50 protein-coding genes (2 of these 50 running past the window's edge) are annotated in these 57671 nt (G+C 68.7%); 15 read left to right on the top strand and 35 right to left on the bottom strand.

Annotated features, from left to right (window positions below):
- The 5 genes from secF to V5F75_RS10815 all read right to left on the bottom strand — a co-directional run.
- A protein-coding gene (secF, locus tag V5F75_RS10835; RefSeq protein WP_394036157.1) for a protein translocase subunit SecF crosses the window boundary here: on the bottom strand, positions 1-844 show its 5' portion. The gene continues 287 nt to the left of window position 1, outside the view; only the first 844 of its 1131 coding nucleotides appear in the window; it begins with the start codon at positions 842-844; its stop codon lies beyond the left edge, outside the window.
- Between the two features lie 13 nt (positions 845-857).
- Entirely contained in the window at positions 858-2465 is a 1608-nt protein-coding gene (secD, locus tag V5F75_RS10830) for a protein translocase subunit SecD (protein ID WP_394036155.1), read from the bottom strand.
- An 18-nt stretch (positions 2466-2483) separates the two neighbouring features.
- Complete coding sequence (gene yajC, locus V5F75_RS10825) at positions 2484-2831, bottom strand: preprotein translocase subunit YajC (protein WP_393987266.1); 348 nt, start codon at positions 2829-2831, stop codon at positions 2484-2486.
- A gap of 239 nt (positions 2832-3070) precedes the next feature.
- Complete coding sequence (locus tag V5F75_RS10820) at positions 3071-4306, bottom strand: alpha/beta hydrolase (RefSeq protein ID WP_394036153.1); 1236 nt, start codon at positions 4304-4306, stop codon at positions 3071-3073.
- Between the two features lie 135 nt (positions 4307-4441).
- Positions 4442-5062, bottom strand: coding sequence for a protein-L-isoaspartate(D-aspartate) O-methyltransferase (locus V5F75_RS10815; protein WP_509212057.1), 621 nt, complete (start codon positions 5060-5062; stop codon positions 4442-4444).
- A gap of 162 nt (positions 5063-5224) precedes the next feature.
- On the opposite strand from V5F75_RS10815, the gene recG reads away from it, so the two are divergent.
- Together recG and V5F75_RS10805 are read left to right on the top strand one after the other, a co-directional pair.
- Positions 5225-7318 carry an ATP-dependent DNA helicase RecG gene (recG, locus tag V5F75_RS10810; protein ID WP_394036149.1) on the top strand — a complete coding sequence of 698 codons (2094 nt, stop codon included), beginning with the start codon at positions 5225-5227 and terminating at the stop codon, positions 7316-7318.
- A gap of 193 nt (positions 7319-7511) precedes the next feature.
- Positions 7512-7892, top strand: coding sequence for a YbaN family protein (locus V5F75_RS10805; RefSeq protein ID WP_394036147.1), 381 nt, complete (start codon positions 7512-7514; stop codon positions 7890-7892).
- An 11-nt stretch (positions 7893-7903) separates the two neighbouring features.
- On the opposite strand, the gene V5F75_RS10800 is transcribed toward V5F75_RS10805, so the two are convergent.
- From V5F75_RS10800 to glmU, 3 genes are all read right to left on the bottom strand, one after another.
- Entirely contained in the window at positions 7904-9067 is a 1164-nt protein-coding gene (locus V5F75_RS10800; RefSeq protein WP_394036145.1) for a GGDEF domain-containing protein, read from the bottom strand.
- A gap of 170 nt (positions 9068-9237) precedes the next feature.
- Positions 9238-11061 (bottom strand): glutamine--fructose-6-phosphate transaminase (isomerizing), encoded by a 1824-nt coding sequence (gene glmS / locus V5F75_RS10795; RefSeq protein WP_394036143.1) that lies wholly within the window; start codon positions 11059-11061, stop codon positions 9238-9240.
- Between the two features lie 262 nt (positions 11062-11323).
- A complete protein-coding gene (gene glmU, locus V5F75_RS10790) occupies positions 11324-12670 on the bottom strand; it encodes a bifunctional UDP-N-acetylglucosamine diphosphorylase/glucosamine-1-phosphate N-acetyltransferase GlmU (RefSeq protein WP_394036141.1) in 1347 nt (448 codons plus the stop codon).
- A 139-nt stretch (positions 12671-12809) separates the two neighbouring features.
- Between glmU and V5F75_RS10785 the strand changes: the two genes are divergently transcribed.
- A complete protein-coding gene (locus tag V5F75_RS10785; RefSeq protein WP_394036139.1) occupies positions 12810-13208 on the top strand; it encodes a hypothetical protein in 399 nt (132 codons plus the stop codon).
- Here the strand turns inward: V5F75_RS10785 and V5F75_RS10780 are convergent.
- Positions 13168-14787: a glycoside hydrolase family 17 protein gene (locus tag V5F75_RS10780; RefSeq protein ID WP_394036137.1), complete on the bottom strand. Its 1620-nt coding sequence runs from the start codon at positions 14785-14787 to the stop codon at positions 13168-13170. The two genes, V5F75_RS10785 and V5F75_RS10780, sit on opposite strands and share 41 nt — an antisense overlap.
- A 207-nt stretch (positions 14788-14994) precedes the next feature.
- Here V5F75_RS10780 and V5F75_RS10775 point away from each other — a divergent pair, with 207 nt between their 5' ends.
- From V5F75_RS10775 to gltA, 4 genes are all read left to right on the top strand, one after another.
- A complete protein-coding gene (locus V5F75_RS10775; RefSeq protein ID WP_394036135.1) occupies positions 14995-15492 on the top strand; it encodes a hypothetical protein in 498 nt (165 codons plus the stop codon).
- 328 nt (positions 15493-15820) lie between these two features.
- The gene (locus tag V5F75_RS10770) at positions 15821-18472 is read left to right on the top strand and encodes a glycosyltransferase (RefSeq protein ID WP_394036226.1); all 2652 of its coding nucleotides are present in this window, start codon (positions 15821-15823) and stop codon (positions 18470-18472) included.
- 205 nt (positions 18473-18677) lie between these two features.
- Positions 18678-19256 (top strand): molybdenum cofactor guanylyltransferase MobA, encoded by a 579-nt coding sequence (gene mobA / locus V5F75_RS10765; protein WP_509212056.1) that lies wholly within the window; start codon positions 18678-18680, stop codon positions 19254-19256.
- 102 nt (positions 19257-19358) lie between these two features.
- Positions 19359-20669: a citrate synthase gene (gltA, locus tag V5F75_RS10760; protein ID WP_394036131.1), complete on the top strand. Its 1311-nt coding sequence runs from the start codon at positions 19359-19361 to the stop codon at positions 20667-20669.
- Between the two features lie 373 nt (positions 20670-21042).
- Here gltA and lpxB read toward each other — a convergent pair whose 3' ends face one another.
- The 14 genes from lpxB to V5F75_RS10690 all read right to left on the bottom strand — a co-directional run bounded on the left by lpxB (position 21043) and on the right by V5F75_RS10690 (position 36088).
- Positions 21043-22203 carry a lipid-A-disaccharide synthase gene (gene lpxB / locus V5F75_RS10755; protein ID WP_394036224.1) on the bottom strand — a complete coding sequence of 387 codons (1161 nt, stop codon included), beginning with the start codon at positions 22201-22203 and terminating at the stop codon, positions 21043-21045.
- Positions 22204-22217: 14 nt separating this feature from the next.
- The gene (locus V5F75_RS10750; RefSeq protein ID WP_394036129.1) at positions 22218-23123 is read right to left on the bottom strand and encodes an LpxI family protein; all 906 of its coding nucleotides are present in this window, start codon (positions 23121-23123) and stop codon (positions 22218-22220) included.
- A gap of 3 nt (positions 23124-23126) precedes the next feature.
- Positions 23127-23933, bottom strand: coding sequence for an acyl-ACP--UDP-N-acetylglucosamine O-acyltransferase (gene lpxA, locus V5F75_RS10745; protein WP_394036127.1), 807 nt, complete (start codon positions 23931-23933; stop codon positions 23127-23129).
- 2 nt (positions 23934-23935) lie between these two features.
- Positions 23936-24418: a 3-hydroxyacyl-ACP dehydratase FabZ gene (fabZ, locus tag V5F75_RS10740; RefSeq protein WP_394036125.1), complete on the bottom strand. Its 483-nt coding sequence runs from the start codon at positions 24416-24418 to the stop codon at positions 23936-23938.
- 5 nt (positions 24419-24423) lie between these two features.
- Entirely contained in the window at positions 24424-25500 is a 1077-nt protein-coding gene (gene lpxD / locus V5F75_RS10735) for a UDP-3-O-(3-hydroxymyristoyl)glucosamine N-acyltransferase (RefSeq protein ID WP_394036123.1), read from the bottom strand.
- Between the two features lie 75 nt (positions 25501-25575).
- Positions 25576-28083, bottom strand: a complete 2508-nt coding sequence (gene bamA / locus V5F75_RS10730; RefSeq protein WP_394036121.1) for an outer membrane protein assembly factor BamA — start codon at positions 28081-28083, stop codon at positions 25576-25578.
- Positions 28084-28267: 184 nt separating this feature from the next.
- Entirely contained in the window at positions 28268-29425 is a 1158-nt protein-coding gene (gene rseP, locus V5F75_RS10725) for an RIP metalloprotease RseP (RefSeq protein ID WP_394036119.1), read from the bottom strand.
- A 56-nt stretch (positions 29426-29481) separates the two neighbouring features.
- Positions 29482-30675 carry a 1-deoxy-D-xylulose-5-phosphate reductoisomerase gene (dxr, locus tag V5F75_RS10720; RefSeq protein ID WP_394036116.1) on the bottom strand — a complete coding sequence of 398 codons (1194 nt, stop codon included), beginning with the start codon at positions 30673-30675 and terminating at the stop codon, positions 29482-29484.
- A 10-nt stretch (positions 30676-30685) separates the two neighbouring features.
- The gene (locus V5F75_RS10715; RefSeq protein ID WP_394036114.1) at positions 30686-31555 is read right to left on the bottom strand and encodes a phosphatidate cytidylyltransferase; all 870 of its coding nucleotides are present in this window, start codon (positions 31553-31555) and stop codon (positions 30686-30688) included.
- The gene (locus V5F75_RS10710) at positions 31555-32322 is read right to left on the bottom strand and encodes an isoprenyl transferase (RefSeq protein WP_394036222.1); all 768 of its coding nucleotides are present in this window, start codon (positions 32320-32322) and stop codon (positions 31555-31557) included. The genes V5F75_RS10715 and V5F75_RS10710 overlap by 1 nt, the downstream gene beginning before the upstream one ends.
- 43 nt (positions 32323-32365) lie before the next feature.
- On the bottom strand, positions 32366-32929 hold the full coding sequence (frr, locus tag V5F75_RS10705; RefSeq protein WP_393987244.1) for a ribosome recycling factor: 564 nt from the start codon (positions 32927-32929) through the stop codon (positions 32366-32368).
- 317 nt (positions 32930-33246) lie between these two features.
- Complete coding sequence (pyrH, locus tag V5F75_RS10700) at positions 33247-34011, bottom strand: UMP kinase (protein ID WP_394036112.1); 765 nt, start codon at positions 34009-34011, stop codon at positions 33247-33249.
- Between the two features lie 23 nt (positions 34012-34034).
- Positions 34035-34958: a translation elongation factor Ts gene (gene tsf, locus V5F75_RS10695; protein WP_394036110.1), complete on the bottom strand. Its 924-nt coding sequence runs from the start codon at positions 34956-34958 to the stop codon at positions 34035-34037.
- Between the two features lie 128 nt (positions 34959-35086).
- Positions 35087-36088, bottom strand: coding sequence for a 30S ribosomal protein S2 (locus V5F75_RS10690; protein ID WP_394036108.1), 1002 nt, complete (start codon positions 36086-36088; stop codon positions 35087-35089).
- Between the two features lie 244 nt (positions 36089-36332).
- Here V5F75_RS10690 and V5F75_RS10685 point away from each other — a divergent pair, with 244 nt between their 5' ends.
- Positions 36333-37862, top strand: coding sequence for an FAD-binding oxidoreductase (locus V5F75_RS10685; RefSeq protein WP_394036106.1), 1530 nt, complete (start codon positions 36333-36335; stop codon positions 37860-37862).
- A 102-nt stretch (positions 37863-37964) separates the two neighbouring features.
- Here V5F75_RS10685 and dnaE read toward each other — a convergent pair whose 3' ends face one another.
- Entirely contained in the window at positions 37965-41426 is a 3462-nt protein-coding gene (gene dnaE / locus V5F75_RS10680) for a DNA polymerase III subunit alpha (protein WP_394036104.1), read from the bottom strand.
- Positions 41427-41777: 351 nt separating this feature from the next.
- Between dnaE and glyA the strand changes: the two genes are divergently transcribed.
- The 7 genes from glyA to thiL all read left to right on the top strand — a co-directional run bounded on the left by glyA (position 41778) and on the right by thiL (position 47589).
- Complete coding sequence (gene glyA, locus V5F75_RS10675; RefSeq protein ID WP_394036102.1) at positions 41778-43091, top strand: serine hydroxymethyltransferase; 1314 nt, start codon at positions 41778-41780, stop codon at positions 43089-43091.
- Positions 43092-43118: 27 nt separating this feature from the next.
- Positions 43119-43676, top strand: coding sequence for a transcriptional regulator NrdR (nrdR, locus tag V5F75_RS10670; RefSeq protein WP_394036100.1), 558 nt, complete (start codon positions 43119-43121; stop codon positions 43674-43676).
- Positions 43677-43685: 9 nt separating this feature from the next.
- Positions 43686-44837: a bifunctional diaminohydroxyphosphoribosylaminopyrimidine deaminase/5-amino-6-(5-phosphoribosylamino)uracil reductase RibD gene (gene ribD, locus V5F75_RS10665; RefSeq protein WP_394036098.1), complete on the top strand. Its 1152-nt coding sequence runs from the start codon at positions 43686-43688 to the stop codon at positions 44835-44837.
- Positions 44838-45449, top strand: a complete 612-nt coding sequence (locus tag V5F75_RS10660) for a riboflavin synthase (protein WP_394036096.1) — start codon at positions 44838-44840, stop codon at positions 45447-45449.
- Positions 45450-45582: 133 nt separating this feature from the next.
- Positions 45583-46074: a 6,7-dimethyl-8-ribityllumazine synthase gene (gene ribH / locus V5F75_RS10655; protein WP_394036094.1), complete on the top strand. Its 492-nt coding sequence runs from the start codon at positions 45583-45585 to the stop codon at positions 46072-46074.
- Positions 46071-46580, top strand: a complete 510-nt coding sequence (gene nusB / locus V5F75_RS10650) for a transcription antitermination factor NusB (RefSeq protein WP_394036092.1) — start codon at positions 46071-46073, stop codon at positions 46578-46580. The genes ribH and nusB overlap by 4 nt, the downstream gene beginning before the upstream one ends.
- 1 nt (position 46581) lies before the next feature.
- Positions 46582-47589 carry a thiamine-phosphate kinase gene (gene thiL, locus V5F75_RS10645; protein ID WP_394036090.1) on the top strand — a complete coding sequence of 336 codons (1008 nt, stop codon included), beginning with the start codon at positions 46582-46584 and terminating at the stop codon, positions 47587-47589.
- A gap of 128 nt (positions 47590-47717) precedes the next feature.
- Here thiL and V5F75_RS10640 read toward each other — a convergent pair whose 3' ends face one another.
- From V5F75_RS10640 to V5F75_RS10590, 11 genes are all read right to left on the bottom strand, one after another.
- Entirely contained in the window at positions 47718-48152 is a 435-nt protein-coding gene (locus V5F75_RS10640; RefSeq protein WP_394036088.1) for an EamA family transporter, read from the bottom strand.
- A gap of 84 nt (positions 48153-48236) precedes the next feature.
- A complete protein-coding gene (locus V5F75_RS10635; protein ID WP_394036086.1) occupies positions 48237-49001 on the bottom strand; it encodes a hypothetical protein in 765 nt (254 codons plus the stop codon).
- 161 nt (positions 49002-49162) lie between these two features.
- A complete protein-coding gene (locus V5F75_RS10630) occupies positions 49163-50005 on the bottom strand; it encodes a TonB family protein (RefSeq protein ID WP_509212055.1) in 843 nt (280 codons plus the stop codon).
- Positions 50002-50490 (bottom strand): TonB system transport protein ExbD, encoded by a 489-nt coding sequence (exbD, locus tag V5F75_RS10625; protein ID WP_394036081.1) that lies wholly within the window; start codon positions 50488-50490, stop codon positions 50002-50004. Before exbD ends, V5F75_RS10630 begins: the two co-directional genes overlap by 4 nt.
- A gap of 12 nt (positions 50491-50502) precedes the next feature.
- Entirely contained in the window at positions 50503-51231 is a 729-nt protein-coding gene (gene exbB / locus V5F75_RS10620; protein ID WP_394036079.1) for a tonB-system energizer ExbB, read from the bottom strand.
- 568 nt (positions 51232-51799) lie between these two features.
- Positions 51800-52492, bottom strand: coding sequence for an ABC transporter ATP-binding protein (locus tag V5F75_RS10615; protein ID WP_394036220.1), 693 nt, complete (start codon positions 52490-52492; stop codon positions 51800-51802).
- A gap of 38 nt (positions 52493-52530) precedes the next feature.
- Entirely contained in the window at positions 52531-53829 is a 1299-nt protein-coding gene (locus V5F75_RS10610; RefSeq protein ID WP_394036077.1) for a lipoprotein-releasing ABC transporter permease subunit, read from the bottom strand.
- Entirely contained in the window at positions 53826-55148 is a 1323-nt protein-coding gene (gene proS / locus V5F75_RS10605) for a proline--tRNA ligase (RefSeq protein ID WP_394036075.1), read from the bottom strand. The genes V5F75_RS10610 and proS overlap by 4 nt, the downstream gene beginning before the upstream one ends.
- Positions 55149-55961: 813 nt before the next feature.
- Positions 55962-56234, bottom strand: a complete 273-nt coding sequence (locus V5F75_RS10600; RefSeq protein WP_394036073.1) for a DUF1467 family protein — start codon at positions 56232-56234, stop codon at positions 55962-55964.
- Positions 56235-56244: 10 nt separating this feature from the next.
- A complete protein-coding gene (gene mce, locus V5F75_RS10595; RefSeq protein ID WP_394036071.1) occupies positions 56245-56649 on the bottom strand; it encodes a methylmalonyl-CoA epimerase in 405 nt (134 codons plus the stop codon).
- A 51-nt stretch (positions 56650-56700) separates the two neighbouring features.
- Positions 56701-57671, bottom strand: the 3' portion of a protein-coding gene (locus V5F75_RS10590; protein ID WP_394036069.1) for a ribonuclease J. Its footprint extends 700 nt past the window's final position; 971 of the gene's 1671 nt are visible here — the last part of the coding sequence; its start codon lies beyond the right edge, outside the window; the stop codon is at positions 56701-56703.

Here is a 57671-nt window from a genome sequence, read left to right as displayed (position 1 = left end):
TGGAATAGGTGCCGATCACCACACCCACCGTCATGGCCAGGGAGAAGCCGCGCAGCACCTCGCCGCCAAAGAAGTACAGGGCGAGCGTCGCGAAGAAGGTGGTGGTGGACACGATGATCGTGCGCGAGAAGGTCGCGTTCACCGCCGTATCCAGCAGTTCCGGCAGCGGCATTTTCTTGTAGCGCCGCAGCATCTCGCGGATGCGGTCATACACCACCACCGTGTCGTTGAGCGAATAGCCCATGATGGTGAGGATGGCCGCAATGGACGTGAGATCGAAATCGATCCCCAGCAGCGAATAGATCATCAGCGTGACGAAGATGTCGTGCATCGTCGTCACGATGGCGCCCACCGCGAACTGCCACTCGAAGCGGAACCAGAGATAGGCGAGCACCGCCGCCGCGCCCAGCACCATGGCGAGGATGGACTGGCGCACCAGCTCGCCCGAGACGCTCGGCCCCACCGTCTCCACGCGGCGGATCGTGTAGTCCGGCCCAAGCGCGTTCTTGACGTCGTTGACGATGGCCTGCTGCGCCTGCTCGTTCTCGCCCACATGGCCGAGGCGGATCAGCACGTCCCGCGGGGAACCGAACTCCTGGATCTGAACATCGCCGATCTCGATGTCGATCAGGTGCTCGCGCAGGGCGCCGACATCCGCCGCGGACTGCGAGGTCTGCGCCTCGATCAGCGTGCCGCCGCGGAAGTCGATGCCAAGGTTGAACCCCACGGTCACGAACAGGACCACGGCGAACAGGGACATGGCCGCCGAGAAGGGGAAGCTGAAGCGGCGCAGCTTCATGAACCCGATATGGGTGTGCGCCGGGATATAGTCGATCAAAGGCATGGGCGGCGCACCTTCAAATGGGCAGCTTCGCCGGGCGCTGCCACTTCACCCACCATGCGATCATCAGGCGGGTGAGGGTGTAGGCCGTGAACATGGTGGTGAGAAGGCCGAGGATGTAGGTGACGGCGAAGCCGCGCACCGGACCCGACCCGCCCATGAGGAACAGTATGGCGGCTGTGGCGAGCGAAGTGACGTTGGCGTCGAGGATGGTGCCGAGCGCGTTCACGAATCCCTTGTCGATGGCGGAAATGGCGGCCCGCCCCTCGCGCGCTTCGTCGCGGATGCGCTCGAAGATCACGACGTTGGAATCCACCGCCATGCCGATGGTGAGCACGACGCCGGCGATGCCCGGCAGGGTCAGCGTGGCCCCGAGCAGGGACTGGAGCGCGAACATGAGGGTGACATGAACGGCCAGAGCGATCAGTGCGAACACGCCGAACAGGCCGTAGACCGCGATCATGAAGACGGCCACGAGACCTGCGGCCACATAGGCGGCCACCTTGCCGGACTCGATGGAATCGGCGCCGAGGCTCGGGCCCACGGTGCGCTCCTCCACCACCTTCAAGGGCGCCGGCAGCGCGCCGGCCCGCAGCAGGATGGCGAGATCATTGGCCTGCTGCACCGTGAAGGAGCCGGAGATCTGGCCCGAACCGCCGAGGATGGGCTCGCGGATCACGGGGGCCGAGATCACCTGGTTGTCGAGCACGATGGCGAAGGGCCGGCCCACCGCATCCTGGGTGGTGGCGGCGAAGCGCCGGGCGCCGTTGGAATTGAAGCGGAAGGAGACGATGGGCTCGCGGGACTGGGGATCGAAGCCCGGCTGGGCGTCCACCAGATCCTCGCCGGAGACGCGGACCTGCTTCTCGACGAGATAGGGCCGGCCGTCCTGGCCGTAGAGCACATCGGAATCCGGCGGCGCGCGGCCCTCGAGCGCCTGCTCGGGCGAGACGGACTGATCCACCATGCGGAACGAAAGCTTGGCGGTCTGGCCCAGAAGCGCCTTCAGGCGCTGGGGGTCCTGCAGGCCGGGCACCTGCACCAGGATGCGGGTGAGGCCCTGGCGCTGGATGTTCGGCTCCACCGTTCCGAGCTGGTCGATACGACGGCGGATGATCTCGATGGACTGGTCCACCGCCGAGCGCATGCGCGCGTCGAGCCCGGCCTGGGTAAGCTGCAGCGTGATGGCCCCTTCGGCGCCGGAGGAGACGGTGAGATCCATCTCGCTGCTGGAGCTGCCGAACATGGCATTGGTGACGGGCGCGGCGAGCTTGCGCAGCTCGACGAGGGCCTTGTCCATGTCCGCGGGGTCGCGCAGGCGCAGGGTGATAGTGGTGTCTCGAACGGCGAGGTTGCTGTAGCCGATCTTCTGATCGCGCAGCACACGCCGCACCTCGTCACGCATCTGCTCGGCGCGTTCCTTGCGCAGCGCCGCGCCGTCCACCTCCAGAAGGATGTGGGAGCCGCCCTGCAGGTCGAGGCCGAGCGTCACGCGGCTCGACGCCAGCCAGGTGGGCAGGTGCGCGCGCACGCTCTGCGGCAGCACGTTTGGCAGCGCGAACAGAATGCCGAGGGCGACCGTGACGAGGATCGCCGCCGTCTTGAGTCGGGAGAAATGCAGCATATCGCGCGATCTATGGAATCAGGAGGCCGCCGGCTCGTCCTTCGCCGGCTCGCCCTTGGAGCGGACGGTGGCGATCTGGGAGCGCATCTGGCGGACGCGCACGTTGTCTGCGACCTGCAGCTCGATCTCGTTCTCGTCCACCACGCGCGAGACCTTGCCGACGAGGCCGCCGGCGGTGACCACCACGTCGCCGCGGCGGAGCGCGGTCACCATCTCCTGGTGCGCCTTGGCCCGCTTCTGCTGGGGGCGCAGGATCAGGAAGTACATGACCACGAAGATCAGCAGGAACGGGGCGAGCTGAATGAGCATGTCGGCCCCGCCGCCGGCAGCCGGAGCGCCCTGGGCGAAAGCAGGCGTGATGAACATTTGCGTCCTCGTTCGTCTGGGGATCGGAAGGTCGGGACCTGCCGGGGAGCGATGCCCGCCGGACGGAGCCCATGCAATGCCGGTGGCGGCGAAGCGGGCGGACTATACCCACCGCCCGGTGGTTTGCAAACGCGTCCTGAATTTCAGTGGCCAATATGACCCAGCGGAATGCGCGGACGCCGCCGCCGAAGGCTCCGGGTTCCCCCGAAACCCCTGGCGCGGGGGCGCCCGGCGCGCGCCTATTTCGCGCCCGGCACCGAAACCGCGTCGGCGCCCGAGGAGGCGGTGTCGGAGATGCTCGAGCCGAGCTGATGCATCTGAGTCGCGTAATTGTCGCGGGTGTTGGGGTCCACCACCGCCACCGGAGCGGCGATGACGAGGCCCGCCGCGGTACCCACGGTGGAGGCGGCATCGGCCGAGAACTGCACGATTCGCTCGCCCACGCCGACACGGGAATCGGTCATGGTCTGACCCTGGGCGAGGCGGGCGCCGATGGACTGCACCACCTCCGGGCTCGCCGCGAACTTGCCGTGGTTCAGCGGGTCATCGGTCTTCAGCTTGGTCAGGTCGAGCACGGTGATGTTGTTCTTCTCGAACTCGGTGCGGTAGGGCTCCTGGGTGGGATCCACCTGGCCGATGCGCGGCACGTCGCCCCACACCCGCTTCGACACCGCCAGCGCCTTGTCGTCCTGGGAGACGAAGAGCGTGAAATTGGGCCGCGGCTCGCCGAGCTCGCTGAAGATGCCGCGGAACACATCCGAATCCACGTCGGGCGCCGCCAGCATCACGTTCTTGATCTTGGGCAGGATGCGGCCGTTGCGGATGGCCATCTGCCTGAGGGCCTCCAGCGTCACCACATTGCCCATGGAATGCGCGAGGATGGAGATCTCGCCCACGTTGGGGTCCTTCGCCATGAACGTGAGCAGGCGCTCCAGGGCATCGCGCGAATAAGAGGTGCTCTCGCGGTCGTAGCCGTAGGCAAGCAGGCTGCCGCGCGAGGGCCACGTGAACAGCACCGGCGCCACGTCCGCTCCCGAATCGTGGATGATCTGGGCGAAGCGGAACACCGCGTCGTCGAAGCGCTGGTTGTAGCCGTGCACGAACACCAGCGCCTGCCGGCCGGGCGTGCGCTTGATGCGGACGTTGAACCACTTGATGGCCTGATCCTGCGTGAGGTCCTCGACCCGGGTCGTGACGAAATCGGTGGCCGGGTTGCCGGGCACGGTCTTCGGCCACTGCACGTCGCCCGGGGCGCGGGCGCTGTCGGGCGGAATGGAGACGTCGATCTCCATGAAGGTGGGCTTGGCCCCGCGCTCACCGGTGTAAATGTCCGGCCCGTCGGTGCGCGCACGCACGGTCGCGACGGCCATGTTGACGTGCGAGGTGCCGGGCACCTCGTTGGGCACCGGAATCAGCGCCCCCGTGGGACGCCCGCCGCATGCCGCGACCACGAAGGCGACCACCAGGAACGACACGACATCGCGCCACCGAAGCGCAGCCAGGATTCGCAACGTCTCACCCCACGTCCAATGTCCCACTGTGGATAGGTGAGCGCGGGCGCCTGCGCAATCGGCCCCCGCCGGCTTTCCACCCACGCGCGCACGATTCTTCTAAAGTGTGGCCGCAGTGCCCGGAATGAGCGGCAGGAAGCGTGCCGGCATCAGCTCCCGCACCTGGTTGCCGGAGTGCTCCTTCACCACGCGCACCAGCATCTGCACCTCGTCTCCCTTGCCGATGGGCATGATGATGACGCCGCCGAACTTGAGCTGGTCGAGCAGCGCGGGCGGAATCTCGCGCGCGCAGGCGGTCACCATGATGCGATCGAACGGCGCGCGCGAGGCCATGCCCTGGATGCCGTCGCCCACATAGGCCGTGAGGTTGCGCAGCCCCAGCACCTCATAGCGCGCCACGGCTTCGGAGATGAGCGTGCGGTAGCGGTCCACCGTCACCACCCGCGCCGCCAGATGGGCGAGCACCGCCGCCTGGTAGCCCGAGCCGGTCCCCACCTCCAGCACCGCATGCTCTGCGGTGACGCCCAGAGCCTCGGTCATGGCGGCGACGAGGCTCGGCTGGGACATGGTCTGCCCGCAGGGAATGGGCAGCGAGACATCGTCATAGGCATGGGCGCGCAAATGCGGGTCCACGAACAAAGGGCGCGGCACCAGCTCCATGGCGCGCAGCACCGCCACGTCGCGGATGCCGTGCTGGCGCAGGGCCAGGATGAAAGCCATCCGCTCGGCCTTCTCGCCCTCACTGTCGGCCCCGCTGATCATCTGCCTCAACCCCCTCCGATGACCCATTGAAGGAACAGGAAATTTGGCCATATCTCAAGTTGAACTTTAACTTTAAGTTCGCATGCTACTTTAAGAAACCAGCCACCCCTCCCCTGCCCCATGCGCCCGGCTTCGCTCGATCCAGTTTTTTCTCCGCTCGACAGCCTTCCCGGCATCGGACCGAAGCTGTTGCGCCCGTTCGCGCGCCTTCTGGGGCGGGAAACGCCGCGGGTGCTGGACCTTCTGCTGCACATGCCGTCCCATTTCGTGGACCGGCGGGCCCGCCCCACCATCGCCGAGGCCATTCCGGAAGCGGATGTGACCCTCGAAGTGCAGGTGGATGGCCACCAGCACCCGCCCGAAGGCAGCCGGGCCCCGCACCGCACCTATGTTTCCGATGCCAGCGGCAGCCTCGTCGTGGCCCATTTCAAGATGGATCGCGCCCGGCTGGAGCACATGCTGCCCGTGGGCGCGACCCGCTGGCTGTGCGGCCGCGTCTCGCTCTATGACGGCATGCGCCAGATGACCCACCCCGAGCGGGTGCTGGATGCGGCGGGCCTCGCCCGCCTGCCGCCGGTGGAGCAGGTGTATCCGCTGGTGGAGGGCCTTGCGGCCGGCTACCTGCGCCGCGCCATGGAGGCCGCCCTCGGCCGGGTGCCGGAGCTCGCCGAATGGATTCCGGAGGGCGCCGCCCCCGCCGGCCGCTGGCCCGCCTTCCGCGAGGCGCTGCTGCGGCTCCACCGCCCGGCGACGCCGGAGGAGGCTGTGCCCACCGGCGCCCCCTGGCGGCGGCTCGCCTTCGACGAGCTGTTCGCCCACCAGCTCACCCTCGCCCTGGTCCGCGCGCGGGAGGAGAGGGCCGGCGGGCGCGCGACGGTGGGGGACGGCGACCTCTCGCGGCGCATCCTCGGCGCCCTGCCCTTCGCCCTTACCGGCGCGCAGCAGCAGGCGCTTTCCGCCATCCGGGCCGACCTCGCGGCCGAGACGCGCATGCTGCGGCTGCTGCAGGGCGATGTGGGCTCTGGCAAGACGGTGGTGGCCCTGCTCGCCGCCGCTACCGCCATCGAGGCTGGGCGGCAGGCGGCGCTCATGGCGCCCACCGAGATCCTCGCCCGCCAGCACCTCGAAACCATCGCGCCCCTGGCCGAGGCCGCGGGCATTCGGGTGGCGGTGCTGACGGGGCGGGAGAAGGGCAAGGCCCGCGCCGCCCTGCTCGCCGACCTCGCGGAAGGGCGCACGCAGCTCCTCATCGGCACCCATGCCCTGATCCAGGAGGACGTGGTCTTCCGCGACCTCGCCCTCGCCGTGGTGGACGAGCAGCATCGATTCGGGGTGGAGCAGCGCCTGACCCTGGCCCGCAAGGGGCACGGCGTGGATATGCTGGTGATGACCGCCACCCCCATTCCCCGCACCCTGGTGCTGACCCTGTTCGGCGACATGGACTCCTGCGAGCTGCGGGAGAAGCCGCCCGGCCGGCAGGAGGTGGATACCCGCGCCCTGCCCATGGAGCGGCTCGACGAGGTGGTGGCGGCCGTGGGCCGCGCCCTCGCCCAGGGCGCACAGGCCTATTGGATCTGCCCCCTGGTGGAGGAGAGCGAGGCGAGCGAGCTCACCTCCGTCACCGAGCGGTTCGAGGATCTGAAGGCGCATTTCGGCGGCCGGGTGGACGTGGTGCACGGGCGCATGTCCGGCACGGCGAAGGATGCCGCCATGGCGCGCTTCGCCGCCGGGGAGACGCGGCTTCTGGTCTCCACCACTGTCATCGAGGTGGGGGTGAACGTGCCCAACGCCACCTTGATGGTGATCGAGCACGCCGAGCGCTTCGGCCTCGCCCAGCTTCACCAGCTTCGCGGCCGGGTGGGGCGCGGGGAGAAGGCCTCCACCTGCCTGCTGCTCTATCGCGGCCCGCTGAGCGAGACCGCCAAGGCGCGCCTTTCCGTGCTGCGCGAGAGCCAGGACGGCTTTCGGCTGGCGGAAGAGGACCTGCGCCTGCGCGGCGAGGGCGACGTGCTGGGCACGCGCCAGAGCGGCATGCCGGGCTTCCGCATCGCCCGCATGGAGTTCCACGGGCCGGAGATGGAGGCGGCCCGCACCGCGGCGGCGGCCATGGTCCGCGCCGATCCGGATCTTGCGGGGCCGGGAGCGCAGGCGCTGCACACCCTGCTCTACCTGCACGAGCGCGATGCCGCGGTGCGCCTGCTTTCTGCGGGATGATGCCGGCGCACCGCCCCGGCCCCAAGGGTGCGCGCCCGCCTTCCCCCTTGCCGTCCGGTGGAGGAGACGGCATGGTCGCGCCATGATCGCCCCCTCCCGTCCGCCTTCCGCTTCCCCGGACCACGGCCCGGACCAGGGCTTCCCCCGCGGCGCGGCGAATGATGCCGGCGCACGGGCGGCGCGGCGCCGGCGCATGGATGCTCGCGCTCTGCGGGCGGAGCTTTACCGGCGGGTACTGTTCGGTGCCGGCGTGGTGTTCCTGGCGATCGGGTGCATCGGCATGGTGGTGCCCATGATGCCGGGCACGGTGTTCCTCATCCTCGCCGCCTGGTGCTTCACCCGCTCCTCGCCGCGCATCGAGGCGTGGCTTCTCAACCACCGCTACCTCGGCCCGAGCGTCCGCCGCTGGCAGGAGACGGGGGCCATTCCGCTGGTGGCCAAGGGGTTCGCTCTCACGAGCTTCGTCGGCTCCTTCACCGGCGCGTGGTATTTCGGGGCGCCGCAGCCGGTGCTCATCTTCCTGGCGGCGCTGTTCGCCCTGCTCACCGTATTCATCGTCACCCGGCCCAACTGAGCGCCACCGCCTCAGGCCGCGCCGGACCGGCGAGGCGCGGCGCAGACGACACGATCGCGTCCCTCGTCCTTGGCCGCATAAAGCGCGGCGTCCGCACGGGCGATCGCATCCTCGACATCATAGGGCCAGGCGAGCTCCGCGACGCCGATGCTCACCGTGACCGGCGGCAAGCCATGGTCGCCGCAGGTCGCCGTCGCCAAGCGCAGCATCTCTGCGTGCAGGCGGGCGGCGTTGAGGGCGGTGTGGTCCAGCAGCACCGCGAATTCCTCGCCCCCTATGCGCGCTGCGAGCGCCGACTGCGGCACCGTCCGCAGCACCATCTCCCCGAACGCCCGGATCACCGCATCACCCACCGCATGGCCATGGGTGTCGTTGACGGCCTTGAAGTGGTCGAGGTCGAGCAGCAGCAGCGACAACGGGCGCCGCTGCGGCGCCGCCTCGGCCAACATGCGCTCCGCCCGCAGATCGAAGCCGCGCCGGTTGGCCACGCCGGAAAGGGGGTCGGTCTCCGCGTCGGCCTGCTTTTCCACGATCACCGTCTGCAGGGCCTTGATGAGCAGCACCAGCCCGGTGGCCACCAGCAGGATGCCGGAACTGACCTGGGAAATCAGGGCGTAGGTGGAGTTGATGTAGCCCGTCGCTCCATTGCCGGTTCCCACATAGGTCGCCACCACCGCCTTGGCCGGAAAGTGCAGGGCCAGCAACGCGAACATGCCGGCGAGAAGGAAATCGCCGGCGCGCCGGGAGCTCCACTTGAGGATCACCCACACGCAGCCGCCCATCGCCAGGAAGAAGGGGGATTGATAGAGCAGCTCATAGGCTAGGCTGTTGCGGCGCAGCAGCGACAGGATCGGCATGACCGCCAGCGCATAGACCGCAACGGCCCCCACCACGGCCCAGGGCGGGCGGCGGCGATAGAACACCGCCAGCGCCGGCACCATCAGCAGCAGGCCGGTGGCAAAGCTGAAAAACACCAGGGATGCGAACGGGCGGGTCCAGCCGCTATAGGCGAGCCCCAGTTGCGCCAGGGGCGTGAACATGCCCACGCCATAGCTGGCCGCGAACCAGATCGGCGCGCGATTGCCGCGATTGAGCAAGGCGATGGCCACATAGCTCGCCGCGAACAGCAGGGCGACCGCCATGTTCATCACCAGCGCGAACCCTGCCGACTGCATCCGCCGCGACCTTCCCCTTTCGACGCCCTCCGTTCCGCGCGGAGCACGAGGTGAGCGGCGCAGCAGCCGCGCCCCCGCGAGGGCAAGCGCAACCGCAGCCATCCACTATGTCATCGCGCGCGCCGCCCTGACAGAACGGCGCGCTGCAGCCTGGGAACACCGTCAGCCCCTCACTCCACCGTCACCGACTTGGCGAGGTTGCGCGGCTGGTCCACGTCCGTGCCCATGATGACGGCGGTGTGGTAGGCGATGAGCTGCGCGGGAATGGCATAGACCATCGGGCACACGGCGGGCGGCATCTCCGGCAGGATGAGCTTCTGCGCCGCCTCCACATGGGCGGCCTCCGCGCCCCTGGGGTCGGTCACCAGGATGATCCTGCCGCCGCGCGCCGCCACCTCCTCCATGTTGGAGACGGTCTTCTCGAATATGCGGTCATGGGGGGCGATGACCACCACCGGCATCTTCTCGTCGATGAGGGCGATGGGGCCGTGCTTCAGCTCGCCGGCGGCGTAACCCTCGGCGTGGATGTAGGAGATTTCCTTCAGCTTCAGCGCGCCTTCCAGCGCCAGCGGATAGTTGGGGCCGCGGCCGAGGTAGAGCACGTCGCGCGCCTTGGCGAGGGTGCGGGCCAGCACCTCGATGTCGGGGGCGAGCTTCAGCGCCTCCGTCATCAGGCGCGGCACCTCCATGAAGGCGCGGACCAGCCGGCGCTCGTCATCCTCCGCCAGCCGGCCGGAGGCGCGGCCGAAGGCCACGGCGAGGCACGCCAGGGTCGCGAGCTGGCAGGTGAAGGCCTTGGTGGAGGCGACGCCGATCTCCGGCCCCGCCAGGGTGGGCAGAACCATGTCCGCCTCCCGCGCGATGGTGGAGGTGGGCACGTTCACCACCGCCACCACCTTCTGCCCGCACGCCTTGGCGTAGCGCAGGGAGGCGAGCGTATCGGCGGTCTCGCCCGACTGGGAGATGACGATGGTGACCCCGCCCGGCTCCAGCGGCGTCTCGCGGTAGCGGAACTCGGAGGCGATGTCGGTGGAGACGGGAATGCGCGCGAACTGCTCGATCCAGTATTCCGCCACCGCGCCGGCATAGAGCGCGGTGCCGCACGCGGTGATGGAGATGTGGCGCACCTCCTTGGGATCGAACGGCAGCTCCGGCACCGCGATGCGCTCGGCGGCGAGGTCGAGATAGTGGCCGAAGGTGTGGGAGATGACCTCCGGCTGCTCGTAGATCTCCTTCGCCATGAAGTGGCGGTGGTTGCCCTTGTCCACCAGGAGCGCGCCGGCCGGCACCCGCTGCACCGCCCGCTCCACCACCGCGCCGTCCTCGTCGCGGATGGTGACGCCCTCGCGGGTGAGCACGGCCCAGTCGCCCTCCTCCAGATAGGCGATGCGATCGGTGAGGGCGCCGAGGGCGATGGCGTCCGAGCCCAGGAACATCTCCCCGTGCCCGTAGCCGATGGCCAGGGGCGAGCCGCGCCGCGCCGCGATCAGCAGGTCGTCGTGTCCGTCGAACAGGAAGGCGAGCGCGAACGCGCCCCTGAGGCGCGGCAGGACCGCCCCCACCGCCGCCACCGGATCGCGGCCGGCGAGCAGCTCGCGATCCACCAGCTGGGCCACCACCTCGGTGTCGGTGTCGCTGCGGAAGGACACGCCGAGCTCGGTGAGGTCCTGCTTCAGCTCGCGGAAGTTCTCGATGATGCCGTTGTGCACCACCGCCACGCGCTTGGTGGCGTGGGGGTGGGCGTTGCGCTCGGACGGCTTGCCGTGGGTGGCCCAGCGGGTGTGGCCGATGCCGATATGGCCGCCGAGGGGATGCCGGTCGAGCTTGTGCTCCAGGTGGCGCAGCTTGCCCTCGGCCCGGCAGACCTCCAGGCGGCCCTGCTCCAGGGTCGCGATCCCCGCCGAATCGTACCCCCGGTATTCCAGCCGCCGCAGGGCTTCCTGAATGTGATCCGCGACCGGGCCCTTACCGAGGATGCCGACGATGCCACACATGCACTGAAGCTCCATGTTGCGTTGCGCCACGATGCGCCCGGAAGCGAATCAGGGTGCGCGGCGGGACTGAATCATTTCCTACCCCGCCACGGCGGCGGGAGCGGAATCACTTCAGCTTTCGGTTCCTATCCCGGCAGCCTTATGGCGGCGGGGGCGGCGCCTGGAGAGCCTGCCCGTTTCATGGAAGCGGCGAAACGCTCGAGCTTCTCGAGTTGACGCGCTGCCTTCACGCGAACCGGTGCCCACCTCACTCGAAAACGCTCTATTCCTTCTCGGCCGCCTTGCGGGCGCGGAAGGCGCGGGCCCAGCCGGCCTTCACCACCTGCCGGCTGCGCGCGAGCGCCAGCGCATCCTCCGGCACGTCCTCGGTCACCACCGCGCCGGTGCCCACGAAGGCGCCCTTGCCGATGGTCACCGGCGCCACCAGGGCCGAGTTGACGCCGATGAAGGCATCCGCGCCGATCTCCGTGCGGTACTTGCCGAAGCCGTCGTAATTGCAGGTGATGGTGCCGGCACCGAGGTTGGCGTTCGCGCCCACATGGGCGTCGCCGACATAGGAGAGGTGGTTGATCTTGGCGCCCCTTTCCACATGGGCCGCCTTGGTTTCCACGAAATTGCCGATGCGCACCCCGCTTTCGAGCCGCGTGCCCGGCCGCAGCCGCGCGAACGGGCCGATGCTCGCCCCCGCCTCCACCACCGCGCCCTCCAGGTGGCTGAAGGCGTGGATGGTCACGTCGTCGCCCACGGTGACGCCGGGGCCGAACACCACGTTCGGCTCCACCACCACGTCGCGGCCGAGCACGGTATCCGCCGAGAGGAACACCGTCTCGGGCGCCACCAGGGTCGCGCCCTTCGCCATGGCGGCGCGGCGCAGGCGCCGTTGCAGGATAGCCTCCGCCTCGGCGAGCTGGATGCGGCTGTTGACGCCGGCCACCTCCTCCGTGTCGGCCTCCGCCGCCACGGCGCCGAGGCCGTCGGCGCGGGCGAGCTCCACCGCGTCGGTGAGATAGTATTCGCCCTTGGCGTTGGCGTTGCCGATGCGCTCCAGCAAGGCGAGCGCCCTGGCACCGGAAAGGGCCATGAGCCCGGCATTGCAGAAGCCCACCGCCTTCTCCGCGGCGCTCGCATCCTTTTCCTCTCGGATGGCGAGGAGGGCGTCGCCTTCGGTCAGCAGGCGGCCATAGCCCGTGGGGTCCTCCGGCCGGAAGCCCAGCACCGCCACCGCCGCCCCCTCGGCCAGCGGCGCCCTGAGCCGCGACAGCGTCTCGGGGCGGATCAGGGGGGTATCGGCATAGAGCACCAGGATGTCGTCGGCGCCCTGCGCGATGGCGGCGCGGGCGGCGAGCACGGCGTGGGCGGTCCCCAGCCGCTCGCGCTGCACGAACACCTGCGCCTCGGGCGTCACGCGGCGCGCCTCGTCGGCCACGTCGTCGCGGTCGGGGCCCACCACCACGGCGGTGCGGGTGGCGCCGGCGGCGCGCGTCGCCTCCAGCACATGGTGGAGCATGGTGCGGCCGGCGATCTTGTGCAGCACCTTGGGCAGGCGCGAGGCCATGCGCGTGCCCTCACCGGCGGCCAGCACCACCACGAGCAGGTTCCGTTCACTCATGAGGCTCTCTCCTTGCGCGCTGTCCCTTATCGCGCCTTCCGCGCCACGGGAAGGGCGGCGCGGCCCCCCTTTCCTCTGGACGTCACCGGCCGCAGCTCTTAAAGCGGGCCGCCGAAGCTGATCTTCCGGACCCTCCGCCATGCCCGACCTCCCCTATGCCGAACGGCCCCTGTTCCGCCCCGGCCCCAAGAGCCTCAACTGGCTGATTCCCCTCGGCATGGGCGCGGTGGGCTGGGCGCTGTACATGCGCTACATGGTGGTGGAGCCGGCGCTGGTGGGCCTTGCCTGCGAGGCGGGGCTGGAGAGCATGGGCTGCTACGGCCGCGCGGCGGTGCTCACGCTCTCCCTGTGGAACGTGTTCGGGGTGCTGGCCCTCGCCGGAGCGCTGATCCAGCTGGTGGCGCCCTCCCTCGCCGCCTTCGCCATGACGATGGTGTTCAGCGCCTTCGCGCTGGTGTTCCACAACGAGATCGCCGGCGCCCTGGCGGCGATGGTGCTCATCCTTTCCTTTGCACGGCCTGGACCCGCCACAGCGTGAAGGCCAGCACCAGGCAGAGCGCGCCGAACCAGGCCGCCTGCCAGTTGGTGAAGCTTTCGTTGAGCGGCACATAGAGGCCGCCGATCAGCATCCCCCACGCCGCCACCGTCTCGCCCAGGCCCGAGCCCTCGCGATCGGCCCGCCGCACCAGCAGCGGCGCGAACAGCGCGGCGACGATGCCGGTCAGCGCGAACACCGGGAAATCCTTGTAGCGCGGGTCGAACACCAGCTCGAACGCCACCGTGCCCACGGCCGTGACGCCCAGCACCAGCATCAGAGCGGCGGCGACCGCCATGGCGCCTGAGCGCGCGCGCAGCCGCCCGTCGAGCGCCACCGAGAACGGGGCGAGCCCCTGCCCGGCGCCGATGGCCGCGGGCATCACCACCACGCAGGCGGCGGACACCGCCAGCAGCAGCCCGTTGCGCAGCCAGCCCACCACGCCGAGGCTCTCCAGCGGCAGTGCCGAAATGGCGGCACCCAGCGTCGCCCCGCCGGCGAGGGCCACCAGCGACACCGCGCCCCACTCGGCCGGCGTGACCTCCCGCCCGCGCCCCGCGCGCCAGGCGGCGCCGAAGGCCACGGCCACGGCCACGAGCCCGACCGCGATGTGCATCCGCCAGCCGGGGAAATCCTCCACCGGCTTGCCCCACTCGAACTTGGGGGTGCGGGTCGAGGCGTCGATCAGGCCCCAGTGACCGCCCACCGTGCCCTCGCTGCGGCGCTTCCAGGGCTGGTCGAACGCCTCGATGACGTTCACCCGGTAGCCGCGCTTCTTGGCGAGGGCGACCACGTCGTGCATCACCCGCGCCTGGTTCGAGGGAGAAGGCAGGGCCTCCTCGCGCATGCGGCCGGAGCTGGGCCAGCCGGTCTCGCCGATCAGGATCTCCTTGCCGGGAAACTCCTCGGCCATCTTCTGGCGGATCTCGTCCACGTGCGGCCCGGCCTCGGCGGCGGAGACCGGCAGGTCCTCCCAGTAGGGCAGGATGTGGATGGTGACGAAATCCACGTTCTCGGTCAGGCCCTTGTTGCGCTCCCAGAACTCCCACACGTCGGCATAGGTGACGGGCACGCCGCCCACCTGGGACTTCACCCAGCGCAGGGTGGAGGCGAGGTCGGTGGCCGACATCTCGCCCCGCAGCAGCACCTCGTTGCCCACCACCACGGCCTTAACCACGTCCGGATTTTCCTGTGCGAGACGCACGCCCGTGTCGAGCTCCACCCGGTTGCGGTCCACGTCCGGCCCCAGCCAGATGCCGAGCAGCATGGTGAGGCCGTGCTTGCGCGCGATGGCCGGCGCCTTGTCGAGCCCCATCTCGATGGAATAGGTACGCACGCAGCCCGTGATCTTCGCGAGGTGGGCGAAATCCTCCTCGATCTGCGCCTCGGGAATCGAGAGCCCCTTCTCGAACGGCGACTGGCCGTCGCGGAACGGCGCGTAAGAGACGCAGGGCAGCTTTTCCCCTGGCGCAAGGGGCGAGGGCGGCATGGCCACCGGCTGACCGAGCCATCCCCACAAAATGCTGACGAGGGCTGCGACGATGAACGCGAGGGCGAGCGGCAGCCGCGCGGATCGGGACATCAGGACTCCAGGGCAGAACTCCGGCGGGCGCCGGATCGGCGGATGCAACGACCCGCGGCAAATAAAGCTTCGCGGGGGCGGTGTGAAGCCCGGACGCGCGAGACCCAGGAAGGAGTGCCCGGCACCGCCGTGCCGTCATGCTGACAAAATCACCGCCTTCCCCTAACGTGTCGCCGCGGATCGCTCCGTGCATACCTTCTGAAGATCATGGCCCTCATGCAACGCTACAAGATCAAGGCCCTGGCGGGCGCCCTCGCCCTCGCGTGCAGCATAGGCGCGGGGCTCGTGCCGGCTGCGGCCCAGTCCTCCGCGCCTCCCGAGCAGAAGCCGGCGGCCCAGGAGCCGCAGCTCACCCCCGAGCAGAAAGCCGCCATCGAGGCGCAGCGCCGCTCGGTGGAGGAGTTCAACGAGGCCGCCAAGCTGCCCGGTACGGCCGGCTTGCCGGAATGCGTCTGGACGGGGCGGCGCATTGCCGCACTGCTCTGGAACGACGACATCGATACCGCGCGCCGCCAGCTCGAGATCTACGAGCGCTTCGGCTGCCCCACCGAGCACCTGAAGCTGTCCTTCCGCTGCCTCGTGCGGCAGGGCAAGCTCGACCCCAAGGCCCGCGAGCGGGTGGATGCGCGCGCCCACCAGTGCTGGGTGAACCCCGACTACATCGCCGCGCCGCCGTCGGCCACGACAGCTCCGGCGCAACAATAAGATCATCGCGGGGTCATGGGGCTGACGCAGCCACGTCCCATGACCGCCACGATCAGGATTTATCTCCAAAGCTGAGCATGTTAGTGTCTCGTCGCATTGCAACGTAAAAGGGCAAGCCCGCGTCTGACGCAAGGGCCGGCCCCCGTCGCGATGCCGACCGTGGGGCAGGTCGAAAGGATGCCCCCTTGTCTTTGGTCTTCCAGAACCCTCCGCCGCCCGTCGGCGCTCGGGGTTCGAGATATCCCGGATTTGGGTGGGCATCGCCATGCGTCCCGGTCTTGCCGCTGCGGCGGCGGTCATTGCGGTTGTGACATCGATCCACGCCGTGATGTGGATTTCCCTGCGTCCCGAGGTAAGCGCTCCGAACATCACGGATCGCTTCCAGAGCCTGTCGTTCGCCCCCTTCAGCCGGAACATGAGCCCCGAGGGTGAGGCGCCGACCAACGCGGACCAGATCCGCGCGGACGTCCAGGTGGTCGCGCCCTACACGCGCGGCGTGCGCACCTATTCCTCCACGAACGGCAAGGAACTGATCGCGCCCATCGCCGGCGAGCAGGGCATCAGGGTCACCGCCGGCGCGTGGCTGAACCGCGACAAGGACAAGGACACCGGCGAGGTCATCGAGAAGGCGAAGGCCGGGAACGACCGCGAGATCGCCGGCCTCGTCGAGGTGGCGCGCAAGAACCGCAACGTCCAGGCGGTGGTGGTGGGCAACGAGACCCTGCTGCGCGGCGACATGGACGACGCCGAGCTCGCCGGCCTCATCCGCGACGTGAAGCGGCAGGTGAACGTGCCGGTGACCACCGGCGAAATCTGGAACACCTGGCTCGACCACCCGGAGGTCGCCGCCTCCGCGGACTTCATCCTCGCCCACATCCTGCCCTATTGGGAGGACGTGCCGGCGGACCAGGTGGTGGACTACACCATCAACGCCTACAACCGCCTGCGCGCGGCCTATCCCGGCAAGCGCATCGTCATCGGCGAGTTCGGCTGGCCGTCCCACGGCTTCAACCGCGGCGCCAGCGTGCCCGACCCCATCGAGCAGGCCAAGATCATCCGCGAGTTCGCGGCCCGCGCGGACGCGCTCGGCATCGAGTACAATATCATTGAGGCGTTCGACCTGCCCAAGAAACAGAACGAAGGCTCGGTGGGCCAGTACTGGGGCGTGTTCGATGCCGACCGGAACCTGAAATTCCCGCTCACCGGCCCCATCTACGAGCACACCTACACCCAGACCATGCTCATGGCGCTGCTGCTCGGCGTGCTGTTCACCCTGCCGCTGCTGCGCATGCGCGAGCTGACCATGTCGCAGGGCCTCGTGCTCGCCGGCACCGCCAACGGCGTGGCCGCGTGGCTCGCCACGGTGGTGGACTACTGGATGAACCACTACGTCACCGGCGGCGACTACGTCACCCTCGCCCTCAGCGTGGTGATGCTGGTGCCCCTGGTGTTCGTGCTACTCTACCGGGTGGAGGAGATGGCCGCCATCGCCTTCGGCAACGGACCGCACCGGCTGGTGGAGTCGCTGAAGCCCGGAGCACCCTCGCGCTTCCCCAAGGTCTCCATCCACGTACCCGCCTACCGCGAGCCGCCGGAGATGCTGATCGAGACCATCGATGCGCTGGCGAAGCTCGAATATCCGAACTTCGAAGCCATCATCATCGTCAACAACACGCCCGACCCGGCGATGGTGGAGCCGGTGCGCGCGCACTGCGCCAAGCTCGGCGACCGCATCAAGTTCATCAATGCGGAGAAGGTCGCGGGCTTCAAGGCCGGCGCCCTGCGCATCGCGCTGGAACACACCGCTGCCGATGCCGAGATCATCGGCGTCATCGATGCCGACTATGTGGTGACGCCCGACTGGCTGAAGGACCTCGTGCCCGTGTTCGAGGACCCGACCGTCGGCCTCGTCCAGGCGCCGCAGGACCATCGCGACGCCGACCGCAGCCCGCTGCACGAGGCGATGAACGCCGAGTACGCCGGCTTCTTCGACATCGGCATGGTGCAGCGCAACGAGGATGACGCCATCGTGGTGCACGGCACCATGTGCCTCATCCGCCGCGCCGCCATGGTGGAGGCCGGCAACTGGTCGTCCGACACCATCTGCGAGGACACCGACCTCGGCCTTTCCATCGCCGAGAACGGCTGGAAGACCCACTACACCCGCAAGCGCTACGGCTATGGCCTGCTGCCCGACAATTTCGAGGCCTTCAAGAAGCAGCGCCATCGCTGGGCCTATGGCGGCTTCCAGATCATCAAGAAGCACTGGCGGCGCTTCCTGCCCGGCCGCTCGCGCCTGACGACCGCCCAGAAGCGCCACTTCGTGCTGGGCTGGATCTCCTGGCTCGGCTCGGAATCGGTGGGCGCCCTCATGGCGGTGGCCTCCCTCGCCTTCGTGCCCTTCGTGCTGCTGTTCGGCGTCTCGGTGCCGGCCTACGTGCTGACCCTGCCGATCCTGATGACCTTCCTGGTCTATCTCATGCACTTCGTCAGCCTCTACCGGCTGCGGGTGGAGACGACCCCGCTGCGCATGCTCGGCGCGGCGGTGGCGGCAAGCGCGGTGCAGTACACGGTGGCCAAGGCGGTGCTGGACGGGTTCCGCTACAAGGACCTCGCCTTCGCCCGCACCGCCAAGGGCCAGAACTGGCTCGCCGGCGCGGCCCGCCACTTCCCCGCCCTGCCGGAGGCAACCCTCGGCGGCCTGCTGCTGCTGGCGGGCATCGCGCTCATCGTGCTCAACAACCTGCCCGGCGTGGCGCTGACCAAGAACGACTGGCGCCATATCCGCGAGATCAACCTCTACGGCGTCGCCCTCATGGTGCAGAGCCTGCCGTTCATGGCGGCGGCGCTCATCGGCTGGTTCGAGAACTCGCGGCTGAACGACTTCGCGCCCTGGAAGGCGCTCGCCGCGCGCATCTCGGCGGTGCTGCCGCGCCGCCTCGGCTCCAGCCGTCCCCATCCTCCGGCGCTGGTGGATTGAGCGCGGCGCGCACGCCCCTCCCGCGAAAGCCCGGACATGGCACCGGGCTTTCCACCATTCGTCCCGATCAAGCGCCCGACCTTCACGGCCGGGCGTTTTTGCATGCAATCGAGGCGCGCCCGGCGATCCGCACAAGGAAACGCCGCCCGTGAGCGCTTCCCCCCTCCCCTTCGGTCTCATCCTGGCCGGCGGCCACGGGCGCCGCATGGCAGGCGCGCAGGTGCCCTCCCCGGCCCTCCCGAAGCCGCTGGTGCACCTCGCCGGCCAGCCGCTGATCGCCCACGTCATCGCCCGCGTGGCGCCACAGGTTCGCGCCCTCGCCATCAACACCAATGACCCGCCGGAGCTTTACGCCCCATTCGGCCTGCCCGTGATTCCCGACACCGTCGGCGAGCGGCCCGGCCCGCTCGCCGGTGTCCTGGCGGGACTCGAATGGCTCGCGCGGGAAGCGCCCGACGCATGCCTGCTGACGGTGGCGGCGGACACGCCCTTCCTCCCGCATGATCTGGTCTCCCGAATCATACACCGGTATGCCGAGACCGCAGGGGTGGTCTGCGCGGCCTCGGCGGGACAGATACATCATGTCATTGCCTTGTGGCCCCAGGCCGCGCGGGCGCCCCTTGCGGAGGCTCTTGCTGCGGGGCAGCGGAAAGTCGGGCTTCTCCTTGCCGCGCTTGGCGCCGTAACAGAAAGCTGGGATGCGGCGGACGGCGACCCGTTCTTCAACGTGAACACCCCGGAAGACCTTGCCGCGGCTGAATCCCGCTCCCATGCCTGCCGATGAAGCATGGTCATGCTTGCGGCAGGATTGGGGAGGGTTTAGGACTGCGCTGCGGCGGGTTCGCATTCGCGAAGCCGCCCAGTCCGCCCAAAGGATGAGGGATCCATGGACGCCACCAACAACTCCGGGGCCAAAGCCGCCAAGTTCAGCTTGGGCGAAAAGAGCTGGGATCTGCCGGTCCGCGGGGGAACTATCGGGCCTGACGTAGTCGACATCGCGAAGCTCTACGGCCAGACCGGGATGTTCACCTACGACCCCGGCTTTACCTCGACGGCCTCCTGCGAAAGCAAGATTACCTATATCGATGGCGATGAGGGCGTGCTGCTCTACCGCGGCTACCCCATCGAGCAGCTCGCCGAGAACGGCGACTTCCTCGAGACCTGTTATCTCCTGCTCTACGGCGAACTGCCGACCGCCGCCCAGAAGGCGGAGTTCGACCGTTCCGTGACCCATCACACGATGGTTCACGACCAGATGACCCGTTTCTTCAACGGTTTCCGCCGCGACGCCCACCCCATGGCTATCATGGTGGCCTGCGTCGGCGCCCTGTCGGCCTTCTATCACGACTCTACCGACATTTCTGACCCGAACCAGCGCCTGATCGCGTCGATCCGCATGATCGCGAAGATCCCGACCCTGGCGGCCATGGCCTATAAGTATTCTGTCGGCCAGCCCTTTGTTTATCCCAAGAATGAATTGGATTATACGTCCAACTTCCTGCACATGTGCTTCGCGGTTCCCTGCGAAGAGTACAAGGTGAACCCCATTCTCGCTCGTGCCATGGACCGGATCTTCATCCTCCATGCCGATCATGAGCAGAACGCGTCCACCTCCACCGTGCGTCTCGCCGGCTCCTCCGGCGCCAATCCCTTCGCCTGCATCGCCGCCGGCATCGCCTGCCTGTGGGGCCCCGCTCACGGCGGCGCCAACGAGGCGGCCCTCAAGATGCTCGCGGAGATCGGCTCCGTGGACCGTATCCCCGAGTTCGTCGCCCGCGCGAAGGACAAGAACGATCCCTTCCGCCTCATGGGCTTCGGTCACCGGGTCTACAAGAACTACGACCCGCGCGCCAAGATCATGCAGAAGACCTGCCATGAGGTCCTCGGCGAGCTGGGCATCAAGGATGATCCGCTGCTCGACGTCGCCGTGGAGCTGGAGCGCATCGCCCTGCACGACGAGTACTTCATCGAGAAGAAGCTCTACCCGAACATCGACTTCTATTCGGGCATCACCCTCAAGGCGATGGGCTTCCCCACCACCATGTTCACCGTCCTGTTCGCTCTCGCCCGCACCGTGGGCTGGATCGGCCAGTGGAAGGAGATGATCGAGGACCCGAGCCAGCGCATCGGCCGTCCGCGTCAGCTCTACACCGGCGCCCCGCGCCGCGACTATATCGCCATGACCCAGCGCAAGTGAGCGCTGGCCTGCGGGCGCCGCCCAGCCGGGCGCGCCTGCAGGGGACTTTCTTTGCGAAGGGGCGGAGCCACCACGGCGCCGCCCCTTCGTCGTTTCGGGCTCAGAGGCTGCACTGATACGGCTCCGGTGCCCGACCGGCCCTAACGGGTTTCACTCATACGTCGCGCGGGCTTGACCAGAGGCCCGTGAGTCAAGGGCGAGGGTCCTGGCATGAGGGCCACAGCCTGCCGGCCCACGTCCACCAAGGGATGGCGAAGCCCGCCTCCGTCTCCGCACGCCCCTTCGTCCAAGGCCGGCCTGGAGCGCCCACAGGTCTCCGCCGGCAGGCGGACGGCAGGGTCGTGACGGTACGGGAAGAGGGAAAAAGAGGCGCTTATTCCGGCGCCGGCAGCGCAGCCGTGCGGCCGTCACGGGCAAGGCGCAGCACCACCTCCGCAGCCCGGTGGCTGGGGCTCGGGCCGGTGATACCGAAGATGCCGTCGAGACGCGTGAACGCCTCTTCCTGACGGCGCCTCGCGGGCGTATCCGCGATCACCTCTCCCAGCGCCCCGACGAGGGCGGGCACCGTGCAGAATTCCTGCAGGAACTCGGGCACCACATTCTCGCCGAGCACCAGATTGGGCAGGATGACCGTGGTGCCTTTCAGCACCCGCCGCGCGATCTGCGCCTCCAGCCAGCCGAGCCGGTAGGCCGCCACATGGGGGATGTGGGACAGCGCCAGCTCCAGCGTCACCGTACCGGAAGCGGCAAGCGCCGCCCGCGCAGTGCGAAAAGCCTCGTGCTTCTCGCTCTCGCCGATGATGATCCGCGGCCGCACCGGCCAGCTCGAGACGGTCTGCTCCACCAGCTCCCGCAGATGCGGCAGCGTAGGCAGCACCAGGTCCAGTTCCCACCCCGACGCCACCTGCGCCAGCGCCGCGCCGAATTGGGGCCCCAGGCGCACGATCTCCCGCCGCCGGCTGCCCGGCAGCACCAGCACGCGCGCAGGGGCCTCCCGCCGGCGTGCATCATCCCGCGCACCGGGCCGCAGGTCGTCCAGCCGCTCCAGCAGGGGGTGGCCCACATAGAAGGTGGGCGGGCCACCGAGGCGCCGGTGCACCTCCGGCTCGAACGGCAGCAGCGCCAGAAGCGCATCCACATGGGGCCGCATGGCGCGCGCGCGCCCCTCGCGCCACACCCACACCGTGGGCGACACATATTTCACGATGGGAATGCGCGGATTTCCCGCGCGCACGCGCGCCGCAACCCGATGGGTGAAATCTGGAGCATCGATCAGCACCAGCACATCCGGCGGGTCGGCGAGCACCGCCTCCACCGTCTCGCGCAGCCGCCTCAGGATGGTAGGCAGCTTGGCCAGCACGGCGCTGACGCCGATGGCGGTGAGATCCTCCATGGGGTAGCGGCTTTGGAGCCCTTCCGCCGCCATGCGCGCGCCACCGACCCCCTGAAACGCGACATCCCCTGCAGCCGTGGCGCGCAACGTGCGCATGAGGGCACCGCCGAGCTGATCGCCCGACTCCTCCCCCGCCACCATGAAGATACGCGCCGTCACTCCCCCGCCCCCGGCACGCCCACCACGAACAGGTCGCTGCGGTCCGCTTCCAGAACCAGCGCGCCGACATCGGGCACAATGGCACCGCCCGCCTCGAAGGCGATGCCCGCGAGCCCCGCCTCGGCAGCGCGAGCGACAGTCGCCGGGCCGAGCGACGGCAGATCGATGCGCCGGTCCTGCCCCGGCTTCGGCGCCTTCACCAGCACGCCGCGCCCGGCCGGGAAGCGCAGCCGGCCGCTGCGCCGCATCTCGCCGTAGCGCGCCAGCATCTGGTCCGTGCCCTCCGCCGCTTCCACGGCAGCAACGAGCCCGTCCACCACGATGACCCCCTGCCCCACGTCGAAAGGACCGAGCGTGCGTATGAGATCGAGCCCGCGGGTGATGTCCTGCCGCGCCTGCGCGCTCGGCGCGCGCGTGCCCAGCACACCTTCCGGCAGCAGCAAGCGGGGCGCCACTTCGTGCGCGCCGCAAAGCTCGAAGCCCTGCTCCGCCACCAGGCCGAGCACGCCTGAAAGAAGATGATTGTCGCCGCCGCGGAACAGGCGCGCGATGCGCGGCAGCAGCCGCAGCATGGTCCAGTCGAGGCCAAGGTCCTGCACACGCGGACGCGTGAGGCCGCCCACCATCACCACCTGCCGGATGCCTCGCGCTTTTGCCTTCGCCGTCACCAGCCCCAGCGAGCCGAGGCGGAACCAATGGTGCTCGTAGCGTTCGAGCGCGGGATCGGCAAAGCCACGAATGAGGAAGAAGACCACCTCGCGCCCCTGGGCCCGCACGGCCTCCGCCACCGCAGCCGGAAACGCGCCGCTGCCCGCCACGATGCCGAGCGGCCCCTGCGCCCGGATCAGCCCGCCGGCAGCGCCGCCGGCGTCACTCTTTTCAGCCGACGGCGGTATGGGCAAGGCTCAAGCCTCCCCGCTCACACCGCGGGAGGGATGGCAAATGGCGCGCTTGCGATCGGCATCGATGAAGGTCACCACCTGCGCCGCGAATTCCGAGGTCTCCACCTTCTCCCGCAAGCGGTCCAGCCGCGCATCGAAGGTGCCTTCCCCGAAAAACAGCTCGCGGTAAACCGCTCGCGCCTCATGGAGCTGCGACTTGGTGAAGCCGCGCCGCTTCATGCCGATGACGTTGAGCCCCACCAGCTTACCCGCCTGCCCGAGCACATTGGCGAAGGGAATGACATCCTCACGTACGCCCGTGAGGCCGGAGATCATGCACTGGGCTCCAATGCGCGTGAATTGATGCACGGCGCACTGGCCGCCGAGGAAAGTGAACTCCCCGACGCTCACGTGCCCGCCGAGCACGGCGTTATTCGCGAAAATGACGTTGTCGCCCACCCTGCAGTCATGGCCCACGTGGGAGCCCGTCATCATCATGACGCGATCACCGATGCGGGTGACGCCGGTTCCGCCCGCCGTGCCGATGTTCGCGGTCGTATGCTCGCGGAGCAGGCAGTCCGCCCCCACCTCAAGCCGCGTGCGCTCGCCCTTGTAATGGACGGACTGCGGCGGCGTGCCGAAGGAGGCAAAGGGGTAGATTTCCGTGCGCGCGCCGATGGTGGTGTCGCCCTGGATGCTGACATGGGCATGGAGGCGAACCCCCTCCCCGAGCACCACATGGGGACCAACGACGCAATAGGGGCCGATCACCACGTCCTCGGCGAGACCCGCCGTGTTCTCCACACGCGCGGTGGGGTCGATCCTGGGCACGCTCAATTCTCCACGATCATGGCGCCGACCTTGGCCTCGGCCACCAACTCGCCCCGCACCTTCGCCTCACCTCGATACCACCACATATTCCGCCGCCGCGCGATACGCGTCATATGGTATTCCAGCACGTCTCCGGGCACGACCGGACGGCGGAACTTGGCCTCGTCGATGGTCATGAAATAGACCAGCGCGGGCTTGGCGTGGTCTTTTCCCATCACGCAGACGACGCCCGCCGTCTGCGCCATGCCCTCGATGATGAGGACACCCGGCATCACCGGATTCCCGGGGAAGTGACCCTGGAAGTGGGGCTCGTTGACGGTGACATTCTTGATGCCCACGCATGAGCGGTCGCCATCGATCTGCTCCACGCGGTCCACGAGCAGGAACGGATAGCGATGCGGCAGGCATGACAGCACACGCTGGATATCAGCGCTCTGCAGAACCTTCTCCTCCTGCGCGGCTTCCTGCGACAGCGTCTCGCTCATGCGTGTCATCCTTCCCCATCGTCGTCAGCGGCGCGCCGCGCGGCCAGCTTCTTCAGCGTCGTCACCTCGCGGAACCACTCCCGCACCGGCTTCGCCGGCGACCCGCCCCAGCGCACACCGGGCGGCACGTCGCCCTTCACGTTGCTGGAGGCGGCGATCTGGGCCCCGTCACCGATGGTGATATGCCCCACCACACCGACCTGGCCGCCGAGCATCACGAAATCGCCGAGCCGCGTGGAGCCGGAAATACCGGTCTGCGAAACCACGATACAGTGCCGGCCGATCACCACATTGTGGGCGATCTGCACGAGGTTATCGATCTTGCTGCCTTCGCCGATCACCGTATCCGAGAGCGCGCCGCGATCGATTGTGGTATTCGCGCCGATCTCGACGTCGTCCTGGATCACCACCCGCCCGAGCTGGGGCACCTTCTGGTGTCCCCGGGGGCTCGGTTGATAGCCGAAGCCGTCAGTCCCGATGCGTGCTCCGCCGTGGATGATGACGTTGTTGCCGACTAGCGCATGAATGACACTGGCTGCGGGACCGACCGCGCTGTTGCGGCCGATGCGCACCCTCGGCCCGATCACCGCGCCCGCGCAGATCACCGTGCCCGAGCCGACCTCCACCTCCGGCCCCACCACGGCACCTGGATCCACCGTGACCCCCGTTTCCAGCCGCGCGGACGGATGAACGAGTGCTCCCGGCGCAATCCCTTCCTGCCCGAATATGGGCAGCGGCCGCAGCGCCGATGGAAACAGGGCGCGCGTCACCGCCAGAAAGGCCGCGGCCGGACGCGGGGCCAGGAGCAAAGGCAGGTCGGGCGCCGCCGACGACGCGAAACGCTCGGCGGTGATGCACGCACCGGCTCGCGTTGTGCCCATCTTCTCCGCGAACTGTGCCGTGTCGCAGAATACTAGATCCTCCGGCCCCGCTGTATCGAGTGTAGCGACACCACGGATCAGCCGCGCCGAGAACTGAGCATCATCGGCACCGGACGGAGTGACCAGACGGGCGCCGCTCAGCTCCGCGACAGCCTCCAGCGTCAACGGCTCCGGAAGCGGAAAGAAGGTGGTCTGCGTCATGGCCAAAACACACTCAGGCGCCGGAGAGCCGCGGCCTTCGCCATGGCCCTCCGACGCCTGTCTGGAGGAAAGGGATCAGAAGCGGGTACCGCCGGAGAAGCGGAACTGCTGGATCTGGTCGTAGTCGGCCTTCGACATCGCCCAAGCATAATCGAAGCGCAGGGGACCGAAAGGCGACTGCCAGATCAGTGACGCACCGATCGAGGAGCGGACCGCATTCTCATCAGCCACGCAGACGTTGCCGATGGAGTTCTTGGTCGTGTAGCCCGTGCTCGCGCAGTTCACGAGGTTCGGGTTGCCATAGAAGTTGGTGCCGTTCCAGTTGTAGACGTTCGGGAAGGAGGTCGGACCATTGTAGTCGTAGACCGAACCGGCATCCGCGAACACCGCCATCTTCACCCCGATATCCTTCGGCAGGAAGGCGAGCGGGAACTGAACCTCGGCAGACACGCCCCAGTACACCGTACCACCCAGGGCGGTCGTGTTGTTCTGCAGGCAATTCACGTAGGACGGCGTGCCGGCATTCGAGGCGGCGCAGGGCGCGACGTCACGGGGACCGATACCGGAGGGCGCGAAGCCGCGGACCAGATTCGGACCCATGAAGAAGTTGTCGGTCATATTCAGATCCTGGTTGCCCCAGGAGTCCACATAACCGGCCTGACCGCGCAGGATGAGCACCGCATCGCCATAAGCGAGAGGCGTGTAGTGACGAATGTCGGTGGTGGTACGGAAGAAGTTCACATCGCCACCGAGACCCGCGATGTCCTGCTTCAGCTCGGCATAGAGACCTTGCGTCGGGTTCTGGTTATTGTCCAGACCGTTGAACGACAGGGTGTAACCCACCACCGAAGTGATGGTGGAGCCCTGCGCCACCGCCTCGCGCACCGCCCAGGAGGTGGTGGTCAGGCAGTATTCCTGCAGCGCCAGGGTGTAATAGCTCGAGGTATCGCAGATGGAGAGCTCGCGCTGGTAGAGGTTGTAGCGCAGAGCCAGGGTCACCTCATCGGTGATGGGCAGACCGAAGCGCAGACCACCGCCCACCATGTTCGTGGAGTAGGTGGTGTAGCTGGTCGGCTGCGTCTCCTTCCAGTAGAGGTCGAAGCCGGCGGCCAGGCGGTAGCCCAGGAAGTAGGGCTCAGTGAAGGAGAACTCGGCGCCCTGGGCGTTCTGACCCCAGGAACCGGACACCTTCACATACTGGCCGCGACCGAGGAAGTTCTTCTCACCCAGCGAGACTTCGCCGATCAAACCGTCCGAGGTGGAGTAGCCGCCGGACACAGCGAACTCACCCGTGGGCTGATCTTCCACGTCCACCACAAGAATGATGCGGTCGGGCGCCGAGCCGGGCTCGTTGGTGATCTTCACGGTCTTGAAGTAGCCGAGGTTGCGCAGGCGACGTTCCGCGCGATCCACGAGGACGCGATTGTAGGCGTCACCCTCACCGAGATCGAACTCGCGCCGGATCACCCAGTCACGTGTGCGGGTGTTGCCGCGAATGTCGATGCGCTCGATGTAGACGCGCGGCCCCTCCTCGACGACGAAGAGCACGTTGATCTTCTTCGTCTCGAAGTCGCGATCACCGCGCGGCCGCACCTGGGCGAAGGCATAGCCCTTCTTCGACACCTCGATGGTGAGGTTCTCAACCGTCTTCTCGACGAGCTCCGCGTTGTAGACCTGCCCTTCCTGGGCACGCACGACGCCGCGCAGGGAATCGCCGGAGATGTCATGGATGTTGGAAACCACATCCACCTTGCCGAACTTGTAGGGCTCGCCCTCGTCCAGCGTGAAGGTGATGATGTAGCCCTTGCCGGCGGGATCGAGCTGTGCCGTGGCGGACAGGATACGGAAGTCCGCATAGCCGTTCTTCAGGTAGAAACGGCGCAGCAGCTCCTGGTCGGAGTTCACCCGATCCGGATCGTAGACGTCGGTGGACTTCAGGAAGGAGAGCCAGTTGGTCGTGGTCGTCGAGATCACGTCCTTCAGCTTCCAGTCCGAGAACGCCTTGTTACCGACGAACTTGATGTCAGCAACGCCGAGCTTGTCGCCCTCGTTGATCTCGAACACCAGGTCCACGCGGCCGTTGCCGCGATCGATGGTGACCGGATTAACGCGCACATTCATGCGGCCGGAGCGATGGTAGACGTCGATGATCCGCTGAGTGTCGGCCTGGACGGTCGACTTGGAGAGGGGCGCGCGAGGCTTGGACTGCACCTCCCCGGAAAGGACCTCGTCCTTGATCTTCTTGTTGCCCTCGAAGGCAACCTTGTTGATCACCTCGTTCTCGGACACGCGCACGATGATGCGCCCGCCGGACTGAGTCACCTGCACGTCAGAGAAGAGGCCGGTGCCGTAGAGCGCCTTCCAGGCCTCGTCGATCTTGGCGGCGGTGTAGGGACCGGAACCGAAATAGGAGCGGATGGTATCCGCATCCACTCGGCGGTTTCCTTCCACCACGATGGAACTCGACTGGGCCGCGGCCGGCCCTGCCACCACGAGGGAACCGGCACCCGCGGAAACCGCCACGCAAGCGGCGATTCCCACTGCGGCGGCCAGCTTTCTCAACACCCGGAGCGGAGCAGTCATGTGGCGCGCAACCCTGAAAAATTTGACGAACGCAAACCCGCAACGAGACCGCCGCGGATTCTCACCCTGTGGGGCGCTTGTACAAGCTTTTCACCGCGCTGCAAACCGAGCCCGATGTCCCGCCCGTCCTTTTTGCCGGTACCGTTGCGTTCCCGCCACGACTCCCGGCGCCCCCACAAACCCCTTACATTGCAGCGATATGCAGAACATCGTTCCAGGTCGCGAAGATCATCAGCATGAGCACCAGCGCAAGCCCGATCCGAAACCCGATGTCCTGCGTGCGCGCGCTCAAAGGCCGACCACGCATCGCCTCAAAAGCGTAGAACAGGAGGTGCCCCCCATCCAACATCGGAATGGGAAAGAGGTTAAGAAGCCCGATCGACACCGACAGCACCGCCGCCAGCGACAGCAGCGCGCCGATTCCGAAGGTCGCCACCTGGCCGGACACCTGAGCGATGCGGATGGGCCCGCCGAGCTGGTCCGCCGATTCCCGCCCGGCGATGAGCCCGCCGAGGTAATCGAAGGTGCGGGCCACCACGAACCAGGTTTCCTGCACGCCCATCCCCACCGCTTCCACCGGGCCGTAGCGGTGGATGGTCACGTCGCCCTCCGCCAGGGAGCGCGAGATGCCCAGGAGGCCGGTGCGGTGGACGTTGCCGAATCCGTCCTTCACTTCCTTCAGCTCGGGCGTGGCCTTCAGGCTCACCTCGGCGCCGCCGCGCTCCACCCGGAAGGTGAGCGTCTGCCCGGCATGGATGCCGACGATGCGCTGCATGTCGGCGAAGCTCTCCACCTTGTCGCCGTCGATCTCCAGCACCAGGTCGCCGGGCTTGAAGCCGGCCACCTCGGCGGCGCTGCCCGGGCTCACCTGATCCACCCGCGGCGCCGAGACCGGACGGCCGAACACCATGAAGACGAAGGAGAAGATGACGATCGCCAAAATAAAGTTGGCGATCGGGCCGGCGGCCACGATGGCGGCGCGCCAGCGCACCGGCTGGAAGAAGAAGCTCTCCTTGCGCTCGGCCTGCGTCATGCGCGCGAGCGCCTGCTGGTCCGGCACGGAGGCGGCGTCTTCATCGCCGTAGAATTTCACGTAGCCGCCCAGCGGAATGGCGGAGAGGCGCCAGCGGGTGCCGTGCCGGTCATTGAAGCCGGCGACCTCCGGCCCAAAGCCCAGCGAGAAGGTGAGAATGCGCACCCCCGCCCGCCGCGCCACCCAGAAGTGGCCGAGCTCGTGGAAGAACACCACCAGCGTCAGCACGAACAGGAATGGTATGACGTAGCCCAGCAGGGATGAGCCGAAACCGGTGAGTGTCGTCCCCAAAGCCGAAACCGCGTCCATCGTTCCTCGTCCTCGCACGCTGCGGAAGGCGCAGCCACACTGCGCGCTTCCTGCTCTTAGGATGCCTTTGCGGCAAACTTAGGCAAGAGTCCCGCGCTGAGGCGTCGCGCCTCGGCGTCGAGCGCCAGCGCCTCCTCAGCGGAGCCGGGCGCCCCGGCCGCGCCCAGCCGCTCCAGCGTCTCCGCCACGAGATCGGTCAGGCCGTAGAAGGAAAGGCGCCCTTCGAGGAAGGCGGCGACCGCCACCTCGTTGGCAGCGTTGAGGCGCGTGGGCGCCGCCCCGCCCGCCGCCATCGCCTCGCGGGCGAGGCGCAGGGCCGGGAAGCGCCCTTCGTCCGGCGCCTCGAAGGTGAGCCGCCCGGCCTTGACGAGATCGAGCCGCCGGCTGGTGGTCTCGAAGCGCTCGGGATAGCTGAGACAATGGGCGATGGGCACGCACATATCCGGCACCGCGAGCCCCGCCACCACCGAGCCATCCACGAACGACACGAGCCCGTGCACCACCGATTCGGGATGCACCACCGCGTCGAGCCGCTCGGGCGGCAAGGCGAACAGGTGGTGCGCCTCGATCAGCTCCAGGCCCTTGTTCATCAAGGTCGCCGAATCGATGGTGATCTTGGCGCCCATGGACCAGTTGGGGTGCTTCAGCGCATCCGCGGGGGCCGCGCGGGCGATCTCCTCGCGGCTGCGCAGGCGGAAGGGGCCGCCGGAGGCGGTGATGGTCACCTTCTCCACCGCCTTCGCGGGCGCCGCGGAAAGGGCCTGGAAGATGGCGTTGTGCTCGCTGTCCATGGGCAGCAGCTCGGTGCCGCGCCGGGCCGCCTCGGCCATGAAGAAGGCGCCGGCCGCGACCAGGCATTCCTTGTTGGCGAGGGCCATCCGCCGCCCGGCACCAAGCGCCGCCACCGAAGGCGCGAGCCCGGCCACGCCGACGATGGCGCTCACCACGAGATCGCTCTCGCGCGCCGCCGCCTCCAGCACCGCCGAGGGGCCGGCGCCGCTGTCGATGCCACTGCCGGAGAGCGCCTCCGCCAGCGCCCGGCCGGCCGAGGGGTCCGCGATGGCGGCGAAGCGAGCGCCCAGGGCGCGGGCCGCCTCCGCCAGCGCCTTGGCATCGCGCCCGCCGGCCACCGCCTCCACCTGGAAGCGGCCGGGCGTGTCGGCGAGGACCTTGGCCACGCTGCGTCCGATGGAGCCGGTGGCGCCCAGGAGCGTCAGGCGTTGGCGGGGGAGGTCCGATCCGTGTTCCATGGGTCCCTTCCTACCACATCAGGAGGGCGGCGGCGGGGCTCGGCCCGCCGTGCAGCTCCGCCAGCAGCAGGGCCGCGAGCGAGGCGGCGGCGAAACCGTCGAGCCGGTCGAGGATGCCGCCATGGCCGGGAATGAGCCGGCTCGCATCCTTCACGCCGCAGCGCCGCTTCACAGCCGATTCGGCGAGATCGCCGCCCTGGCTCAGCACGCTGAGGGCAAGCGCGACGAGACCCACCGGCCAGAGGTTCCCGATGCCGCCGACGGCCGCGACCGCCACCCCGGCGAGAATGCCGGCACCCGCGCCGCCGAGGGCCCCCGACCACGTCTTGTTGGGCGACACGCGCGGCCACAGCTTCGGCCCGCCCAGGGCACGGCCGACGAAATAGGCGAAGATGTCCGTGGCCCACACCACCGCATAGATATAGAGCACGGCGAGCAGGCCCAGCGCCCCCTCCCCCCGCAGCGCCACGATGGGCAGCGCCGCCGCGCCCGCCACCAGCACGCCCGAGAGGCTCCACGCGCTCTGGCGCGGCACCGCCAGCGCCGCCACCGCCGCTCCCCCCAAGACGAGGCTGAAGGCGTAGGGGCGATAGCCGAGCAGCACCAGGGCACCCGCCCCCGCCAGCACCAGCGCGCCGACCGCGAGCCAGGGGATGCGATGGGCGAGCCGCGCCATGGCGGACCACTCGTAGAGGATGGCGAGCCCGGCCAGCACCCACATGGCGGCGAAAAGCCAGCCGCCCAGGACCGTGACGCCCAGCACCACCGGCACCAGCACCAGGGCGGAGACCGAGCGCAGCTTCAGATCGCTCGCGCGGGAGGCGCCGGCCGCCTTTCGCGCCGGATCTTCCGCCGGCGGGGCCGGTTCAGGCGCAGGCATCAGCGCGCCGGGGACGGCGCCACACCGCCGAAGCGGCGCTCGCGCCGCGCATATTCGTTGACGGCGGACAGGAGCGCGGCCTTGTCGAAATCGGGCCAGTAGATGGGCAGGAACACAAATTCCGCATAGGCCGCCTGCCAGAGCAGGAAGTTCGAGAGCCGCTGCTCCCCGGAGGTGCGCACGATGAGATCGGGATCGGGAATGCCGGCGGTCTCGAGCCGCTCGGAGATCATCTCGACGCTCACATCCTCGGGCTTGATACGCCCGGCGGCGGCATCGGCCGCGATGGAGGCGGCAGCGGCGGCGATCTCCTGCCGCGCGCCGTAGTTGAAGGCCACCACCAGAGTGAGCCCCTGGTTGGCGCGGGTCAGCGCCTCCGCTTCGTCGAGCAGGGCGTGGATGTCCTTGGAGAGGCCCCTCCGCTCGCCGATCACCCGCACCCGCACGTCCTGGGCATGCAGATCGGCAAGGTCGTGGCGGATGAAGAACTTCAGCAGCCGCATCAGTTCCGACACCTCGGACACCGGCCGCGACCAGTTCTCGTGGGAGAAGCTGTAAATGGTGAGGTAGCGGATGCCGATATCCTGGGCCGCGCGCACGCAGCGGCGCAGGGCTTCGACGCCCCGGCGGTGCCCCTCGATGCGCGGCAGCTTGCGCGAGGTGGCCCAGCGCCCGTTGCCGTCCATGATGATGCCCACGTGCACGGGCACCACCCCCGGCACCTCCTCGGCACCGGTGGCGTCACGCGCGGCGGCGCGCAGGGACATGGCTTGCTCAGGGCTCAAAGGCGTGGGCTCCTTCCCGCGCGGCTCAGACCGAGAGGATTTCCTTTTCCTTGTGGGCGACCACCTGATCCACCTCGACGATGGCCTCGTCGGTGGCCTTCTGGACGTCCTTGGAGAGCCGCTCCAGATCATCGGAGCTCATCTCGGCGTCCTTTTCCAGCTTCTTGAGCTGGTCCATGCCATCGCGCCGCACATGACGCACGGAGACGCGGGCGGCCTCGGCATATTTGTGGGCGACCTTCACCAGCTCCTGGCGGCGCTCCTGGTTCAGCTCCGGAATGCGCAGGCGCAGCACTTGGCCCTCGGTGTTCGGGTTGAGACCGAGGTTGCTGTTCTGGATCGCCTTCTCCACCGCGCTCACCATGCCGCGGTCCCACACCTGCACCTGCAGCAGGCGCGCCTCGGGCACGGAGACGGTGGCCACCTGGTTCAGCGGCATGCGCGCACCGTAGGCTTCCACCATGATGGGCTCCACGAGGCTGGCGGACGCGCGGCCGGTGCGCAGGCCGCCGAGCTCGTCCTTGAGCACGCCGATGGCGCCCTGCATGCGGCGCTTGATGTCGGCCAGATCGAAGGAAGCGGTGGTCATGGCAATCCTCTGTGCTGTCTCGTCTCGGCTCTTGCGGCCGAACCTTTTAGCCTGTCGTCCCGCCGAGGGCGACGGCGAAATGAACAAATCTGTGTGCCAGCTTCACGGCCCTCTCGCGACGCGGCCAGGCGCGCCGAAGCACCGGACGATGGAACCGACGAAAAACCAGACCCCGCTGGTTCCGAGAGCGCCACGGCCGCGCCGCGCATCCCGGACCATGCACGACGCCGCGCCGGACGAAAGCCCGGCGCGGCGTGTGAAGACTGTGAACGAACACGGCTCCTCGCCGAAGACGCCAAAACGCCGCGTCTTCCGCCTCAGGGCGCCACCACGGTGACCCGGCCGGAACCGGTCGCCGCCTGGGCGATGGCTCCCGGCTCGCGGATGGAGAAGACGATGATGGGCAGCGCCGCCTCGCGGGCGAGGGCGAACGCCGCGGCATCCATCACCTTCAGATCGTAGGCGAGCGCCTGATCGTGGGTGAGCCGCTCATAGCGGGTAGCGGAAGGGTCCTTCTTGGGGTCGGCGGTGTAGACGCCGTCCACATTGGTGGCCTTCAGCACCGCGTCGCAGTCGAGCTCGGCGGCACGCAGCACCGCGCCCGTGTCGGTGGTGAAATAGGGATTCCCGGTGCCGCCGGTGAGCAGCACGATGCGGCCGCGCCGCAGGTGCCGCAGGGCCGGCTGGCGGGCATAGGGCTCGCACACCGTGGGCATGGGCACCGCCGAGAGGGTGCGGGCGGGTGCCCCCGCCTTCTCCACGGCCTGCTCCAGGGCGAGGCCGTTCATCACGGTGGCGAGCATGCCCATGTGATCGGCCGTGGCTCGGTCGAGATCTTCGCCGGCCACCCGCGCGCCGCGCAGGATGTTGCCGCCGCCCACCACCACCGCCACCTCGCAGCCGAGCGCGCGCGCGGCCACGAGATCACGGGCGATGGCCGCGACGGTCGGCGGATGCAGGCCGAACGGCTCCGACCCCATCAGCGCCTCCCCCGACACCTTCACCAGGATGCGGGGATAGGGAAGCCCTGGTGCCGCATAGGGGTGCCGGGGCTCGGGAACATCCGAATCGTCGAACGACATGGGGACGCCCCTTCCCCGTTCGCTCAGGACTGGCCGGCGGCGGCGGCCACCTCGGCCGCGAAGTCGGTCTCTTCCTTCTCAATGCCCTCGCCAAGGGCGAAGCGCACGAAGGCGATGAGGCTGATCGGCGCGCCAACCTGGCCCTCGGCCTCCTTCAGCACCTGGGCGACCGACTTGGAGCCGTCATGCACGAACGCCTGGTCGAGGAGGGTGTTCTCCTTGAAGAAGCTCTTCATGCCGCTCTCGGCGATCTTGTCCTGCACGTTGGCGGGCTTGCCCTGGTGCTTCTCGAGCAGGATCGCCTTCTCGCGGGCGATGGTCTCCCCCGGAATGCCGGAGGCATCGAGCGCCAGCGGGTTCAGCGCCGCCACGTGCATGGCGATCTGGCGGCCGAGGGTGGTGAGCTTCTCCACGTCGCCCTGGGATTCCAGCGCCACAAGCACGCCGATGCGGCCCTGGCCCTCGGACACCTGACCATGGACATAGGTCGCCACCACGCCGGCCGAGACCTCGATCTTGGCGGTGCGGCGCAGGGTCATGTTCTCGCCGATGGTGGCGATGAGGGCGGTGAGCTTGTCGGCCACGCTCACGTCCGAGCCGGGGAACTTGGCGTTCGCCACGGCGTCGAGGGTGCCGTCGGTGTTGAGGGCGACCTTGGCGGTCTCGCGCACGAAGGCCTGGAAGTCGGTGTTGCGGGCGACGAAGTCGGTCTCCGCGTTCACCTCGACGGCAGCGGCGAAGCGGCCCGAGGATTCCACGGCGACGAGACCCTCGGCGGCCACGCGGCCGGCCTTCTTGGCGGCCTTGGCGAGGCCCTTCTTGCGGAGCCAGTCCACGGCGGCCTCGACGTCGCCGCTCGTCTCGGTGAGCGCGGACTTGCAGTCCATCATGCCTGCGCCGGTCTTTTCGCGCAGTTCCTTGACGAGCCCGGCGGTGATCGCAGCCATGTTCAATCCCTTCTTCTCGCACCACGGCCGGCCAGGGTTGTCCCGAGCCGGCCGCCGGGGACGCCCCGCGCCCCCAATTACTCTTGATTCGTTTTCAGCCTCGCGACGAGATCACGCTCTCGCGCAGATCACTCGGCCTCGGCGGAAAGCTCCTTGGCCTGGGCGATCCAGCCGTCCACGCGGCCCGGCAGACCCACCTCGTCGCCGATGCGGTCGGCGTCGATCTGGTCGAGGCCGGCGATCTGCGAGAAGTGGAACACGCCCAGCTCGTTCAGCTTCTGCTCGATCTCAGGAGAGATGCCGGTGAGCTTCTTCAGGTCGTCGGCGACGCCGCGCGGACCGGAGAGGGGCTCGAAGGTCATCCACACGCCTTCGGCGGGCAGATCCTCGGGCAGCGGAACTTCCTCGGCACCCATGTCGATGCCCAGGTCGCCCTGGCTGCGGCCGATGCCGTCGATGGCGGCGCGGGCGATGAGGTCGCAATAGAGCTGGATGGCGCGGCCGGCGTCGTCATTGCCCGGCACGGGGAAGGCGATGCCGTCAGGGTTGCAGTTGGTGTCGAGGATGGCAGCCACCGGAATGCCGAGGCGCTGGGCCTCCTTCACGGCGATGTCTTCCTTGTTCGTGTCGATCACGAACAGCAGGTCCGGCAGGCCGCCCATGTCGCGGATGCCGCCCAGGGCCTTATCGAGCTTCTCCTTCTCGCGCGACAGCGTGAGACGCTCCTTCTTGGTGTAGCCGGAGGACGCCTCCGGAGCCGAGAGGGTCTCCTCCAGCTTCTTCAGCCGGGCGATGGAGTTGGAGATGGTCTTCCAGTTGGTGAGCATGCCGCCGAGCCAGCGGTGGTTCACGTAATACTGGGCCGAGCGGCGGGCGGCATCGGCCACCTGGTCAGCCGCCTGACGCTTGGTGCCGACGAATAGCACGCGGCCGCCCTGGGCCACGGTGTCGGACACAGCCTGCAGCGCGCGATGCAGCGCCGGCACGGTCTGCGACAGGTCAAGAATATGAATGTTGTTGCGAACGCCGAAGATGTACGGAGCCATCTTGGGGTTCCAGCGGTGGGCCTGATGGCCGAAATGCACGCCAGCCTCGAGCAGCTGACGCATCGAGTAATCGGGAAGAGCCATTCTTATCTCCGGTTGAACCTCCGCGGACGTACCCTCGATCCCGACAGGGAAAGAGAGCACCGGATGGCCATAGGCCTTTTGTCCGCGTGTGGGATGGCGGCGCATATACGCGAACCCATGCAAAGAGGCAAGGGGCAGGCGTCCGCCCCGTGTCCGCGGTCGAAATCATTCCGCCTTTTCGGCGGGAGAGAAGCTCTCTAGCTTGACGGCCAGCACGGGACATCGGGCGCGGGGCGAGGCGATCATGCGGAACGAAACGAAGCGGGGCGTTCAGGCTGGAGGGCCGGACAGATCCCAGGCGGGTGTTCTGTCGCGCCGCGCGCTGCTGGCGGCGGGCGGCGGGGTGGCGCTGTTCGCCATTACCGGCCGCGCCAGCCGCGCCCTGGAGGCGCCCAAGGCCAGCCCCACCGCGTGGGCCGACCTGGAGCGCCGCCTGTCCGGACAGCTGCTGCGACCTGACGATCCCCGCTTTGTCGAGCGCGCCAAACCCTACAATCTCCTGTTTGCCGATCGGCGCCCCGCGGGCATCGCGCTCTGCCGCACCGAGGCCGATGTGGCGACTGCGATTCGCTGGTGCAGGGAAAATGAGGTGCCGCTCGCGGCCCGTGGCGGAGGGCACAATTACGCCGGCTATTCCACCACCCAGGGCCTCATCATCGATCTCGGCGGGCTGCGCGACCTGCGCTTCGAGCGCGAGAGCGGCCGGCTGTTCGTGGGCGCGGGGTTGAAGAATGGCGACATCCGGACCGCGCTGGGGGAGTCGGGGCACGCACTGGTGCATGGCCGCTGCTCCAGCGTCGGCATCGCCGGCTTCCTGCTTGGCGGCGGCATCGGCTTCAACATGCGGCGCAATGGCATCGGCGCCGACCTCTTGCGGTCGAGCCGGATGGTGGGCGCCGACAGCGCGCTCTACACTCTGAGCGACACTGAAAATCCGGACCTGTTCTGGGCGTGCCGTGGCGGCGCCGGCGGCAATTTCGGCATCAATACCGCGTTCGAGCTTCAGACCTTTCCGGTCCAGGATATCACGGTGTTTCACCTGCGTTGGCAGGAGCGGCCGGAAGAGGTGCTCGCCTCCCTCGTCCGTGGGCTTGATGGCGCACCCGACACGCTGGGTACCCGAATCGCCCTTCTGGCGCCGCGCCCCGGCCGCGACCGGGGCCCCATGGTCGACCTGCTGGGCCAGATGTACGGCACCGGCGACGACGTTCGCGACTTGCTCGGCCCGGCGCTGCGGACGGCGGCGCCCTCGCGGGAGCAGATAGAGACCTTGCCCTATTGGCAGGGACAGGACGTGCTGGCCGAGCACTCCGAGCGCGAATATTATCGCGAGCGCTGCCGCTTCGTGTCGCAGCCGCTGCCACAGGGCGCATTCGATGTCGCGTTCGACTTCGCCCGCCGCTATCCGGGCCAGCACGGCACCGGCATGTTCAAGCTGTTCCAGACCGGGGGCACCATCAACAAGGTGGCCGCCGCGCGGACCGCTTTCGTCCACCGCGACAGCCGCTGGCTGCTCACCGTCGCCAATGTGTGGACGGCGGACGAATCCCCTGCCGCGGTCGCGGCTGTCGCCGACTGGCTCAATGCCTATTACGAAGCCCTGCTCCCCTATTGCGGCCAGGGGGCTTTCCAGAACTTCCCCGATCCCGAACTGAAGGACTGGGCGCAGCAGTATTACGGCACCAACCTCGGTCGGCTGCGCCAGGTGAAGGCGCAGGTGGACCCGACCGAACTGTTCCGCTTTCCCCAGTCCATCCGGCCGGCCGGCGGCTAGCGCATTTCATCACTTCTTGGAAACAAGAAAGCGCTCTCGCCCTTTGCGCTATTGCATTTTCTTCGCGCGAAGGTGCGGCACGAGCAGCCTAGAGGCTGGCGCTCAGGCCGCCTCCACCGCAACCACGCCGGGAATGGCCTTGATGGCGCCGGCGATCTGCGGCGAGACGGCGAACTTGCCGTCGAGCCGCACCTCCACCTCGGCGCGGCCGTCCTCCATCAGCAGCACGAGGCTCACCTCGCCGTCGCGCTTGGCCTGCCCCACGCCGGCCTCCAGACGCTTGGCGATGCCGTCCAGCGGATCGGGCGAGCGCACGAAGATGCGCAGCGCCTTGTGGGCACGGGAGGCGACCTCGTCCAGGCGCTCGCAGGAATTGATGCGCACGCGCACGTCCTCGCCGTTCATCTCGGCGGCCACCATCATCAGGAGCGGCGTGCCGGGTTCCAGCAGGTCGCGACAATGGGCCAGCGCCTCCGAGAACATGACAGCCTCATAGGTGCCGGAGGGGTCCGAAAGGCCGACGATTCCCATGCGGGTGCCAGACTTGGTCTTCTTCTCCTGCTTCGACACCACGGTGGCCGCGAGCCTTCCCGCCGCAGCGCCCGCCCGCACCGAGCGCGAGAAGTCCGCGAAGGTCTGCACCCGCATCTTCTTCAGCGCCTCGGCGTAATCGTCCAGCGGGTGGCCGGTGAGGAAGAAGCCCACCGCGTCATATTCCTTCTGCAGCCGCTCCGCCGGCAGCCAGGGGGCAGCCTCCGGGATGGGGAGCTTGGCCGCCACCGGGCCGGAGCCGAACATGTCGTTCTGGCCGGACTGGGCGTCCGCCTCCACCCGCTGCGCCTCGGCCACGATGGCGTCGAGCGCCCCGAAGGCGCGGGCGCGGTTGGGCTCCAGCGCATCGAAGCAGCCGGCGGCCATCAGGCTTTCGAGGGTGCGCTTGTTCACCATCTTCACCGGCAGCCGGGCGGCGAAATCGGCGAGGCTCTTGAAGGGCCTGTTCCCGCGCGCATCGACCAGCGCGTCCACCGCCGCGCCGCCCACCCCCTTGATGGCGGCCATGGCGTAGATGATGTCGCCATTCTCCACCGCGAACTCCCGGAACGAGCGGTTGACGGAGGGCGGCACCACCTTGATGCCCAGCCGCTGCGCCTCCTGCCGGAATTCGGCCAGCTTGTCGGTGTTGCCCATGTCCATGGTCATGGAGGCGGCCAGGAATTCGTTGGGATAGTTCGCCTTCAGCCATGCGGTCTGGTAGGCGACGAGGGCATAGGCCGCCGCGTGGGACTTGTTGAAGCCGTAGTCCGCGAACTTGGCCAGAACGTCGAAGATCTGGTCCGCCATGGCCTTTTCCACGCCGCCCGCCATGGCACCGTCGACGAAGCGGGTGCGCTGCTTGTCCATCTCGGCGCGGATCTTCTTGCCCATGGCGCGGCGCAGCAGGTCGGCTTCTCCCAGCGAATAGCCCGAAAGGGCCTGGGCGATCTGCATCACCTGCTCCTGGTAGATGATGACGCCGAACGTCTCCTTCAGGTACGGCTCCAGCTTGGGGTGGATATAGTCCGGCTGGGCGCGGCCGTGCTTGCAGTCGCAATAGACCGGGATGTTGGCCATGGGCCCCGGCCGGTAGAGCGCCACCAGCGCCACGATGTCCTCGATGCGGTCGGCCTTCATGTCCACCAGGGCGCGGCGCATGCCCGCGCTTTCAACCTGGAACACGCCCACCGTCTCGCCCTTGGCCAGCATGGCGTAGGTCTTCGGGTCGTCGAGCGGGATCTTCGAGATGTCGAGATCGATGCCGCGCTGGTGGACGAGCTTCACCGCCTTGTCGATGGTGGTCAGGGTCTTGAGGCCGAGGAAGTCGAACTTCACGAGGCCCGCCTGCTCCACCCACTTCATGTTGTATTGGGTGACCGGCATGTCGGACTTCGGGTCTCGGTAGAGCGGCACCAGCTCGTGCAGCTTGCGATCCCCGATCACGATGCCCGCCGCATGGGTGGAGGCGTGGCGGTTCAGCCCCTCCAGCTTCACGGCGATGTCGAAGGCGCGCTTCACCACCTCTTCCTGGTCGCGCGCGGCCTGGAGGCGCGGCTCCTCCTCGATGGCCTGCTTCAGCGTAACCGGATTGGCGGGGTTCTGCGGCACCAGCTTGCAGAGCTTGTCCACCTGCCCGTAGGGCATCTCCAGCACACGCCCCACGTCGCGCAGCACGCCGCGCGCCTGCAGGGTGCCGAAGGTGATGATCTGCGCCACCTGGGCGCGGCCATAGCGCTCCTGGACGTAATGAATCACCTCGTCGCGGCGCTCCTGGCAGAAGTCCACGTCGAAGTCGGGCATGGAGACGCGTTCGGGGTTCAGGAAGCGCTCGAACAGCAGGTGGAAGCGCAACGGGTCGAGATCGGTGATCTGGAGCGAATAGGCCACCAGCGAGCCCGCGCCCGAGCCGCGCCCCGGCCCTACCGGGATGCCGTGGGCCTTAGCCCACTTGATGAAGTCCGACACGATCAGGAAGTAGCCGGGGAACTTCATGCGGTTGATGATGGAGAGCTCGTAGGCGAGCCGCTCCTCATAGGCGGCCACGTCGAGCCCCTCGGCGGGCCCGTGCTTGGCGAGGCGCTGGGCAAGCCCCTCCCTGGCCTGCCGCTCCAGCTCGGCGGCCTCGGCTGCCTCCGCGTCCATGCCCGCCTCGGTCTCGTCGGCGGTGGTGAAGCGGGGCAGGATGGGCTTCACCGTGCGCACCCGGTAGGCGCAGCGCTTGGCGATCTCGATGGTGTTGGCGGTCGCCTCGGGCAGGTCGGCGAACAGCTCCAGCATCTCCGCCTGGGTCTTGAAGCGATGCTCGGGTGTCAGCCGCCGGCGGTCGCCGTCGGCGACGATCTTGCTTTCGGCGATGGCGATGAGCGCGTCGTGGGCCTCATAGTCCGACTGGGCGGCGAAGAAGGGCTCGTTGGCCGCCACCAGCGGAATGCCCCGGTCGTAGGCGAGATCGACGAGCGCCGGCTCGGCGAGGCGCTCGGTGTCGGCGCCGTGGCGCTGCAGCTCGATATAGAGCCGGTCCCCAAACAGGCCGAGCAGCTTCTCCAGCCGGTCGGCGGCGAAATCCGCATGGCCGGAGGCGAGCGCCATGTCCAGCGGGCCAGTGGGGCCGCCGGTGAGGGCGATCAGCCCGCCCGACGATTCGGCCAGCCAGTCGAGCAGAATGCGCGGCTCCTCGTCGCTCGGCGTCTCCAGGTAGGAGCGCGAGACGAGGCGCATGAGGTTGCGCCAGCCTTCCTCCCTCTGCGCCAGCAGCACGATTCGCGGCTTGCGCGCACGGATGACGCCGCGCGGCCCCGGCGGCTCCGGCACCTCCAGCGCCAGGGAGACGCCGGGAATGGGCTGGATGCCCGCGCCCGCCATCTTCTCGGAAAACTCCAGCGCCCCGAAGAGGTTGCCCGTATCCGTCAGGGCCACGGCGGGCTGCGCGTCGCCCTTCAGGAACTCCGCCAGCTTGCCGATGGTCAGCGCCCCTTCCAGCAGCGAATAAGCGGAATGGACGTGCAGGTGGACGAAGCCGAGCTCGGACATGGAAACGCATTCTCTCGGGGGAGGCTTGATGGGTGCCAGAAGACACCCGCCGGCGGGGCGCGGTCAACGCCCGCAGGGGGTGCGACGCCCGCCCGCGGCGCGCCGCTGCGCCGTTCGCAAGGAAAATTGATCGACTGTGGCGAAAACCCGCCGTCACCCGCGCGCGGCCCAGGATACGCACTGGGGACGCTTACTTCAGTACCCTTCACGGACCCACGCCGGGGCCCATTCGTCTTTGGACAGCAGGCATGCCGTGTGATAAGCGCAGGGACCCGTCCGGATGGGGCTCTTCTCGTCAGACACCTCCCCTCCGATCGGTCCACAGTACCCCGACATCACCGGAGACCTGCCATGGCCTCGCAGGACGCGAACCCCGCCTCCATTCTGGAGGAAAAGAACCGCTTCTTCACCGCCTCTCTCGCCGAGACCGATCCCGAGATCGCCGGCGCGGTGGACGCGGAGCTGGGTCGCCAGCGCGATGAGATCGAACTGATCGCGTCCGAGAACATCGTTTCGCGCGCCGTGCTGGAGGCGCAGGGCTCCGTCCTCACCAACAAGTATGCCGAGGGCTATCCGGGCAAGCGCTACTACGGCGGCTGCCAGTTCGTGGACGTGGCCGAGAACCTCGCCATCGAGCGCGCCAAGAAGCTGTTCGGCTGCGCCTTCGCCAATGTGCAGCCCAACTCGGGCAGCCAGGCGAACCAGGGCGTGTTCTTCGCCACCCTGCAGCCGGGCGACACCTTCCTCGGCCTGAACCTGGCGGCCGGCGGCCACCTGACCCACGGCTCGCCGGTGAACATGTCCGGCAAGTGGTTCAAGGCCGTGCCCTATACCGTGCGGCAGGAAGACCAGTATATCGACTATGAAGAGGTCGCCCGCCTCGCGGACCAGCACAAGCCGAAGATGATCGTGGCCGGCGGCTCGGCCTACCCGCGCGTCATCGACTTCCCGAAGATGCGCGAGATCGCGGACAGCGTCGGCGCGCTCCTCATGGTGGACATGGCGCACTTCGCGGGCCTGGTCGCGGGCGGCGCGCACCCGAGCCCGTTCCCCCACGCGCACGTGGTGACCACCACCACCCACAAGACCCTGCGCGGCCCGCGCGGCGGCATGATCCTGACCAATGACGAGGATCTGGCCAAGAAGATCAACTCGGCCATCTTCCCCGGCATCCAGGGCGGCCCGCTCATGCATGTCATCGCCGCCAAGGCGGTCGCCTTCGGCGAGGCGCTGCGCCCCGAGTTCAAGCTTTACGCCAGGAACGTGGTGGAGAACGCCAAGGCCCTGGCCGAGACCCTCAAGGGCCACGGCTTCGCCATCGTCTCCGGCGGCACCGACACCCACCTGATGCTGGTGGACCTCAGGCCCAAGAAGCTCACCGGCAAGGTCTCCGAGATCGCGCTCGGCCGCGCCCACATCACCTGCAACAAGAACGGTATCCCGTTCGACCCCGAGAAGCCGTTCGTGACCTCGGGCGTGCGCCTCGGCACCCCGGCGGGCACCACCCGCGGCTTCGGCGTGGCGGAGTTCCAGCAGATCGGCGACCTCATCGCCGAGGTGCTGGGCGTGCTCTCCCAGAAGGGGACGGACGAGGATTCGCTGGTGGAAGCGGCGGTGCGCGAGAAGGTCTCGGCCCTGCTGAAGCGCTTCCCCATCTATCCCTGAGCGTTGAGCGCCGGAGGCGGACGATAGATGCGGTGCCCCTATTGCGGGAGCCTGGACACCCAGGTGAAGGACTCCCGTCCCACCGAGGACAACACCGCCATCCGCCGCCGGCGCATCTGCCCTGATTGCGGCGGGCGCTTCACCACCTTCGAGCGCGTGCAATTGCGCGAGCTGATGATTGTGAAGCGTTCCGGCCGCCGGGTGCCGTTCGACCGCGACAAGCTCGCCCGCTCGGTCCAGATCGCGCTGCGCAAGCGGCCGGTGGACGCCGAGCGGGTGGAGCGCATGATCACCGGCGTGGTGCGCCAGCTCGAAAGCATGGGCGACGGCGACATTCCCTCCGGCACCATCGGCGAGCTGGTGATGGCCGGCCTGAAACAGATCGACGACGTGGCCTACGTGCGCTTCGCCTCGGTCTATCGCGACTTCCGCGAGGCCAAGGATTTCGAATCGGCGCTGGCCGAGCTTTCCGGCGACGGCGAGCCCCCCGCCCTCGACATCGACGCGGAGACGGCGGCCGGCCGCGACGCGCCGGAGCGGCTGGAAGGCAAGGCCGGCGCCCGCGTGCCGCGCAGCGTGGATTGATCGGATAAAATGGCGCCCGCCTCCCCGGCCCCCGTTCATGTCGCCTCCCCGGAGGAAGACGAGCGCTTCATGGCCCAGGCCCTCGCCGTGGGCCAGACGGGCCTCGGCCGCACCTGGCCCAACCCATCCGTGGGCGCGGTGGTGGTGCAGCACGGCCCGGAGGGCCCGCGCGTGGTGGGCGCCGCCGCCACCGCCGCTGCCGGCCGCCCCCATGCCGAGCCCCAGGCCCTGGCCCAGGCGGGCGCCGCCGCGCGCGGCTCCACCCTCTATGTCACGCTGGAGCCCTGCTCCCATCACGGCCGCACCCCGCCCTGCGCCGATGCGGTCATCGCCGCCGGTGTCAAGCGCGTGGTGGCGGCCCTGGAAGATCCGGACCACCGGGTGAAGGGGCGCGGCGTCGCGCGCCTGCGCGCGGCGGGAATATGGGTGACTGTCGGGGTGGGGGCCGAGCAGGCGCTGGCCGACCACGCCGGCCACATCCGCCGCGTCACCGCGGGGCGGCCCCACATCCTGCTCAAGATGGCCGTCTCGGCCGATGGCAAGGCCGCCCTGCCCGGCCCGCGCCCGGCCGTCATCACCGGCCCTGAGGCGCGGGCGCGGGCGCACCTCATGCGCGCCCATGCGGACGCGATCCTGGTGGGCATCGGCACCGTGCGCGCCGACGACCCCATGCTGACCACGCGCCTCGAAGGCTTCGAGGGCCGCTCGCCGGTGCGCGTCGTGCTCGACAGCGCCCTCTCCCTGCCGCTCGATTCCGCTCTGGTGCGCACCGCCTGCGAGGTGCCGCTCTGGGTGGTCACGGCTGAAGATGCCCCGGCCGACCGCGCCGCCGCCCTCGCCGAACGCGGCGTGGAGGTGCTGCGCGCGCCGCGCGGCGGCCCGGAGGACCGGCTCTACCTGCCCGCCGTGGCGAAGCTGCTCGGCATGCTCGGCGTCACCCGCCTGATGGTGGAAGGCGGCCCCGCCACCGCCGCCGCCTTCCTCGACAGCGGGCTGGTGGACGAGGTCGCGCTGTTCACGAGCCCCGTGGTGCTGGGCGCCGACGCCGTGCCCGCCCTGCCGGGCCGCCCGCTCCAGCGCCTGTTCGCGCCCGTCGGCTTCGCCGAGGTGGGGCACGAGGAGCTCGGAGCGGATCATCTCTTGCGCTTGTGGAGACGCTGAATGTTCACCGGCATCATCACCGACGTGGGCGACGTCGTCGCGGCGGAGCCCCGCGGCGAGGTCAAGACCCTCACCATCGCCACCGATTTCGACGCCGCCACCATCGCCCTCGGCGCCTCCATTGCGTGCTCGGGCGTATGCATGACGGTCACCTCGGCCACCGCCGGCGGTCCGCGCAGGGCCCTCTTCACCGTGGACGCGGGGCCCGAAACCCTCGCTATCACCACCGTGGCCGAATGGCAGCCGCGCCGCCGCATCAACCTGGAGCGCTCGCTCAAGCTCGGCGACGAGCTGGGCGGCCACATGGTCTCCGGCCATGTGGATTCCACAGCGAAGGTGCTGAAGCGCGAGGATCTCGGCGCCACCACCCGGTTCGAGTTCGAGGTGCCGGAGGCGCTCGCGCGCTTCGTGGCCGTAAAGGGCTCGGTGGCGCTGGACGGCACCTCCCTCACCGTGAACACGGTGGAGGGGCGCGTCTTCTCCTGCCTTCTCATCCCCCACACGCTGGCGGTCACCACCTGGGGCGGCGTGCGCCCCGGCGAGGCGGTGAACTTCGAGGTGGACGTGATGGCGCGCTATGCCGCCCGCCTCGCGGAATTCCCCCGCGCCTGAGTCCCCGCCGGGGGCGGAGCGGCCTATATTCAAGAAGTTGGGGTGAGGTCTGCGCCAGGGGCGCAGGCCCCGCGCTTGCGCAGGCGGGCGCGCTCTTGTACGCCTCGCGACCTCACGTTCGGAGACGAAGCCCATGGTGACGACGCGCAGGGATGGCTCCCAGGCCAAGGACGAGCTGCTGGAAGGCGCCCGTGTGCTCATCGTCGAGGGGCGCTATTACGAAGCCCTTGCAGATGAATTGCTCGCCGGCGCCCGCGCCGTGCTGGAGGCGGCGGGCGTTGAGGTGAGCGTGATCACGGTGCCCGGTGCGCTGGAAGTGCCCATCGCCGCCGAGATCGCCCTCGACGCGGCGGAGATGTCCGGTGACGGCATCGATGCAGTGGTGGGGCTCGGCGTCGTGATCCGCGGCGAGACCTACCATTTCGAGATCGTCGCCGGCGAATCGGCGCGCGGCCTGATGGATCTCGGCCTCGGCCGCGCCCTGCCCGTGGGCAACGGCATCCTCACCGTGGACACCGAGGCCCAGGCCTGGGAGCGCGCCCGCGTGAGCGAGGGCGACAAGGGCGGCGGCGCCGCCACGGCGGCGCTCTCGCTGCTGCGCCTGCGCAGGAGCCTGGAGCAATGAGCGAAGCCGCCAACGGTCCCGCGACCGGTCCCGTCACCACCTGGCCCATGAAGAAGAGCGCGGCGCGCCTCGGCGCCGTCCAGGCGCTCTACCAGATGGATCTGGCGCAGACCCCCATCCACGACATCCTCGCCCAGTTCGAAAGCCACTGGCTCGGGCAGGAGGTGGAAGGCACCCAGTTTCCGGAGGCGGACGTCAAGCTGTTCCGCATCGTGGTGGAGGGCGTGCTGGCCGATCAGCGGCGCATCGACCCGCTGGTGGACAACGCGCTCGCCCACGGCTGGCCGCTGCGCCGCGTGGAAGCGGTGCTGCGCGCGGTGCTGCGCGCCGGCGCCTTCGAGCTGCTCTCCCGGCCGGACGTGCCGGCCCGCGTGGTCATCGCTGAATATGTGAACGTGGCCGGCGCCTTCCTCGACCGCGACGAGACCGGCATGGTGAACGCCGTGCTCGATGCCCTCGCCCGCGAGCTGCGCGCCCGCGAGTTCGCCGGCCCGGGAGCCGCCTGACATGACCGGCGGCGCGCGCGAGCCGGGCTCGGGCGAGGACCGCTTCATCGCGCGCTTCTTCGCGCCCGTGGCCAGCGCGCCCGAGGCGCTCGGCCTCAGGGACGATGCCGCCCTCCTCTCCCCGCCCGCGGGCGGGGACCTCGTCCTCACCAAGGACGCCATCGTGGCCGGCGTGCATTTCTTTCCCGACGATCCGCCCGCGAGCATCGCGCGCAAGCTGCTGCGCGTGAACCTCTCCGACCTCGCCGCCAAGGGCGCCACGCCCCTGGGCGCGCTCCTCGCCATGGCCGTGCCCAGGGACATTCCGGATGTGTGGATGGAGGCGTTCGCCACCGCCCTCGGCGCCGATTCCACCGCTTACGGCTGCCCGCTGCTGGGCGGCGACACTGTAGTGACGCCGGGCCCGGTCACGCTCACCCTCACCGCCCTCGGCACCGTGCCGAAGGGCGCTTTTGTGCCGCGCACGGGCGGCCGGCCGGGGCAGGCCATCCTCGTCTCCGGCACCATCGGCGATGCCGCCCTCGGCCTGCGGCTGCGGCAGGCGCCGGAGCAGGCGGCGTTCACGGGCCTTTCAGGGGAGCAGCGCGCCCACCTTCTGGACCGCTACCTCGTTCCCCAGCCGCGCCTCGCCCTGGCGCCGGCGCTGCGCGCCCATGCGGCTGCGGCCATGGATGTCTCGGACGGGCTCGTGGGCGACCTTGCCAAGATGCTGGCGGCCTCCGGCTGCGGCGGGCGCATCGAGGCGCATCGCGTGCCGCTCTCCGCCGCCGCGGCCGCTGCGGTTGGCCATGACAAGGCGCTGCGCGCGGCCGCCCTCACCGGCGGCGACGATTATGAGATTCTCGCCCTCGTCCCTCATGGAGAGGTGCACGCCTTCGTGCACGCGGCGGCGGAAGCCGGCGTGCCGGTGGCGCTGATCGGCGAGACGCGGGCGGAAGAGGGCCTCGACGTGCTGGACGCCAGCGGCCACCCGCTCGACCTGGGCCCCGGCAGCTACAGCCACTTCTGACGCGCGGCTCTAAAAGAACAAGGGCGCCAGAGCGTTTCCGGGCGAAGTGGAAACCGGTTCGCGTGAAGGAAACGCGTCATTGCAAGAGGCTAGATCGTTTCGGCGTTTCCATGAAACGCTGAAACGATCTAGCCCAGGGCGACGAGAACAGAGCCGGTGGCGATCAGCAGCACACCGAAGGAACTCAGCGCGCTGAGGCGCTCGCCCAGGAACACGATGCCGAATACCGCCACGAGCACCACGCTCAGCTTGTCCACGGGCGCCACCCGCGCCGCCTCGCCCAGCTTCAGCGCACGGAAGTAGCACAGCCAGGAGGCCCCGGTCGCGAGGCCCGAGAGCACCAGGAACAGCCAGGTGCGCGGCGCGATATGCGACGGCGGGCTCCATGCGCCCCCAGCCGTCACCATGGCCGCGATCAGCACCAGGATGACCACCGTCCGGATCAGGGTCGCGAGATCCGGATGGACGCCCGAGACCCCGACCTTGCCGAAAATCGCCGTCAGCGCCGCGAACGCCGCCGACAGCAGCGCCCAGAAAAGCCAGGATGCGGGAAGGGATGACATATGGCGCGCCTCGCGTCCGGGCGGCTCCGTCCGGCAGCGTGACCATAGCCGAAAGCGCCGCGCAGGGAAGGCCAAGGGCGGTGGTCAGCCATGCAGGCCCGTCTGCCGCATGAAGCTGGGCAGGTACTTCGCCTCAATGCGCCGCGCGACGGCCTTCATGTCGTCCGTGGCCGTTCCCGCGCTCACGTTGACGCGGGTCTGCCGCAGCTCTCCCAGGCGCGCGGGCGCATCCATGGCGCGGACGAGCTCGCCCACCACGCCGCGCCCCTTCACGGCCGCGTCATAGGCGATGATCCTCAACTCGCCCTTGGTCATGGCCCGCCATTTGGCGACCAGGAGATCATAGTCGAAGTGCAGCACATGATCCTGCCGGGAGCGGAAGGTGCCCCGCGCCAGCACCTCCTCCGAGAACGCGCCGAAGCGCACATGGTCCTGGCGCTTGCTCAGCTCATGATAGACCGAGAGCGTGTAGGAGCCCTGCGCGCGCAGGAACATGATGTAGACGGGTGTCCACCCCGCGCTCAGGATGCGCCCCTCGAACCGCCTCAGGTCGAAGGGGCGGTCGGCGAGGAACTCGAAATCCTCCGAGGACAGCACGGCGCGCGCCGCGCGGGCCAAGTCCAGCTCGATGAGCACGGCATCGAGGCCGCCTTGGCGCGGCTCTGCCCGCGCATCCTCCAGCATGGTCCAGGCGACGTTGTGGTGGCCGGCGAACGCGCGCGCGATGCGCCCCGCCTGCGGCACATGAAAGCCATAGCCCCGGAAGGTGCGGGCATGGCGACTGAGATACCACTGGATGGAGGTGGTTCCCGTCTTGTGCGTTCCAATGTGGATATAGAGCCGCCTCATCTCCGCAAGCGCCCCGGTTCCGCCAGTGAACCGCCCTGATGGCGTAGCGTTAGCAGAGGCTTCCCCAGGGGTAAAGGCAGCGGTCCCCTGGGCGCCTGGCCGACCCCGGCAAGGAGGAGCCGAACCGGCGCCGGCCATCGGCGGCGCCGGTTCCTTGCTCGTCAGCGGTGCGTGAAGTTCACCGGCACGCTGAAGCTCGCCCCGCGCCCGTCCGGCGGCGCCGGGAAGGGAGAGGCCCGCCGCACCGTCGCCACCGCCTCCTCGTCGAGGGCGGAAGACCCGGAGGAGCGGATAAGGCTCGCGGAGGTGACGCGGCCCGCCCCATCGAGCGAGAACCGCACCGAAGGCCGCCCGGTGACGCCCTCCGCCCCCGGCGGATAGCGCTTGAAGCGGTTGAGGTGAGCCGAGATCATGGCCGCCCAGGTGGCCCGAGCGCGGGAATTCGACGCCTCGACGCCCGGCGAGGGCGCGGCCGTGGTCTGCGCGGGGGCCGCCTCCGAGCGGGGGGCCGCCGAGGTCACCGGCGCCTGCTTGCGGCGTGTGGGCTTGGCCTCCTTCTTCGGCTTTTCCTCCGGCTTGGGCTTCGGCGCCTCCACGGGCTTGGGCATGGGCTCGGGATGCGCGGCCGGCAGCACCACCTCCGAAGGGGTGGGTGTAGGCGGCAGCTCCGGCGCATCCTCCGCCACGTCCTGCTTCAGCGGCTCCGGGGGCGGCGGCGCATCCTCGACGTTGTCGGGGGCGTCCGGCGTGGTCACCGGCGATTGCATCATCTCCGGGCCGGGGGCCACATCCTGGTTCTGCGAGGGCGTGCTCACCGGCATGGGGGCGAGCTCGATCATCACCGCCGCCGGCGGCGCCGATGCGGCCTCCATCTTGTTCCAGAACAGCGCGGCGTAGACGAAGGCGGTATGGAGGACGACGATCAGCAGCCCCGCCGCCAACCATCGGAGCACGGAATTCCGGAAGTGATTCCCGTCGAAGTCGTGCCAGTGCACGGCGCTCACCGTGCTGCTCCCGCAGCCGGGGCACCGGCGGGCGGAAGCGCCGCGGGCGTGGCGGATGCCCCGCCGCCGGGCGGCCCCTCCAGCCCCACCAGGGCCACCTTCAGGTAGCCGGCGGCACGCAGCAGGTTCATCAGCTCCATCACCGCGCCATAGTCCACCGACTTGTCGGCCCGCACGAACACCCTCTGCTCACGGTCGGCATTGCTGGCCTTGTCGAGGGCGAGACCGAGCGCGGTGCGGTCCACCGTGTCGTCACCGATGGCGAGCGAGTGATCCGCCTTCAGGGACAGGTAGATGGGCTTGTCGGGGCGCGGCTGGGGCTGGGCGTTGGAGGTGGGCAGGTCCACCTTCACGTCCACGGTCGCGAGCGGGGCCGCCACCATGAAGATGATGAGCAGCACCAGCATCACGTCGATGAACGGCGTGACGTTGATTTCGTGGTTCTCGGCGAGATCGTCGCCGCCGTGGTCGAGCTTCGCGGCCATGGCGCGCGCCTCTCACTCGGCCGCGGCGCGCAGGTTGCGCGCGGTGCCGGCCTCGCTCGCGCGGTCGAGATCGCGGGAGAGATGCCGCATCACCTCGGCGGAGGTGTCGGCGAGGCGCGCCTTGTAGGCGGCGATGGCGCGCGCGAACAGATTGTAGATGACCACGGCCGGAATGGCGGCCACGAGGCCGATGGCGGTGGCGAGCAGCGCCTCGGCGATGCCGGGCGCCACCACGGCGAGATTGGTGGTCTGCGCCTTCGAGATGCCGATGAAGGCGTTCATGATGCCCCACACCGTGCCGAACAGGCCCACGAAGGGGGCCACGGCGCCGATGGTGGCCAGCACGCCGGTTCCGCCGGACATGCGGCGGCCGGCGCCCGCCTCGATTCGACTGAGCGAGATGGCCACGCGCTCCTTGATGCCTTCCGCGGAAAGGCCCTCGGAGACCTCGCACTCGTCGAGCGCGGCGTGAACGGTGGCCGGCGCAGGGCCGTTGCCCTTGGGGATGGCGCGCGAGGCGGCGATGAGGGTGGGGGCCGCGCGCAGCGCCTTCAGGGTCCGGCTCACCTGCCGGCGGGCGAACACCAGCTCCAGCGACTTCACGAACCACACGGTCCAGGTCATCACCGAGGCCAGGGCGAGGCCGACCATCACGCTCTTCACCACCATGTCGGCGGCGAGGAACATGCCCCAGGGGGAAAGATTGTGCGGCAAGGTCGAATCCACTGCGGCCGGCGACATCACCTCGGTGGCCACGGGAGCGGCGGCGGGAATGCCGGTCGCGGCGCCGCCCACGGCTGGGTGGACGACGGCAGGCTCAGCAGGAGCCGACAGTGCCGCGGCAGGAGCGGCCAAGGCAGGCGAGGCCAAGGCAGGCGCGGCAAGGGCAGGCGCGGAAGGAGCCACCGGCGCGGAGCCGGAGTGCATGGCGTGGGGCGCCGCGGACTCGGCAGGCGCCTGCGCAGCGGCAGGCGCCGACGAGAGGCCGGCGCAGGCGAGCAACGCGACCGCACAGAAACCAGAACGAATGAAATACGCCGCCTGCGGCAGCGAGGCGGAAATGCAGAGGGGCATCGCGCGTCACCGGAATTGCTTCAACTATCGGGGGTCGCTGGCGATCCCGCAATCGGGAAATGGCTCGCAAGAGCGTTATACCCCCATTTGCCCCGTTCGCTAACCCCCTTGTGCCCACGACCGGGCAAGCCGCTACGGAAGGATGGCGTTACCTTGATACTGCAGCGTTCCGAGGGCGCCCGACCCTGCTCCCGACACCCCGCGCGGGAGCGCCTTCCAAGTGGAACGGCGCGCCTCAGGCCATCTCCACCAGCTTGCCTTCCCGCAGCGTCACCCGCCGGTCCATGCGGGCGGCGAGTTCGAGGTTGTGGGTGGCGATGAGGGCGGCGACGCCCGTGGCCTGCACCAGCTCGGTAAGCGCGCCGAAGACGTGATCGGAGGTCTTGGGGTCGAGGTTGCCGGTGGGCTCGTCGGCCAGCAGCAGGCGCGGCGCGTTGGCGAGCGCGCGGGCGATGGCCACGCGCTGCTGCTCGCCGCCGGAAAGCTCGGACGGGCGGTGCGACAGCCGCGGGCCGAGGCCGAGATAGGTCAGCAGATCCTTGGCGCGGGCGTTGGCTTCCTTGTGGGACAGGCCGCGGATCATCTGCGGCATGGCCACGTTCTCGAGCGCGGAGAACTCGCCCAGCAGGTGGTGGAACTGGTAGACGAAGCCGATGTGCAGCCGGCGGATGCGGGTGCGCTCCGCATCCGGAAGGCGGGCGGTGGGCTTGCCGTCGATGAACACCTCGCCCGCGTCGGACTGCTCCAGCAGGCCGGCGATGTGCAGCAGCGTGGACTTGCCCGAGCCGGAAGGCGCCACCAGCGCCACCGACTGGCCCGAGGAGATGGTGAGATCCACCCCGCGCAGGATTTCGAGCGCTCCCTCCCCTTCCGAGTAGCGGCGGACAACGCCCGAAAGGGCGAGGGCGTGGTTCGGGCGGGTCGGCATGCCGGGGGAGCCTGTGGAACGGCGGGTGGGTTGATCCATCACTCGTATCTCAGGGCTTCCACCGGATCGAGCCTCGCGGCGCGCCAGGAGGGGTAGAGCGTGGCGAGCAGGGAGAGCACCAGCGCCATCACCACCACGGTGGCGGTTTCGCCGAAGTTCATCTCCGCCGGCAGCCGGGAGAGGTAATAGAGCTCGGGCGAGAACAGCTCCGTGGCGGTGAGCCAGGAGATGAACTGGCGGATGCTCTCGATATTGAGGCACACCACCACGCCCAGGATGAGCCCCACAAGCGTGCCCACGACGCCGATGGAGGCGCCGGTGATGAGGAACACCCGCATCACCGCCCCCTGGGAGGCGCCCATGGTGCGCAGAATGGCGATGTCGCGCCCCTTGTCCTTCACCAGCATGATGAGGCCCGAGACGATATTGAGCGCCGCCACCAGCACGATCAGCGTGAGGATGAGGAACATCACGTTCCGCTCCACCTGAAGGGCGTTGAAGAAGGTGGCGTTGCGGCGCCGCCAGTCCACCAGGTAGACCGGCCGCTCGGCGGCGGCCTGGATGGCGCCGCGCAGCTCCTCCACATCGTCGGGGTGGTCGATGTAGACCTCGATGGCGTTCACGTCGCCGTTGCGGTTGAAATAGGCCTGGGCCTCCGGCAGCGGCATGAAGACGAAGGCGCTGTCGTATTCCGACATGCCCACCTCGAAGATGGCCGCCACCTTGTAGACCTTGATGCGCGGCGAGGTGCCCATGGGCGTCACCGCTCCGCGCGGGGCCACCAGGGTGATGTTGTCGCCCGCGCGCAGGGAGAGCTGGTCCGCGAGGCGCTTGCCGATGGCAAGGCCCTGCCCGGTGTCGAAGCCCTCCAGCGTGCCGGAACGGACATTGTGCGCGACCGAGGGCAGGCCCCTCAGGTCCTTCTCGGTCAGGCCGCGCACCAGCACGCCCGAGGCGCCGAACTGCGAGGAGGCCAGCGCCTGCCCCTCCACCAGCGGCACCGCGAGGCGGACGCCGTTGAGCTTGGAGATGCGCTCGGCGACGGAGGTGTAGTCGGTCAGCGGGGTTTCCAGCGGCTGCACCAGCACGTGGCCGTTGAGGCCGAGGATCTTGCTGAGCAGCTCCTGGCGGAAGCCGTTCATCACCGCCATGACGATGATGAGCGTCGCCACCCCCAGCATGATGCCGAGGAAGGAGAAGCCGGCGATGACCGAGATGAAGCCTTCCTTGCGCCGCGCCCGGAGGTAGCGCAGCGAGAGCATCCACTCGAAGGGCGCAAAAGGCCGGGTTCCGGTGGGTTCCTCGGCCTTCACCCCCGTGGACGCGCGCGCCGTCATGCCTTCAGCCTCTCCAGAATGTCGCTCGGCGCGATGAGCTCGCGCTCGCCGCCGCGACGGCGCTTGAGTTCCACCTTGCCGTCCGCGAGGCCCTTCGGCCCCACCAGGATCTGCCACGGCAGGCCGATGAGATCGGCCGTGGCGAACTTGGCCCCGGCGCGCTCCTCGGTATCGTCATAGAGCACATCGTAGCCGGCGGCGGTCAACTCCGCATACAGCTTCTCGCAGGCGGCATCGGTGGCGCTGTCGCCGCTCTTCAGGTTGAGGATGCCCACCTGGAAGGGGGCGACCGCGTCCGGCCAGATGATTCCCGCCTCGTCATGGGAGGCTTCGATCATGGCGGCCACGAGGCGCGAGGGACCGATGCCGTAGGAGCCCATGTGGACGGTATGCGCGTTGCCGTCCGGCCCCTGCACCGCGACCCCGAAGGGCTCGGAATACTTGGTGCCGAAATAGAAGATGTGGCCCACCTCGATGCCGCGGGCGGCAAGGCGCTTCTCTTCCGGAATCGCGTTGTAGGCCGCCTCGTCGTGCTTCTCCGAGGTGGCGGCATAGAGCGAGGTGAAGTCGTCGAACACCTTCTGCAGGCCGGCGGCGTCGTCGAAGTTCACATCGGCCGGGGGCGGCGCCATTTCCAGGTAGTTGCCGTGGCAGAACACCTCGCTCTCGCCGGTGGAGGCGAGGATGATGAACTCGTGCGAGAGATTGCCGCCGATGGGGCCGGTATCCGCCACCATGGGGATGGCCTTCAGCCCCATGCGCGCGAAGGTGCGCAGATAGGCCACGAACATCTTGTTGTAGGAATGCCGCGCGCCGGCCGCGTCGAGATCGAAGGAATAGGCGTCCTTCATCAGGAACTCGCGGGAGCGATAGACGCCGAAGCGCGGGCGCACCTCGTCCCGGAACTTCCACTGGATGTGGTAGAGGTTCAGCGGCAGCGACTTGTAGGACTTCACATAGGCGCGGACGATATCGGTGACCATCTCTTCGTTGGTGGGGCCGAACAGCATCTCGCGGTCGTGCCGGTCCCTGATTCGCAGCATCTCCTTGCCATAATCGTCGTAGCGCCCGCTCTCGCGCCACAGGTCGGCGCTCTGGATGGTGGGCATCAGCATCTCGACGGCGCCGGCGCGATTCTGCTCCTCGCGGATGATTCCGCAGATCTTGTTCAGCACGCGGTGGCCCAGCGGCAGCCAGGCGAAGATTCCCGCGGCCTCTTGGCGGATCATGCCCGCACGCAGCATCAGGCGGTGGGAGACGATGTCCGCCTCCCGGGGCACTTCACGCAGGATCGGCAGAAAATAACGGGAAAGGCGCATCGCAAGGCTCGACGGCTATGGAGATCGGAAAGGGTCGCGCGGAGTGAAAGCGGAAGCGTCGGCAAAACACAAGAGCGCCGCCGAAATGCGGTTCAGACCGGCTTCATGTTGCGGCGCAGCGTACATCTTATTGCGGCGCAAGGATGACAAACGACAGAATCTTGTTCTAGTTTGGGCCCGCACAAGAAAGGGGATCGTCCCCAGCCCGGTATACCGGGCGGGACATTCGGTCCGGGTCTCGGGAGGAATCGAAAAACAACAGCCGGCCGGGCACCGCCCCAAAGGGCGTAGGCTTACGGAATCGGCATCACGGATTGGCCGGGCCATCCCAGAGCGGGCATCAGACTCGCAGGTGGCACAGGAGCCGTGGGAATAAAAAAGGCGAGACCATCGGGTCTCGCCTTTTCTTTTTCCATCAAGGTGTTAGCTGTCACCCTGCCACCAGTCGCCCCCCGGACGCGCGCCGACTCGCCAAGCCCGAAGCGACCCATCCAGCCCTCACGAGCCAAGCCCGCGACCATCACGCGCGCCCCTGCCCTCACCCGCCATCACCCTCGCCGAGAAGGAGCATCGGAGATCGCAGCCACGGGGCGCGGAGCCGGCAAAATATAACAAGGATTTGCCATAACTGCCGCCATCCGAGTCGCGGCCGGCGGCCTCGCACGGGCAGATAACGCCACTTCCGGCGCGCTGCATTGCAGCAAATCGCCCTGTTTTCGCCTGCTCCGGAGCTGAGCTCAAAAAAAAATTTTGAACCTCTCGGTTGCACGCAGCAAGGCGATGGCGCAGCCCCGTCCTGCGGATGCCAGAGCATCAGCCGTCACGCGTGTCGAAGGGCATGGGGAGGTCTTCCAGGGCGACGATGCCGCTCGTCACCAGATAGACGATGGCGCCGGTGACGAGCGCGGAGAGAAGGGTCGTCACCAGCACCTTGCGCAGGAGCATGGGCCGCGCCGGCGCGCCTGGATCGGTTCCGGGAGCAACGCCAGCCCCCGTCCCCTGCGCGCGCACACCCCAGGGGAGCACCGCGAAGAGGGTGATCCACCACGCCACGAAATAGATGGCGACGACGGCTGCGACCGACATCGCCGTCTCCTCACGCCTGCTCGAGTTCGACCAGGGTGCCGTTGAAGTCCTTCGGGTGCAGGAACAGCACGGGCTTGCCATGGGCGCCGATCTTCGGCTCACCCGAGCCCAACACGCGCGCGCCCTTGGCCTTGAGCTGGTCGCGGGCCTGAAGGATGTCCTCCACCTCGTAGCAGATGTGGTGGATGCCGCCGTCGGGGTTGCGCTCCAGGAACTTGGCGATGGGAGAATTCTCGCCCAGCGGCTCCAGGAACTCGATCTTGGTGTTCGGCAGCGTCACGAACACGGTGGTCACGCCATGCTCTTCCTGCGGCACGGCGGCGGAAACCTCCGCGCCCAGGGTGTCGCGATAGAGCTTCGAGGCGGCAGCGATGTCGCGCACCGCGATGGCCACGTGGTTCAGCCGTCCGATCATGGTTCCCTCATTCTTCTGGCCGGCGCGGCGGCCGGCGGCGCTTTTCATCCATCACACTTCAAGAACGTGGACGTGGCAAACGGGCTTCTTGCCCCACACCGCATTCACCGCACCGCGCACCGCCCGCTCCAGCGACTCCGCCAGGGCGTCCGCATCGCGTCGGCGCGCCTTGGGCAGACCCTGCAAGGTGGTGACCACGGTGTCCAGGACATGGTCCAGCATGTCCACATTGCCCTCGCCGCGCTCCGGCACGCCGGTGAGTTCCACGGAAGGGTCGCCCGCGAGGCCGCCATGCTTGTCGATGGCGACCGCCACCGAGACCGCCCCCACGTAGCTCAGCTTGCGCCGCTCCGGGAGCGCGCGCGCGCCCTCGGGCAGCAGCAGGCGGGCATCCTTGTAGAGGCGGCCGAACGGCACCTCCCCCACCCGCTCCACCGGACCGGGCGCGAGCCGCAGCATCTGCCCGTCGTAGCAATTCGCCACCTCAGGCACGCCCAGGCTGCGGGCAAGCTTGGCATGCTCGTGCAGGTGCAGCGCCTCGCCGTGCACCGGCACCGCCACCTGCGGCCGCACAAGGGCGTACATTTTCTCGAGCTCGCCCCGCCGCGGATGACCGGAGACGTGCACCAGCCCGTCCCGGTCGGTCATCACCTCCATCCCGCGCTTGATGAGGGCGTTGACGATGTGGTTCACCACCTTCTCGTTGCCGGGAATGGTGCGCGAGGAGAACACCACCAGGTCCCCTGGAGAGAAGGCGATCTCCGGATGGTCGTCGTCGGCGATGCGCTTCAGCGCCGCGCGCGGCTCACCCTGGCTGCCGGTGAGAATGGCCACCACCCGCTCCCGCGGCAGGTAGCCGTAGAAATCCGCGCTGCGGAAGGCCGGGATGCCGTCCAGCAGCCCCTGCTCCCGCGCCACGCCGATCACCCGCTCCAGCGCGCGCCCCACGACCACCACGTCGCGCCCGGCAGCCATCGCCGCCTCGGCGATGCCCCGGATACGCGCGACGTTGGAGGAGAAGG

This window comes from Xanthobacter albus, from assembly GCF_043194895.2.
Taxonomy (GTDB): Bacteria; Pseudomonadota; Alphaproteobacteria; order Rhizobiales; family Xanthobacteraceae; genus Xanthobacter.
This window is presented reverse-complemented; position numbering and strand designations above follow the sequence as displayed.

What these genes read in the sequence shown, in the direction of transcription:
- gltA (WP_394036131.1), top strand. Translation starts at nt 19,359, where the DNA reads ATGGACGCCACCAACAACTCCGGGGCCAAAGCCGCCAAGTTCAGCTTG.
- V5F75_RS10815 (WP_509212057.1), bottom strand. Translation starts at nt 5,062, where the DNA reads ATGGCTTTCATCCTGGCCCTGCGCCAGCACGGCATCCGCGACGTGGCG.
- V5F75_RS10785 (WP_394036139.1), top strand. Translation starts at nt 12,810, where the DNA reads ATGCCCGACCTCCCCTATGCCGAACGGCCCCTGTTCCGCCCCGGCCCC.
- exbB (WP_394036079.1), bottom strand. Translation starts at nt 51,231, where the DNA reads ATGTCGCCGGCCGCAGTGGATTCGACCTTGCCGCACAATCTTTCCCCC.
- V5F75_RS10615 (WP_394036220.1), bottom strand. Translation starts at nt 52,492, where the DNA reads ATGCCGACCCGCCCGAACCACGCCCTCGCCCTTTCGGGCGTTGTCCGC.
- V5F75_RS10780 (WP_394036137.1), bottom strand. Translation starts at nt 14,787, where the DNA reads ATGTCCCGATCCGCGCGGCTGCCGCTCGCCCTCGCGTTCATCGTCGCA.
- V5F75_RS10800 (WP_394036145.1), bottom strand. Translation starts at nt 9,067, where the DNA reads ATGCAGTCGGCAGGGTTCGCGCTGGTGATGAACATGGCGGTCGCCCTG.
- nrdR (WP_394036100.1), top strand. Translation starts at nt 43,119, where the DNA reads ATGCGGTGCCCCTATTGCGGGAGCCTGGACACCCAGGTGAAGGACTCC.
- V5F75_RS10600 (WP_394036073.1), bottom strand. Translation starts at nt 56,234, where the DNA reads ATGTCGGTCGCAGCCGTCGTCGCCATCTATTTCGTGGCGTGGTGGATC.
- bamA (WP_394036121.1), bottom strand. Translation starts at nt 28,083, where the DNA reads ATGACTGCTCCGCTCCGGGTGTTGAGAAAGCTGGCCGCCGCAGTGGGA.
- pyrH (WP_394036112.1), bottom strand. Translation starts at nt 34,011, where the DNA reads ATGTCGTTCGACGATTCGGATGTTCCCGAGCCCCGGCACCCCTATGCG.
- mce (WP_394036071.1), bottom strand. Translation starts at nt 56,649, where the DNA reads ATGATCGGACGGCTGAACCACGTGGCCATCGCGGTGCGCGACATCGCT.
- ribD (WP_394036098.1), top strand. Translation starts at nt 43,686, where the DNA reads ATGGCGCCCGCCTCCCCGGCCCCCGTTCATGTCGCCTCCCCGGAGGAA.
- mobA (WP_509212056.1), top strand. Translation starts at nt 18,678, where the DNA reads ATGGCAGGCGCGCAGGTGCCCTCCCCGGCCCTCCCGAAGCCGCTGGTG.
- V5F75_RS10685 (WP_394036106.1), top strand. Translation starts at nt 36,333, where the DNA reads ATGCGGAACGAAACGAAGCGGGGCGTTCAGGCTGGAGGGCCGGACAGA.
- glmU (WP_394036141.1), bottom strand. Translation starts at nt 12,670, where the DNA reads ATGAGTGAACGGAACCTGCTCGTGGTGGTGCTGGCCGCCGGTGAGGGC.
- rseP (WP_394036119.1), bottom strand. Translation starts at nt 29,425, where the DNA reads ATGGACGCGGTTTCGGCTTTGGGGACGACACTCACCGGTTTCGGCTCA.
- V5F75_RS10690 (WP_394036108.1), bottom strand. Translation starts at nt 36,088, where the DNA reads ATGGCTCTTCCCGATTACTCGATGCGTCAGCTGCTCGAGGCTGGCGTG.
- exbD (WP_394036081.1), bottom strand. Translation starts at nt 50,490, where the DNA reads ATGGCCGCGAAGCTCGACCACGGCGGCGACGATCTCGCCGAGAACCAC.
- ribH (WP_394036094.1), top strand. Translation starts at nt 45,583, where the DNA reads ATGGTGACGACGCGCAGGGATGGCTCCCAGGCCAAGGACGAGCTGCTG.
- V5F75_RS10710 (WP_394036222.1), bottom strand. Translation starts at nt 32,322, where the DNA reads ATGTCCCTGCGCGCCGCCGCGCGTGACGCCACCGGTGCCGAGGAGGTG.
- secD (WP_394036155.1), bottom strand. Translation starts at nt 2,465, where the DNA reads ATGCTGCATTTCTCCCGACTCAAGACGGCGGCGATCCTCGTCACGGTC.
- V5F75_RS10770 (WP_394036226.1), top strand. Translation starts at nt 15,821, where the DNA reads ATGTGGATTTCCCTGCGTCCCGAGGTAAGCGCTCCGAACATCACGGAT.
- thiL (WP_394036090.1), top strand. Translation starts at nt 46,582, where the DNA reads ATGACCGGCGGCGCGCGCGAGCCGGGCTCGGGCGAGGACCGCTTCATC.
- lpxB (WP_394036224.1), bottom strand. Translation starts at nt 22,203, where the DNA reads ATGGTGGCGGGGGAGGAGTCGGGCGATCAGCTCGGCGGTGCCCTCATG.
- glmS (WP_394036143.1), bottom strand. Translation starts at nt 11,061, where the DNA reads ATGTGTGGCATCGTCGGCATCCTCGGTAAGGGCCCGGTCGCGGATCAC.
- V5F75_RS10610 (WP_394036077.1), bottom strand. Translation starts at nt 53,829, where the DNA reads ATGACGGCGCGCGCGTCCACGGGGGTGAAGGCCGAGGAACCCACCGGA.
- nusB (WP_394036092.1), top strand. Translation starts at nt 46,071, where the DNA reads ATGAGCGAAGCCGCCAACGGTCCCGCGACCGGTCCCGTCACCACCTGG.
- V5F75_RS10805 (WP_394036147.1), top strand. Translation starts at nt 7,512, where the DNA reads ATGGATGCTCGCGCTCTGCGGGCGGAGCTTTACCGGCGGGTACTGTTC.
- lpxD (WP_394036123.1), bottom strand. Translation starts at nt 25,500, where the DNA reads ATGACGCAGACCACCTTCTTTCCGCTTCCGGAGCCGTTGACGCTGGAG.
- V5F75_RS10775 (WP_394036135.1), top strand. Translation starts at nt 14,995, where the DNA reads ATGGCCCTCATGCAACGCTACAAGATCAAGGCCCTGGCGGGCGCCCTC.
- tsf (WP_394036110.1), bottom strand. Translation starts at nt 34,958, where the DNA reads ATGGCTGCGATCACCGCCGGGCTCGTCAAGGAACTGCGCGAAAAGACC.
- V5F75_RS10715 (WP_394036114.1), bottom strand. Translation starts at nt 31,555, where the DNA reads ATGCCTGCGCCTGAACCGGCCCCGCCGGCGGAAGATCCGGCGCGAAAG.
- V5F75_RS10640 (WP_394036088.1), bottom strand. Translation starts at nt 48,152, where the DNA reads ATGTCATCCCTTCCCGCATCCTGGCTTTTCTGGGCGCTGCTGTCGGCG.
- glyA (WP_394036102.1), top strand. Translation starts at nt 41,778, where the DNA reads ATGGCCTCGCAGGACGCGAACCCCGCCTCCATTCTGGAGGAAAAGAAC.
- dxr (WP_394036116.1), bottom strand. Translation starts at nt 30,675, where the DNA reads ATGGAACACGGATCGGACCTCCCCCGCCAACGCCTGACGCTCCTGGGC.
- proS (WP_394036075.1), bottom strand. Translation starts at nt 55,148, where the DNA reads ATGCGCCTTTCCCGTTATTTTCTGCCGATCCTGCGTGAAGTGCCCCGG.
- dnaE (WP_394036104.1), bottom strand. Translation starts at nt 41,426, where the DNA reads ATGTCCGAGCTCGGCTTCGTCCACCTGCACGTCCATTCCGCTTATTCG.
- V5F75_RS10635 (WP_394036086.1), bottom strand. Translation starts at nt 49,001, where the DNA reads ATGAGGCGGCTCTATATCCACATTGGAACGCACAAGACGGGAACCACC.
- V5F75_RS10660 (WP_394036096.1), top strand. Translation starts at nt 44,838, where the DNA reads ATGTTCACCGGCATCATCACCGACGTGGGCGACGTCGTCGCGGCGGAG.
- yajC (WP_393987266.1), bottom strand. Translation starts at nt 2,831, where the DNA reads ATGTTCATCACGCCTGCTTTCGCCCAGGGCGCTCCGGCTGCCGGCGGC.
- frr (WP_393987244.1), bottom strand. Translation starts at nt 32,929, where the DNA reads ATGACCACCGCTTCCTTCGATCTGGCCGACATCAAGCGCCGCATGCAG.
- recG (WP_394036149.1), top strand. Translation starts at nt 5,225, where the DNA reads ATGCGCCCGGCTTCGCTCGATCCAGTTTTTTCTCCGCTCGACAGCCTT.
- fabZ (WP_394036125.1), bottom strand. Translation starts at nt 24,418, where the DNA reads ATGAGCGAGACGCTGTCGCAGGAAGCCGCGCAGGAGGAGAAGGTTCTG.